This is a genomic window from Fulvivirga sp. M361, from assembly GCF_007097395.1.
Lineage (GTDB): Bacteria > Bacteroidota > Bacteroidia > Cytophagales > Cyclobacteriaceae > Fulvivirga.
Genome location: NZ_VKDC01000032.1, coordinates 1 through 57,671 on the forward strand (window position 1 = coordinate 1; position 57,671 = coordinate 57,671).

The following is a 57,671-nucleotide window of genomic DNA, read 5'->3' on the forward strand; positions in this document are numbered from 1 at the left end:
AAAATGCCGTATTTTTATCCCTCATATTTGGGTGTCGTATAAGGTGTGCTTTTTGTTTCTAACTATCTCAAAAATAACACCTTACACCCAAATTATTCACCTACTAATGAATTTTCCGGGTTAACCAAAACACCTTCACGACAGCCATATTCTTACTCCTCAAGACCCTTTCGGTAAATGCACTTTTGCTGTTTTGGTCATATCTAAGTTATTGCCTACCTCAGTTCAACAATGCTTGGTGTTTAAGTAGGTTGGGCCTGCGTAGAATCTTAATGCATAATCCTGGTTCAGGCTATTGAGGAGGGTATTCTCTTGTTTTGGGTTACTTATCCCAGGTTTGAATCGACATAAATATGAATATGAGCAGAGTATAATAGTGTTAAAAATACTTGGAGTGAAATTTATATGGACTTAAATCCATACATTTTGTATGTTGATCAGGTGAGGTGAAAAGATATTTTTTGATGAGAATTCAAATATAATGCAGTGAATAAACTTGTTTAGCGTAAATTCGCTATATTCTATGCGTTGACCCGGAACTAATCTGATAGTATGACGGATCATTATGCTCAAAAAAGACAATACATAAAGATGTGTTCTCGCTTAGGCGGGTATATCTGACACTTAATAAAGTTGCCGGAAAAAAAATACAATGATTTAAGTACTAAAAATATGAACGACTCTATCATTCCTTTTACTAAAGTACTTGTTGCTAACCGTGGAGAGATCGCCATTCGTGTACTCAGGGCCATCTCTGAATTACACATGACCTCTGTGGCTGTCTATACCTATGAAGACAGGTATTCATTGCATCGGTATAAATCGGATGAATCTTACCAGATCGGGCCGGATGATGAGCCGCTTAAACCCTACCTGGATATTGAGGAGATCCTGTCCGTGGCAAAGGCCCATGGCGTGGAGGCCATTCACCCTGGCTATGGGTTTCTTTCCGAGAATATTCACTTTGTAAGGAGATGCGAAGAAGAAGGCATTGTATTTATCGGTCCCAGACCCGATGTGATGGAAAGGCTGGGAGACAAGGTAATGGCCAAAGAGGTGGCTTTGGCAGCAAAAGTTCCCATTATTCAGGACAGCCAGAAACCATTAACAGATGAAAACATCGCATTGGAAGAAGCCAGCCGAATTGGTTATCCGGTAATGCTAAAAGCTGCTGCCGGTGGAGGCGGACGAGGAATGCGGGTGGTAAGAGAGGAAGAACAGCTCACCAAATCCTATCGGGAAGCTAAATCTGAAGCAGGAAAAGCTTTTGGTAATGACGCTATCTTTATTGAAAAGTATATCGATAATCCCAAACACCTTGAAGTACAGATTCTTGCTGATAATCATGGCAATATTATGCACCTTTTTGAAAGAGATTGCTCCGTTCAGCGACGATTCCAAAAGGTGGTAGAAGTAGCGCCAAGTATTGGTTTGAAGTCTGAAACGAGGGAGAAACTTTACGAATATGCTTTGAAGATTGCCCGGCAGGTAAAGTACAACAATGCAGGCACTGTAGAGTTTTTGATAGATGCGGAAGAGAATATTTACTTTATAGAAGTGAATCCTCGTGTACAGGTGGAGCATACTATTACGGAAGTGGTCACCGGTATTGACATTGTGCGAACGCAGATATTGGTTGCTTCTGGATGTCATCTTTCCGATGCGCGGATTGGTATTTCATCGCAAGACGAACTCTCTACAAGAGGTTACGCCATCCAGTGCAGAATTACTACAGAAGACCCTGAGAATAATTTTAAACCAGATCATGGCGTTATTATAGCCTATCGAAGTGCAGGTGGTTTTGGTATTCGGCTGGACGCTGGTAATGTCTATAATGGCGTCAAAATATCACCTTTTTTTGATTCCTTGTTAGTGAAGGTGACGGCATCCGGACGCACTATGCAGGAAGCTGCGGGACGATTACACCGCGCATTGAGAGAATTCCGTGTGCGTGGGGTCAAGACAAATGTCGGATTTTTGCAGAATGTTATTTTCCACCCTGAATTTTATGAAGGAAAAGCTACTGTCAATTTTATTCAGAACTACCCTGAGCTCTTTAGTATTAAAATACCTTTTGACCGAGGAACCAAAACGTTAAATTACCTCGGTGAAATAACCATTAACGGTAACCCGGATGTCAAAAAGTTCGATCCGGACCGAAAATTCAGACAGCCTCAGGTACCTGATTTTGAGAAGGATGCTAAACCACCTGCAGGGTCAAGGGATTTGCTTAAGAAACTGGGAAGAAGTCAGTTTTTAAAGACTCTGAAAGAAGACCCTGAAATACATTATACCGACACCACGATGAGAGATGCCCATCAATCGTTGTTGGCTACCCGGTTTCGTACCCAGGACCTGTTGAAAGCCGCCAGAAGTTATGCCATCCAAAACCCGGAGGTGTTTTCATTGGAAATGTGGGGAGGGGCTACTTTTGATGTGAGTATGCGGTTTCTCAAAGAGAGCCCATGGGTCAGGTTAGAATTGCTAAGAGAGGCTATCCCTAACATTTTGTTCCAGATGTTGCTCAGGGGTGCAAATGCAGTGGGGTATACTGCCTATCCTACTAACTTGATCTATAAGTTCATTGAGACGTCTGCCAGCAACGGAATGGATATTTTTCGGATCTTCGATTCCTTGAATAGCGTTGAAAATATGAAAGATGCCATTGACGCTGTAGTCAAAAATACGGAAGCGCTTGCAGAAGCCTGTATATGCTATACCGGTGATATAGAAGATCCGGGTAAACACAAATATACCCTCGATTATTACCTGAACCTGGCTAAGAGGCTGGAGGATACCGGGGCGCATATCCTCACCATTAAGGATATGGCAGGGTTGTTGAAACCGTATAGTGCACATCAGTTGATCACGGCATTAAAAGAAGAGGTAGACATTCCGATCCACCTGCATACACATGATACTTCTTCTGTGCAGTCCGCCACCTATTTAAAGGCTATAGAGGCGGGAGTGGATATTGTTGATGTAGCATTATCCTCCATGTCAGGGTTGACGTCACAACCCAACTTTAACTCATTGGTGGCTTCTTTGGAGCAGCATCCCAGGGCCAGAAAAATGAACCTGGAGTCGCTTAATGCCCATGCAAGTTATTACGAAGGCGTAAGGGATATGTATTATCCTTTTGAGTCAGGCCTAAAAGCGGGTACGGCGGAAGTATATGATCATGAGATACCAGGTGGACAGTATTCTAACTTAAGGCCCCAGGCCATAGCATTGGGACTGGAGGATCAGTTCGAGGAGATCAAAAAGAATTATAAGGCAGCTAACTTATTATTTGGTGATATTGTTAAGGTGACCCCTTCCTCAAAAGTGGTGGGTGATATGGCCATGTTTATGACCGTGAACAACCTGTCAGCCCGGGATATCATAGAAAAAGGACACGAGTTTGACTTTCCTGATTCGGTCATTGCCTTATTCAAGGGTGATTTGGGCGTACCCTTTGGAGGCTTTCCCCGGGAAGTGGCACAAAAAATTCTAAAAGGTGAAAAACCGAATACCCAAAGGCAGTCTGAAGCCCTTACCCCGGTAGATTTTGAAAAGGGGTTTGATGAATTTCAAAAAGAATTTCCGTCAAGTAGTTTTGAGGATTTTCTGTCTTTCCTTTTTTATCCTGCGGTGTTCAAAGAATACTATAACTATTTGAAGCGTTACGGTCAAATTACAGATCTGCCTACCAGTGCTTTCTTTTACGGGATGAAGCCGGGGGATGAGATATTGGTTGAGATTGCAAAGGGTAAGGTGATCACCATCGAAATGATGTATGTGACCCGGCCGGACGAGCAGGGTAAACGGTCCATTTCATTTAGTATGAATGGTCAGACCCGATTGATAAAAGTACGTGACCAAAGCTTTTCGGCTACAGCCAAATCAACACGGCTGGCGGAAGGGCCGAATGAAGTAGGAGCGCCACTACCCGGGAAAATAGCGGAAGTTATGGTGACGACAGGAGACAATGTGGAAAAAGGGGACGTGCTATTCATTATAGAAGCTATGAAAATGGAGTCTTCTATTACAGCCTCTGTTTCGGGGACGGTAGATAAGGTATACCTGGAAGCCGGTGAAATTGTGGAACAGGATGAATTGATCATGGCATTTGGGTAGGCATGAGAATTGAGCTCATGAATGATAATTCGGTTCCAAGAGATCGGTCTATAGGCTGTTTTATTGAGTGAAAGTTAAAAGGCAGAAAAACATCTGACCTGAATAAAACAAGGGCCAGGTAAAGATTGTGGATAGTGCGAATCTGAAAAGGAAGGCCGACTACAGTATTTTGAGGTCCTTATTTTGGTTTCTGTCTCTCTTTTATGTCAGATTCCAGCTCCTTACGTCATAAGAGTGCTGGATACTAAATGAAGTCGTAAGAATTTCGTATCAAACGTCCTTTTCCCTCATCAGATGTCATCTGCCTACCAGCGTTTTATTGACCTCCCCATTTCGCACCATGCTTTTCTTCAAAATGTGCCGGAAACCAGGAGGGCTCTTCTATTTCATGATCATAAATATAGGCAGCAATTTTTTTTAGTTGTTCAGCGTCTATCGGTATTTGCGGCATTACACCAAAGCGTTCGACCGGCCCGGGCATAATGGCCTTTTCCCTGCTCGGTTTTAGCATAAAGTCAGTCATGTTAGCTGTGAATGCCTCCTTATCAGGATACTTGAGCTTATAGCGATACTTCACCGCTACCAAAGGCGGGGCCATAATGTAGTCATGAGAGGTCACTTTTGGATTATGACATGCATAGCAGTTCATTCGTAAAGACACGAGAACCGCTTTTGTGTCAACGGTATCACCTGTCATTATCTGGCTGAAAGCACAATTAATACTAACTCCAAAAGTCAGCGAGAAGAAGATAATGCGATATAGTCTTTTCATAATCATTGCGGCTCAGTACGTTAACCGGGTATGTTTTTCTTGCCTTGTGAACATTTACCGGGCTGATGTTAATGTGAGTTTCTATGTTAACGTGGTTTGCCTTATAGAAAAATGATGAATAATAAGACCGCTTATGATTCCTGTCAATTTTTTCTCAGATAATTTGAGAGCTGTTTTAAAAAGTGTTGAGTAGATATGGCACTTGTTTCATTGTCAGTGACTTGGGTAAGTGTTGTCTCTGGATGAGTGATTTAACATTCCTACGAAGCCCCTTCGCATATGTGAGGGCTGCTCTAAGATTATTAGCACCTATTTTCTTACGTAAAAGTGGCTCAAAATTAGCATAAAGCCACTTTGTAACATGGCTACCCATCTTTTGAAACATGATTACCGACTCGCTCATGTACTTTTTATGAGCTTTGATGGCTGAAAAATAAAACTCTTATCGTAAGGTGAAGTTTAAACAATTTTCAAAATCAAGAAAGCTAAGATGGTATCAGATAAGGGAAGTCCTCATAGGACTTTTCCTTCTGGTCCTCTTCCTGTTATTGATTAAACTGGTATGAACCAAGAGAAAATGAAAGGTAATATAATATTTATTGTGCTTACCGCTTTGATAATCAGCAATCTTGACTTGCATGCGCAAAAATTGAGCACTATCAGAGGTCGCGTGCTGGATGGGGATTCCGGTGAAGGTTTGATGGGTGCTTCCGTGGTAATTGGAACAAGTACTGTAGGAACTGCCACGGATTACAATGGTGAATTCACATTGAAAAGTACGCTGGGCGGCACTATAACTATCCATGTAAGTTTTATTGGGTTTGCATCTAAGAGCTTAGAAGTTGAAGTTAACCAATCTGAAATAGTATTGCCCAATATCGAGCTTAATGCCGATATAGCCAGTTTAGAGGCAGTGGTGGTACTTGGTAGTCTTGAGGGGCAACAAAGAGCACTTAATCAGCAACGTACAGCGGATAACATAAAAAACATTGTTTCAGCGGATTTAATAGGCCGATTTCCAGATCTAAATGTAGCGGAAGCATTACAAAGAGTACCGGGAGTCAACATACAGCGTGATAAAGGGGAGGGATCAACAGTTAGTATCAGAGGAACGCCTCTCAATTTTACCACTGTTCAGATCAACGGTGAGCAAATACCTAGTGTCCAACAAAATGGCGCCAGAACCGAGTCTCTGGATCTTATACCGGCAGATCAACTTGGTTCCATCGAAATCACAAAAGCCCCTACACCAGATATGGATGGTGATGCTATTGGGGGTACCATAAATCTAAAAACACCCGTGGCTAAAAGCGCTGATCTGGGTGTAAGGGCTGAAGCCGGGCTTGGTTATAATGAAATTTCCGATGGTTACAATGGTATAGGAAAATTACGACTGGATAAGCGCTTTTTCCCTTCTGATAATACTTTTAGTGAAGGGAAATTAGGAATTATTGCTGGGGGCAGCTGGTATAATTCTGACAACTTTCAGCATTCAATCGATGCAGATTGGACGCCGAGGCCTGTTGAACTTGCTGTTTCAGAAGAAGAAGTTATTGTCATTGAAGAATACCAATACCGGTTAAGACAAAATGAACGTGAGAGGATCGGAGCTACGTTTACGATGGACTACGAATTCAATGATAAGAACAGTATTATTTTCAATTATATGTACAACCGGCGTCAGGATGTGGATATACGTAACCGACTGCGTTTTGATATGGACGGAGCCAGATATCAGACACTTGATTCGATTACCGGCTCAGGACCAAATTTAAAGGTGAGACGGGATATCAATATTTTTGATGAATTAAAGGAAAACCAGACGTTTAACCTTGGTGGTAGTCACAAGCTAAGCAATTGGGATATTGATTGGGGGGCTTTCTATACTGTTTCGAAGCGTACTTTGTCCTCCGATCGTGCGGATTTTTCAAGTGAAGAAACGGAAGTTACCGTAATCGTAGATAATCCCGAGGGCATATATGCTGAAGAGCCCAGTTTTCGCCTTTCTACGAACGATCCTGATGTTCATGACCCTTTTCTTTACAGTACGGTCAGAAGATATGAAGAGGATTTTGAATCAACAGATGCAACTAATCTTGTTGGTAGGGTGGATGTAGCCAGGAATTTCCAATTATACAATGGTAGTCCGGTTCTTCTGAAATTTGGAGGTAAGTTACGGACGCAAGAGAATGACAAATTTAGAAATAACCAGGTGCTGATATTTTCAGATCCCAATGATCTGATCAATGAAAATGAGATTTTCTTGCGTACGTTGTCAGGGGTTGAACCTCTTGATTTTTTATATAGTGACTATCGTTTCGGCCCCTTGATCAGCCAGGAGTCTCTTCAGCAATATGTCACCGATAACCGAAGATTACTAAACACTTCCGATCTTGCGTGGGATTCAAGGCGTCTGTCCCTAAATGATACTTATGAGGCACAGGAGAGTATTTATGCCGGTTATGCTATGACCCGGGTTCAGCTTAATAAACTAATGATACTTGCAGGGCTCCGCTACGAGTTCAATGAGGTGAGTTATGATGCGTTTGACGTTTTTAGATTCGGTACTTCTGTAGAATCTTCACCTATATCCGGTGGTAACGACTACCATTTCTGGTTGCCAAATGTCCATTTGAAATATAGCCTGACCACATATACTGCATTGCGTTTCTCAGCAGTATGGAATTATTCGAGGCCAAATTTTGTGGATGTTGTTCCATTTGTAAATCAGGATGCTGACGCACGTATATTGCGACTCGGGAATCCTGAATTAACACCGGCTAACGCGTTTAATTTGGATGTGATGTTTGAACATTATTTCAAAAATGTGGGTGTAATATCACTCGGGGCGTTTTACAAAGACATTGATAACTTTCAATTTGATAACATAGACCCTTCATTACTTCAGGATTTTCCAGGTTTTTCCAGTACACAAGGATTTCTATTTAGTCAGCAGCAAAATGGAGAGAATGCTAAGGTGGCCGGGTTTGAGTTCAATTTCTTTAATTCTCTTCGGTTTCTACCGGGAGTACTCAAAAACTTTAACATTGAAGGGAATTATACTTACGCGTATTCAGATGCTTTCACCAATGAAAGGGAAAATATATCACTTCCAGGCCAGGCGGAGCATACTTTCAATACGGCTCTTTCCTTCGATTACAAAACCTTCACTGCCCGCGTTTCGGCAAACTATAACGGAAGTTTCCTTACCTCTGTAGCGAGCGTTTCAGAAAATGACTTTATCCAGAAGGCCCGCCTTCAAATGGACGCCAATGCTTCATTAAAATTCAAAGATCATTGGAGGGTATTTGTTGAAGGCGTGAATATTACTAATGAACCTACAATACGATTTCAAGGCGACGAAAGTCGTATTTCACGCATTTCCTATTTTGGGTGGTCAGTTAGATCAGGAATCAGTTTTAGCTTATAAAAAAGACAGTCATGCGATATTTAATATACACGATTTCTTTTATGCTATTGACAGGTGTTCAGTTTTCCTGTAATGAAATTGAAAAAGAATTTGAACTTCCACCACCTTCAATTACAGTAAAAGATCCGCTACCTGATCCTGTCATTCAGGAAGCCGGAAATGACATCTTCCAGATATTCACACTTCAATCCGCCGTTGGGCTACTTAAATTTGATGTATTTCAGGATGATGTATTAGTCGAAACCATCAATTATACCGATGAAATAAGCGACGTATACTCGTTTAATTATACCATTCCGCAGGGCACGCCCAATAAGACAAGAACGGAATTCAAATTCATATTAACCGATGCAGATGGGGTACAGGTAGAAGATGAAATACAATTATTGGTGAATACCACCTTCCTTGAATCTATAGAAACCATTAATAACATGGAGGTTACCGTTCTCAAAGGACGACTGAACCGTGATTATACCATTGAAGCAGTACGGAATTACCTGATAGATAGTACGTTATCAGTGGAAAACAACGGAATATTTACCATAGAAGCAGGGGCTACGGTACATTTTAGAACGTACGATAATCAAATAGAAACATCAAGACTTGTCATTACGCAAGGGGCTAAAATCATTGCGGAGGGCACGCCAGATGCTCCCATAGTCTTTACAAGCGACAAACTTTTAACGAACGGTACTCCTATGCCTTTTGACTGGGGTGGATTAGTGATCCACGGCAACGCACCCTCTAACCGGGGTGGCGTACTACTCAATGATGGCTTCAGATATGGAGGCGATGTACCTAATGATAATTCAGGCATATTGCGTTACATACGGATAGAATATGCCGGCAATTTACAGGAAACTACTGTACATGCTTTGCGTCTTTTGGGGGTTGGTTCAGGTACCCGGATAGATCATGTACAGACGTACAGAAATTATAACATAGCCTTTCGTCTTATTGGTGGTCGGGTTAACCTTAAATATATCTCGGGCATGGGCCATGGTGGTTATGGGTTGTGGGCTAGTGAAGGATGGCAGGGATTAGGCCAGTTCTGGCTTTTTCAAACAGACGTTGCAGCTACTATTCTTCCTGTGAATTACTGGAATATTGCCAGGTCAATAGAAATGCGCAATGACGACGATAATTTTCTAAGAGAACCGCGGACCAGTTTTACGATCAGTAATGTCACCTGTATTGGGAATGGTTTCCAGGAAGGTGTCGATAATGGTACCCGCAGGGGGGTTCGGTTTAGAAGAGGCGCCATAGGAACCTTCCAGAATGCCATTATAACCGGGTTCCCCAATGATGCTGCACGGGTGGAAGACCTGGATATATCCGTGCTGGGAGTTGATATGATCTTTGATAACGTGCGATCTTTTGACAACAGTAAAAACTACGAACAAGAGGCGCGTACTGTATTCTTCGAAAGCGGCAACTTCAATGTTACCGAAGACCCGGTACCGGGCATTTCTTTGTCCTCGTTCGTAGGTTCTGAAACATCACCATTTGATCCGGCTACGTTGGGTAGTTTCTTTACGAGCGCACCTTATATAGGTGCCGTTCAGGGGATTTCAAATGATTGGACCACTGAAGGTGAATGGTTTAAAGATTTAGACGGATCAATAAGATAAAAATAATAGTTACTAAATAATCTCTCAAATGGAAAAATTCTTTTTACTTTTTAAAAACATGACTTTATTCTTAGGAATATTTAGTCTGGTGCTATTTTCATCGTGCGGCGATGACGATAAAGAATTACCTGTGGCCCCTACCATAAGTATTGATGGAGCCACCACAATCATTAGTAAATCTGGCGAAAACTTTAGTGTTGACCTCACACTCAACGCCCCTGGCGGTAATAAAGAATTAGTAGTTTCAACCAATGGTGGTTTGCTTGAAACGGTGACACTGGATGCTGATATTACGTCATTCACCTATAATACGCAACAAGTACCGAGTGATGCAGAGGAAGGGGAAGAGTTCGAATTCCAGTTTTCCCTCACTGATCTGGCAAACCAGGAGTCACCTGAGGTGGATTTTATTATTAATGCCGCCCTTTACGATCAGGTTGTGATAGGTGGTGAGTCATTGTATAATGTGACAATACCCGCAGATGGTATAGTGACTGGAGGTACATCTGTTAAATTCATAACGGGTCGTAATTATTATATCACTGAACCGCTATCTTTTGAAAGCGGCAGCTCCTTTACTATTGAAGAAGGTGTAGCTGTTTATATGGAAAAACCAACAGAAGAAAATGAATTAGATGTGGAAATAAATCTCAATTCGGGCACCGTTGTATCTATCACAGGTACGAATACAGCACCCGTTGTGATGACTCCTTCCACTGTTCTTACAGGGGATCCTCAGCCAGGAGATTGGAACCGTTTGGACCTGGATGGTACTACCAATGCCGTAGTTCGTTATCTGAGAACGGAATATGCCAGTGAAGGGATGAGAATGGATGATCTGAATAATACAAATACAATTGAATATGTTCAAACCTACCTTTCTAAAGATGAGGGAGTTTACATTACTGATGGTGATCTTAACGTGAAATACATCATAAATACCCGGTCAGGAGATACTGGATTTAGGTTGGGAGACAATTATCAGGGAACATTGCAATTCATTATCAATCATGGCTCAGAACATGGTGAAACAGACTTCCACGTAAGAGAAACTGCCGGAATAGTGGCAGCAAACATGACACTGATAGGAGCCGGGCAGGAAGCGGCCGAAGGCGATGATGTTTTGGAAATAGATGCAATTAATAATACGTTCAAGATCTATAACACCATAGTTACAGAAGCTTTAGATGAAGACCTTAAATTCGATGCTGGGGACATGGACATTACCGATCTGTCAGGGACAAATGTATTGGCTTATTCCTATTTCTTTAATAACAACGACCCTTTGAAGGATAACGCGGTAGATTTTTTCGGAACATTTGATGAAACAGGTGCACTTTTAACCAATCCCTTTTTTAATAATGCGCTATCCGGAGGCCCTGATCCTAAAAATATTGTTTTTGAAGTTATTGACGGAATAGGAGTAAATGATTTCATTCCTGATGCAGAACAGCCAGCGAAAGAGAACTTTGATCCGGCTACAGTGAATGACATTTTTGTGTCCGCTCCTTTTGTAGGTGCCGTGCGTGACGCCGCTAATGACTGGACAGTAGGATGGGTAAAAAATATTGATGGTACCATCCGATAGTATACTACATTTTTGAATGGATCCAGTTACGGTGCGTCACTGTGACTGGATTTTTTATGACTAATTACTTATTATGAAGAATACTTGCATTTGTCTGTTGGTTTTATTGAGTACAAATTTGCTGGCGCAGCTGCCTGAAAAAAACCTGCCTCCCAGGCATCCTCAATTTGATTTTCATCCATCACAACGTCCGGATAGACTTTTGCTAACATGGACTGACAATTCTTCTTCCACCCAAACAGTGACCTGGCGAACGGATACTACCATTACCAAGGGATATGCAGAAATCACTTTAGCCGATCCTTCTCCTGATTTTCATAAAGAAGCAACGCAATTTATTGCAGAAACACAGTTAATGATCACTGATTTTGGCAAAGCGGCTTATCACACTGTTAACTTTACAGAGTTAAAGCCCAATACCACCTATGCCTATAGGGTAGGAGCCGATAAGTATTGGAGTGAATGGGTACAGTTTGTAACTGCGGGAACGGATTTCGAGCCGTATTCATTTATATACCTGGGTGATGCGCAAAACAAGCTGTATTCACATTGGTCTCGTGCCATACAGGCAGCATACAGGGAAGCCCCCAAGTCTAAATTCATAGTCCATGCCGGTGATTTGATCAATCATAGCCAGAATGACTATGAATGGGGCGAGTGGTTTGAAGCAGCGGGCGCAGCAGTGAAAATGATTCCTACCATCACTATACCTGGTAACCATGAGTACATCAAAAATCCAGAGGGGAAGAAGGTTTCACTTACTCCATTTTGGGATCCACAGTTTAACTTTCCTCAAAACGGACCGAAAGGATTAGAAGACCAATGCTATTACATTGATGTCCAGAATGTACGTATCATTTCATTAAACTCTAACGACGATTTTAAAATACAAGCCAACTGGCTTTCAGAGACGCTTTCAAATAATCCTAATCAATGGACTTTTGTCACCTTCCATCACCCCGTGGTTTCCGCTGCAAAAGGCAGAGTGAATGAACAAGTGTTAAAGCTATGGAAACCTATTCTGGACAAGCACAAAGTGGATATGGTATTACAGGGCCATGATCATACCTACGCCCGGGCCCAAAACCTCACCACGGGTACGAATAGTTATGAAGGTAGTTCAGGTACCGTTTATGTAGTATCGGTAAGCGGCCCCAAAATGTATCCATTGACGGAACAACCCTGGATGGAACGTTCAGCAGAGAATACGCAGTTATATCAAATCATTGATGTGGCAAATGATCACCTGATCTATCGTTCTTTTACAACAGGAGGTATGCTATATGATGCCTTTAGAATTGAAAAAAGGGCCGAAGCCTCCAATGAACTTATCGAGCTACCGACCGATTACCAGGTTGAACGAAGATTTAGGAACACACTCACCGATCGTGATGATGAATAATGCCATTTAGCAGGCTCCCTCGGAACCACACCGACTTATACATAAGTTTAACTCCTTTCTTTTAAATTCAATCGTAGAAAATATAGACCATTTGATCAGGTTCACTGACTTTCAATCCCAGGTGCCAGGCCAACTGACCTCCAGCACCCAGCTCATGCCTGAAAAGACCAAAATGAATTTTAGTAACACCTTACAGCTGTCTGATTCTGATGGCACTTATGGTCGTTTCCCCCTTTAATGCTTCAAGTGATACTTTAATCCCCTTGCTATGATGCGCTTTGATTTTCACCCTTTTCATTAGTGGGTAGTTATAGCCGTAGGTTTTAAGCAAGTCAAGATTGCCATACAACACCTGATCATTAATGGAGACTTTCATCTGCCGGAGTCCGCCCGGGTGAGTAGGAGATTCTTTACCCTCCACAAATCTTCTGGAACGGGGGTAGTTTTCTACAAAAAATAGCTCTACTTCATACCATCCGTCAGCTACATCAAACTGATAAGCTTCACTGCCTATGCGTATGGACTGATAGAGTGGATCAAGGTCAGTAGTGGTTAAAATGTCTTCTTTCGTGCCAATTTTTTTACTCACATAAAGTGGCTCCCCACCAATGTATCCCCAACTACCTTTAGCATAGGCTTTATCTGGCAACCAGTTTACTTTACCCTTTTCATCGTAAAAGGAATAATTACAACCGGCATTTATGGCAATATCTATCCTGTTTTTCTGGAGGGAGAGCTCAGTGGGAATATATTGAAAATGGATTGTCAGCTGATCATTCAGGCCGGATGTATTGGAGGGCGTAGTTGCGCGGAATTCATGACTGCCGTGTGTAAAAGGAACAGACCATGTGGCAGATGAGTGATGGATCTGTTTAGTACCCAAAGACGTTCCATTCATCCATAGTTCTACATCGGGCAGGTTTGAATATACTTGTACAGGTTGTGTGACTGTGGTGTCTCCTGCATTTGGATAGCCACTTCTTTCCACCCAGTTGGTTTCTGCAATTTTTATGATCGGTTTCTGGCTCAATGCGGCCTGAAAGAGAAAATAGGGGTCTTTAGGTGTTCTGTCAGTGGTCGCCAGTCCTTTATTGTTCAGGTGCGGATTGGAATCTATTCTACGTTCTGAACTAAAGTCAATCAAATTCCACACTGATGCCCCTGCAATAAACGGGCGCTCTTGGATCTGTTCCAGAAAACTTTCCAGGAAACGTTTTTGTCCCTCTACTGTAAAGTCAAAACGTTCTGGCGCTGTACTGTGAAGCCTGGGGTCACTGCCGGCACCATATTCACTGATAATATGCACTCGTCCAGGATGCTTTTTATGCTGTTCATCCATGAACTTCCCAAAGTCCCCATAGGTATCGTAATACCACCCATGATAAAGGTTCCAGCCCACCACCATTGGTATTTCAGCGATACCGGAAGCTTCATAAAGTGGATAATTATGCAAAGCCATGGCTGTATAACGGGAAGGGTCTTCTGCTCGGGCTACTTTCTCAAGACGCCTGGCCAGAGTAACAGTGGCATCGGTGTGCTTTGTTACAACAGCTTCATCCAAAAAGCGATGTGCCCAGTAGATCTCATTCATATATCCCCAAAGAATGACCGAGGGGTGATTATAATGCTGACGTATCATTTCCTTCAGCATAACTTCAGCGTTTTGATCGTGTTCCTCACTTAGCGTGATTTCATTCACCAACGGAATTTCTTCCCAGACCAATAATCCTAATTCATCTGCAGCATCCAACACGGCAGGGTCCTGGGGATAGTGGGCCAGTCGGATGAAAATACCGCCCATAGCCTTTAGCAGCTCCAGATCACTTCTATGTTGATCATTGGATAATGCATTTCCCATGCCCCAATAGTCCTGATGACGATTGGCGCCCATGAGTTTTAAAGGTTGGCCATTAAGGAAAAAACCTTTGGAAGGATCAAAGCGGAACCACCGGAAACCTGTGCGGCTCATTACTTCGTCTTTTGTTACATCTCCTTCACGTAATTGTACTTCTATCGTGTAGAGGTAAGGCTGAGCGGGTGACCAGAGCATAATGTCTTTTAACTTCTTCTGCAAATCGAAACTACTGCTGGAATACGCTGTGAGTTTAATCTTTTCTTCTATTTCACTCACTGCTTTATAGGTTTCATCATAAACAATAGCTCGAACGGAAACCTTCCTGCTTTCATCAGTATCATTGTCCACGCTGCCTTTTATTTGTAGGACAGCTTCGTTTTCGTTGACTTCGGAAGAAGTGACGAATATGCCTTTGCTTCCATGATCAAGCATGTTGAAATGAACCTGATCTGTTTCTATCAGGAATACATCCCTGTATATACCGCCAAAAAAGGTGAAATCAGCAGAAAGCGGAGCAATGTTGGGATTAGGTGTGTTATCCACACGGGCGGCCAATACATTATCACCCTTTACAAGAAAATCGGTAACATCAAAAGTGAATGCAGAGTAACCACCTACGTGCGTGCCGACAGGGCTACCATTAATGTATAACATAACTTCTTGTCCGGCCCCTTCAAAATGAAGATAACGGCGCTTTTCGAGGTTCGTTTTAGATATGTTCAGATGTTTTCTATACCAGCCTACACCACGATAATATCCACGGTTTTCATCAGGTAATACATCTTTATCGTTCCAGGTATGGGGTAGACCGACTACCTTCCAATCACTATCGTCGAAATTTTGCTGAGCCGCTTGATTGATGTCTCCCTTGAAAAAAGACCAATGAGCATTAATACTTTGAGTAAGTCGCGGCTGGCTAAAGCACAAGTTACATACGACTACTCCTAAAAAAAGAAAGTTGATTTTTTTCATCTATATCATTTTTACTTGAGGTCTTCAAAAGACCTTCTGGTGTTATGATAAGATGAAGTTTAAACAAAACTATTATTAAGAAAGCGGGCCAAATATAAATGATTATCAGAGGTCGTAAAAGACTTTTGATGCGTTTTAGTCTTGCGGTATTTTTTGAGTAAATTAGATTGCCCTAAATAATTAGTAATCATGCGTTTCCTGGCTGTAGCATTTTTCTTTTTATTCTTCGGATTTCAAGCTTTGGCACAGATTTCCTTAGTAGAACGAAACCTCTACTTTGATCATTTATCTATAAAAGACGGGCTTTCTCAGGCCACCGTACTTTGCTCTTGGCAGGATCAACGAGGCTTTATGTGGTTTGGCACCCGTGACGGACTCAACCGTTATGATGGGTATTCTTTTGAGGTATTTAAAAATACTATAGATAATGATAATTCCATTGCAGGTAACATTATTTATGATATCAATGAAGATAAAGAAGGTAATCTTTGGATGGTCACAGACCATGGGCTAAGCAAATTTACCAATGCCACCTCGTCATTTGAAAACTACCATTTGTCCGGAGAAGATTATGTGAGCAATGACTTTCAAAAATTATTAATTGACAGTAATGGTGACCTTTGGATAGGGGGCAGGTCAGGACTGTTTTTGTTTGAAACGGATACAAAGCTTTTTAGTCCGTCATATGCCGGAAGTGGAGATGAAAATGTGTTACTGAAACGCCCGGTTTATGCATTATCAGAAGGTGTCAGGAAAAAGAGAAGGCTTATCTGGGTAGGTACGTCGCGTAACGGTATATACGCCATTGACCCCATCACCCGACAAATAAATGCGACCCAACCAACGGAAAGTCTGCCAAAAGCAAGGGTACAGGATATTGTAGTTCAGCAAGATTGTATTTGGATTGCTACTTATGGAGACGGATTATATATAGTTGATAATCAGTTAAATATGATAGATCACTTTCATTCAGAAAGTAGCTATATCGAAAAACAGATTTCACATAATAACATCAGGTCCATAGCAACAGATGATCATAACAATCTATGGGTAGGCACTTTTGATGGTCTCGATATATTCATTGACCAGCATAAACGACTTCGTCGGATAAAATACAAAGAAGGAGATGCTACCGGTCTTTCTCATGGATCCATCCGGTCGATTATCAAAGACGATAAAGGTACGATGTGGTTAGGTACCTATTTTGGTGGGGTCAATATCTTTGATTTTGACAATCAGCGATTCCATCATTTTTATCATAAACCGGGAGAAGACGGTTCACTAAGTTATAATGTTGTAGGGGCTTTTTCAGAAGATGCTCAAGGTAACCTGATGATAGGGACTGAGCGAGGGGGCTTAAATATTTATGACAAGCATAACAGGAACCATCAAGTGTTTGATACCGCTCCGGGTAGTCGAAACGCTCTAAGTGGCAATATTATTAAATCCCTCTATACTGACAGTTCGCAATCCGTATGGGTAGGTGTATTCAAAGGTGGCCTTAACAGGATAGGTTTGAAGAATGGAAAAGTGAAAAAGTATCCTCTTACAATGGATGGGGATTACGTCGACTTACAGAAGGCAATCGTGAATGTTATTGTACCTGGTGATCCAGGTTTACTATGGCTTGGAACCGATCGTTTTGGTGGATTACATTGTTTTGATACGAAAAGTGAAAAATACGTTGATTATGCAGGATCCGGGATAGTACGTGAGGTATTGAAATCCAATCCGGTAAAAGATATACACATAGATGGAAGTGGTCAATTATGGTTGGCCTCCAGAGGGGCAGGAGTGATCAGGCTTTCCCCGGAGACGGGTGAATTTATTCAATTTAAGGAGCAGGACCAGGAGCCTCTTACTGAAGCTAACCATGTTTATATAGACAAGGCCGGTATGGTTTGGGTATCTACCCAGGGCCAGGGGCTTGTCCGTCTGGACCCTGAGACTTTCGAGCTTGAGCATTTCTACTCAAAAAACGGATTGCCTAATGACATTATTTTGGGAGTGCTTGAAGATAGTAGTGGTCAGTTATGGGTATTTGCTTCCAATGGATTGGCATTATTGAATGCAGCTGATACCACCTTTAAAGGTTACACGTACAGCTCCGGATTTCCCTTGGAAGAAATGAATGAGGGAGCATTTTATAAAACGTCTTCCGGTGAATTTGTGGTAGGAGGAAGTAACGGGTATGTGCGTTTCGAGCCGTCTGAGTTAGTAAATAACACCTTTGTGCCTCCGGTGGTATTTACTCATTTTAAGATATCCAACAAAGAAGTATTGCCCGGGGACAAACACCGGATATTAGACAAAAACATTCAGCAAACCAGGCATATTACGTTAAACCACAGCCAGAATGTGGTTACTTTTGAGTTTGCCGCATTAAGCTTCTTACGCCCGGAAAACAACCACTACGCTTATTTTTTGGAAGGTTTTGACCAGGAATGGAGCTACGTGGGCAACAAAAGATCAATAACATTCACCAATCTTCCCGAAGGGGACTATGTGCTGAAGGTAAAAGGGTCAAACAATGATGGGATTTGGAACGAAACACCAAGTGCCATACGTATCTCCGTACTACCTCCGCCCTGGAAAACCTGGTGGGCTTTTGTTCTGTACGGTCTTCTTTTTGTTACGGGTATATTACTGATCCGATACAATGCACTCAAGGGTATTCGCCTTAAGCATGATCTGAGAGTAGAACAATTTGAAAAAGAAAAATGGAAGGAAGTCCATAAACTAAAGCTGCTATACTTTACGGATGTTTCACATGAATTTAGGACCCCTTTAACTTTGATTACCAGCCCTTTGGAGGAGATTATGGATAGTGGAAAGCCAGGTAAGTGGCTGAAGAAGCGCTTGAAAATAATGCATTTTAATGCGAAGCGCCTGCAACATTTGATTGATCAGATACTTGAGATCAGGGAATTAGAAACAGGCCATGCCAAGCTGAAACTTTCACCCGTCAGGTTGGATGCGGTGTTGGGAAAGGTAGTCGATTCATTCAAGGTAATGGCTGATAAAAAGAAGATCAAATTGAGTTATAACCATGACCGGGTACCCTATGCTTACCTATTGGATACAGATAAGCTGGAAAAAGTGTTTTTTAATTTATTGTCTAATAGTTTCAAATTTACTGAGGCAGGAGGCCACATCAGTTTGTCCTTTAAAGCCGAAAAAGGTACTACCCATGATAAGGTACGTTTGGAAGTTACCGATACGGGTTGCGGTATGTCTCAGGAACATTTGAATAGGATCTTTGAACGTTTTTATAAGCAAAGCAACGACGGTACGGGCGTAGGGATAGGATTATCACTTACCAAATCCATTGTGGAGCTGTTAGAAGGTACCATTGAAGCCAGAAGTGAAGTGGGAAAGGGAACTACTTTCTATCTTGCCATACCTTTTGAAAGGTCCGAAAAAGAACTTATATCAGAACACGCAGGGGATTTTGAAAAACCACTGCCACTGGAATACGAACTACTTACTCTCCCTAAATATGAAAACCCGGAAGAAGATGGAGTTAAGACGGATGAAACTTTGCTGGTAGTAGAAGACAACCGCGAGCTACGCACCTACCTTACCAACAATCTTAAGAAACGATATAGAATGATCAGCGCTGCTGATGGAGCGGAAGGGTTAAACAAGGCCCGAAAGCAGAACCCGTCATTGATCATAAGTGATATAATGATGCCTGAGATGGATGGGATAACATTATGTGAAACCATAAAAAAAGATGAGCATCTTTGCCACATTCCTGTCCTTCTCCTGACAGCAAAGTCCTCACATGTGGACCGCCTGGAAGGGCTTGATATCGGGGCCGATGATTACATTGCAAAACCCTTTATTATGAAAGAGGTCGAAGCCAGGGTTAAAAATATTATAAATAACAGGAATCTGCTTAGAAAAAAGTATCAATCTAATTCTTACCTGCCTGATATCGGAGAGATCACTTTTAATAGTTACGATGAAAAACTACTTAAACGTATTGTTGAAGTGGTGGAAAATAATCTTGGTGAGCCCAACCTTACGGTAGAGTACCTGGCCAGGGAGGTAGGTCTGAGCCGTGTCCAGCTTTTTCGAAAGCTAAAGAACTGGACGGGATTGTCACCTGCCGGTTTTATAAGAGATTTTCGTATGAAAAGAGCGGCACAATTGCTATCGTCCAAAGAGGTGAAAGTAGCAGAAGTTGCCTATGAAGTTGGATTCCAGGATGTACAATACTTTAGCAAATCCTTCAAAAAGATCTATGGCATAGGCCCTAAGGAATATACGGCCGTAAATATGGTCACGGAAAATTGATTCAGTATTATTGAATGAGTAAAGCTTCACCCGAGTCCGTTTGACGCACTTTTTAGATTATTGGTCTTTCACTGCTTTCCACTCAAGTTTTTTCAATAACCCTTCCAACTCTTTCTCCAGACGCTTGAGCGTAGCAGGCGCCCCATAATAATCCATTATCTTTTTGCTCTGCGAACCATTATTAAAATAGATATAGGTGGTGCTGAGATCAGAAACATCTTTATCGTACCGGTCCTTTAACTCGAAAAAACCTATTTTCTCAAACTCCTGTCTGAAATATGTCAACTCCAATTCATTTAACCTGGACGTATATAAGCCGATAAGGTCGACATTCGCCTCTCCGTGTAACTCCACCCGGCCATCTTTAAATACTTTTAACTCGTAGGTAGGGCAATAGCCATAGCAAGCTGTTTTTTGTTGCGAAAACAGAACGGTGCTGTCAGTCTTTTGTGCCATTATTATGCCTGCAAAACATAAAAAAAAGCCATGAAACAAAAACCAAAATTTTGAATTAAACATCTTCTGCCAAGGATACCCAATTTTTCCGGAAAGGCAATATCAGCCTTCTTTATTGTTTCCAACGAAATCACCACTTACATGTTTTAATACCATGACCGGAAATTTATCAAGCACGCTGATCATACGGGTTAAACCGTCAATCAGAAAAACCATTTTCTGGTCTGATTTTTTTTGTGTTAACGTCTTCTTTTGGTTAGATTCGGAGGTTTATTATTTTAACCTAAATCAAACTTATTGTGAAATTTTACAAATCGATTAACCATCGTTTTCGACGTGGTGTTCGTGGCAGATATTTGATGCTTTGGACAGCCGCTTTCGCACTAACGATGTTTACCTCATTGAGTACATTTGCTCAGAAATCTCCAAATGTTTTAGAACCTGTTTGGAAGCAATTACCCATGACGTATGATACTTGCTACGTTTCAGGGGTTAACGTGGGGTTGGTCATTCCACCCAAAGATGCTTTTTTCGCTGAAGTAGGCGCCAATGGCGGTGTTATGACGGCAGCACAACAGGCTTATTTCGAAACGTTACGTACGGCGCGGATTGAAATCAACTTCATTGAAGGTTTTGATGAATTTCCACAGGCAGCAGTAGCTATGCGGTTTGCTGCTGACATCTGGGAGACGGAACTGGTGTCGGATGTACCCATACGTATTGACGCAAGATTCGGTACACTTGAGCCAGGAGTATTGGCTTCAGCCGGATCAATCAATTTTACCAACATTCCGAATGGTGTGGCAGGTACTAACTATGTGAGTTCACTGGCTGATGCGGTGGCAGGTTTTGACCTGGCGCCGGGCCTTGCTGATATGAGCATCACCATTGGTAACTTACCGTTTAATTTTGCTACTGACGGTGTACCTGTAGATGGGCTTACGGATTTTGTGTCTGTAGCGCTTCATGAAATAGGTCACGGACTGGGTTTCTCAGGAACAGGAAGAGAAGCAGGTGTAGGCTTATCCGGCGGATCCGTAGTTAGACTTTATGATATTTTCGTGGAATTAGGCGATGGGACTCCAATTCTTGACCTGGGTTTCGGTACTCCTGCACAGCAGGCGGCTATCATCAGCGATGACCTGTTTATTAATTCACCAAGCGTTTTAGCCGCAAATGGCGGCGTGCGCGGTAAAATATTCGCACCTACGACATTTAATGGCGGATCAACGTATTCACACTGGGATGAAGCCACTTTCCCTGCTGGTGACCCTAATTCATTAATGAGTCCGCAAATAGGAACAGCGGAAGTTATCCAGGATGTGGGGGCGATCACAAGAGGTTTGTTCCAGGACATAGGATGGACCTTAGCAGGCAATAGAACTACTGTCCCGTTCGATCTGCGTGTAACTGAGGTCAATGTTATGAACAGCCCTACTCTGGGTGCTGCGGAAACCATCGGGGTAACGGTAGGGAATTTTGGTTCTGACGACCTGACCAGTTTTGATGTATCCTACCAAATTGATGGTGGTGCGGTAGTCACGGAAACTTTTACTATTGACCTTCCGGCAAATACAGAAACTAAAATTGAATTTGTGACTACGGCAGATCTTTCCATTGACGGCAATACCTATGAAATAAGTGCTTTTGCAGGAGCAATTCCTGTTGCTCCTGAAGCTGTAGTGACTATCTCTGTCACCAACTTGCTGATGGTAAACAGTTTCCCTTACCAGGAAAGCTTTGAGACTACTGCAGGTGGCTGGATTACTGATGGTACTTTCGGTTTTACGAGCTGGGAATTGGGAACCCCCGCCAACACTATTATTAATGGCGCCTCTGAAGGCAGTCAGGCATGGGCAACCAACTTGGATGGGAACTACTTTGACAACGAGAACTCGTTCGTACTGGCCCCTTGTTTTGATTTCAGTGCGTTTGACATAGACCCAATTTTTTCTTTTGATATATTTTACAATACAGAGGCAGTCTTTGATGGAGCTTCTTTGCAATATTCTGTAGATGGAGGAGATAGCTGGGTAAATGTAGGTGTACTGGGAGATCCGGATAACTGGTATAATGGAAATATCAATGTATCGTCCGGGGGTTCGACCGGTGCGTTGGACTTTACCGGTGCTAACGGTGATGCGTGGAACGGTAGTAGTGAAGGTTACGTACGTGCGGTGCACCAGCTCAACGGACTGGGAGGTAACCCTGATGTTATGCTGAGAGTGGCCTTTGGAGCTGACGGCGCATCGAATGATGAAGGGTTAGCCTTTGACAACGTTTCCATTGTTTTTCCTGATACTGATTTGCAGCTGGCTTCCATTGATTCACCGACCACCGGTGGCGGACTTGGCTCAGCGGAAATCGTAACAGTGACTATCCGCAATAATGGTTTGCTTGATGCTTCTGGATTTGACATCTCTTATCAGTTGGACGGTGGAACAGCGGTAACGGAATCATTTGGTGGTACCATCAGTAGTGGCACCACTACGGAGTTCACGTTCAGCACACCGGTCGATCTTTCCACTGTCGGTAGCACGTTTTCTTTGACGGCTACTGTTTCTGCTACCGGTGATGAAAACACCAGTAATAACGTGGCTACACGCTCTATCACCAACTTCCCCCTTGTAGCTACTTTTCCATATCAGGAAGGTTTTGAAGAAGGTGCCGGAGGCTGGTCCATTGGTGGGCTTAACTCCTCATGGCAGTTAGGTACACCGGCAGCAGCTGTTATTAACAGGGCATCTGAAGGTGAGCAGGCATTTGTAACAAATCTAACAGGGAGTCATAACCTTAGTGAGGGCTCTTTCGTCCTTAGCCCGGTGTTTGACCTGACAGACGTTCCCGACCCGGTAATACAATTAGACGTATGGTGGGAATTTGGTTTTCTCTCAGGGTTTCCGTTCAACGGCGCCATCGTACAGGCTTCCACTGACCTGGGTGAAACCTGGCAAACCATAGGTAGGAACGGTGATCCTGACAACTGGTATCAATCCAATGTAGATCGTACTAACTTTACCATCAACCCTACTAACCCGTTGGCCTTTTTTGGCAGTGACGGGGATGCCTGGTCCGGAAACAGCGGTACCGGCACAGCGCCCGGCGATTGGGTCACCGCTACACACCCATTGGAAGGTATAGGTGGTGAGTCATCTGTTATTATAAGGGTAGTTGTCGGTACACTTCAGTTTGGAGTACTACAAAATGAAGGAATAGGTTTTGATAACGTCAATATACTTGATGCATCAGGACTGCCCGCAATTGCTTGTGCGGAGGACATTACGGTAAACAATACTCCCGGTACCTGTGAAGCTAACGTGACCGTTACCCCGCCTTCCATATTGAATGCCACGGAAAATACCATTGTTTTAAACAGTGTGAATGGTGAAGGAAACCCCAGTGGCGTGTTTCCTGTAGGAACGACTTCCATTACCTGGACATTGCAAGAAGGTGGCCCCAATGGTTTTGTGAAGACTTGTATTCAAAAAGTTACCGTACTTGATAATGAAGCGCCAACATTGGCCAATTCCGGAGAGATCATCATTGCAGTAGATCAGGGAGTGACGGAAACTGTAGTGGATTATGAACTACCTGTTGGTATAGATAACTGTGGTTTCGGAAACCTGATTACACAATCTACCAACCAGGAATTAAGCGGTGGACCTGTAAGATGCCCATCAGGAGACAATAGTTATCTGCGTGTATTTGATCTGCAGAATGATTTTGAAGTAGTGGGTGACCTGCTTGTCAATAGCGTTGATATCGGAATTGCAGGAAGCGATGGTGTTTCGCCGGGGTTTGTTAATCTCTACACGTTAAACGGAGACCTATCCTTTGCCAATATGCAGTTGTTGTCCAGTACTGAATTGACTATACCATCTAACACCTCATTTGAGTTGGTGAATATACCGGTAGGTACGTATGTGCCTGCAGGTTCTGTCCTGGTATTGGAGTTGTTTACACCCGCCTTTAATGGCGCTGTAAGCGGTATTGCTCCCGCCTCTAATACAGGTCCTGCTACAGGTCCAAGCTTCCTGGCAGCTTCGGTTTGTGGAGCGCCTGATCCTGCCGATCTGACATCTTTTGGTTTTGCCAATCAGTGGGTAATGAACATCCATGGAACTGACAGGGGACTTACCGAGTTACCTGCCACACTTACAGCCGGATTGGGATCAGGTAGTTTGTTCCCGCTGGGTACTACTACGGAAACGTACGTATCTACCGATGGAGCCGGTAATAGTGCTACTACTTCCTTCAATGTGACGGTATCCGATGATCTTGGAGTAACAGGTTTTGATCTGATCGATGCAGTTACGGATGATTTCTTATCTGTTTTGACCGATGGCACAGTGATAGATCTGGCTACAGTATCACAGATCAGCGTAGTAGCGGATGTAAACAGAGATATGGTAGGTAGTGTGCTATTTGAAGTAAATGGAAAGAGCAGAACGGAAAACTTCTTCCCATATGCAGCGGCAGGAGAAAGCGGTGGCAACTTCAAACCGGTGGATATAGTAGAAGGTATAAATACGATCACCGCCACACCATTTACCAAGAAAAATGGTGGAGGGACACAAGGTATTTCCAGAACAGTCACATTTGAAGTCATCAATACTACTCAGGCTATTGCTTTCAATTTGATAGATGATAAGGAAGACGTTATTGTAAGGCAATTAAATGATACGGATTCCATTGATGTAGCTGTTCTTCCTACTTTTGACATTTCTGCTGATTTCAATAGCACCAACATTGGCAGTGTAATATTTGAGCTGGATGGAGAAAAAGTTCAAACGGAGAACAGGGCCCCTTATTCCGCAGGAGGTTCACCGGGAGGTAATTTCCGTAATTTCAGGGAAGTACAGCCAGGAGTGAATACACTGACAGCTACAGCCTATACGTCAAGAAACGGAAACGGCATAGCTGGTGTGCCTGTAAGTGTTACATTCAATCTTATGAACCTGGCCACCATCACAGAACTCAGGTTGATCAATGTCACTACCAATGAGATAGTAGGAGAGGTGGTTGATGGCACGGTGATAGACCGCTCTGTTCTACCCAAATTTACTATTGAAGCTATAGTAAGTACCGAGTATGTGGGAAGTGTCTATTTTGAACTAGACGGACGTCTTGTGCAAAGGGAAAATAGCGCGCCTTATGCAGCTGCCGGAGATGGTGGCAGAGGCTTCAAAAACTTTGGAGATGTGACCCCTGGTACCAATACACTTACAGTTACTCCATATCAGTTAGCTGGAGGCAGAGGTATACCGGGTATTGCTAAAACGGTCACTTTTGAAGTGCTGGACGGGGTATCTAATGCAAGAAAAGCTGATGCGAGTGCCGCGTCCGATACGAATGGACTATCAGAAGAAAAATTCGGAAAGCTAGTGGCCTATCCTAACCCAACCGATGGTTTGGTAACCATTACCGGTATCCGGTTCAAAGAGGATGCTACGTTGGTGCGCATAACGGATATGTTAGGAAACATCGTATTTGAGAATGAAATGCAGGCCGGTCCTTCAGGTATTCAGTTGGATGTTGCTAAAATGGGTCTGAATGCGGGAATGTACTTCGTATTGGTTGAAACAGTGGAAGATGGTATTGCCGTTGTCCGACTGATGAAAGAATAAGGATTCGATGATCTGATTAATCGGAAAGGGATCAGGTAAAACCTGACTTGTTCCTGTATTTCCGTTTAGAGTAGGATCAGAGATATGTTTAGAAAAGGGATTATTCCGATTTTCGGAATAATCCCTTTTTATTTTGCACATGAGTATAGAATAATTGAACTCAATCATTTCATTGCTGTTGAAAATCTTTTGTATTCATTGGGTAGGAAAGATGTGGTAATCCTACGGCCCTGAGACAAACTGATTACATTCTAATGGTGTTGCCAGCAGAAAAAACTGCTACAATCGTAATCTCCTTGCCAATAATAATTGTTCAATATTCTATTCTTTTATCAGGAAGTAAATAACAAAGTGTCATCTTATCTCCTTCTTATCAATTGACCCTTTTGGAATGCTTCTGCCATAGCCTTAGGTATTTCTGATTCGGCGATAATCACCTGTGCTTGGGCATTTTGAATTTTTGCCAGCATTTCTTGCTCCAGAGCTACTGCCATAGCCCGGCGCTCTTCAGCTTTTGCATTGGCTATTTTCAGGTCTGCCACTGCCTGGTCAATTTGAAGGATTGCACCTATGTTTTCTCCAATATTTATATCTGCTATATCAATAGATAATATTTCAAAAGCGGTGCTTGCATCCAGTCCTTTTTCTAATACATGCTTAGATATCTCTTCGGGCTTTTCCAACACACTCAGGTAGTTTGTGGCTGTGCCAATTCGCGAAATTATTCCCTGACCTACTCTGGCCTTTATCGTCTCTTCTCCGGCTCCACCTACAAGTTGTGCAATATTTGTTCTCACCGTAACCCGTGCTTCTGCAATGAGTTGTATTCCATCCAGCGAAACCCCGGTAATGGCCGGTACTACGATCATATAAGGTGTTACGGATATTTGAACGGCCTCTAATACATTTCTACCTGCCAGGTCAATCGCTGTTGCTTGCTTAAATGACATAGGCAGGTTGGCCTTAGCGGCTACGATCAGCGCTTTTATAACATTCTGAACATTGCCATGTGCCAGGTAATGTGTTTCAAGAAGTCCTGAGTTGACGTCTTCAATGCCTGCCTTTATTGCTAAGATCAGAGACCTTACAATGAGGCCGGGAGGCACTTTTCTGAATCGCATGAACACAAGATCTATCAAGTTTACCCGAACTCCGGAGAAAACGGCCATTATCCATAAATTGACTGGGAATATGAAGAGAATAAGCCATAGGCCGGCCAAAACCGATCCAATAGTGATCAATGTTGATATTTGCATAGTTAACGGATCGATTGGGTATGTAAAGTGGGAATGTACTGCTATTTATCGGGTTTTTGATGAATAGTCGTTCTTATATGTTAAGTTTTGATAGAGAATGAGCCGATGAAAGGTATCTCATGGAAGGGACTGATAGGGATGTCCTAAAAGAAGATAAGGGTACAAATTTTAAAGTAACAAAAATTAAGATCAACCCAGCGATCCCAGACCACATTTGCAAAAAAGGTAGTTTGAAGAGGTGAAAATGTATTCTTTAGAAGTCTATAACCAAGTCTTTCATTAGTCTACCGGCTTTTACCTCATTGACTGGCTTCCTGCATCTGTCACACTCTATGCTCCAGGCTCTTCCCGCGCTGCTCTTACTCGGGAGATCAAAATGAATTTTCAGAGAAGTCCTAATCAGGAAGAAATACCTTTTCGTATCATCAGGTCAATTTGAGCAAGCCTCAGGAGTGCTTGTGATCGTACAATCCTTGTTCGTTTCGATTACTTTATGCACCTGACGAAATTTGGACTGAAGTACATCCAGCCAGATAAATTCAGCGATTTCATCCCTGTGTTTTTTAAACGGCCTGCCTGCCCATCCATGGCCGTCATTACAACCGGTCATTAAATAATATCCCTTTTTTAATTTCTCCAATCGGTCAGCAATGCTGGCCGCTCCATGAAGCACAAGATAACCAGGAGCATCTTCGTTACAATAATGATGCGGTGCAGTGCCATACGGAACGAGGTTGTCGCATGTACCGTGAAAGAGTTGTGTGGGTATAGCCGATTCAGCAGAAATGAGATTGATATCATAAATAGCTCCCGCCATACTAATGACACCTCCATAGGTAAAGCTTTTGGGTAATGGAGTCTGTGTTTCTTTCCAATAGGCGGCATGCAGTACCGCTTCAGCACCGGCACTACTTCCGGCAAGTACAATGGCGCCAGGGTCAATGCTTAACCTCTTCTTACTTTCAATGATGTAGCGGGTGGCCTCAGCAATTTCAAGTGCCACATGCTTAAAAGTAGCCAGCTTATTGGCCGCAGCCTGACCACAGCCAAATGATTTTCCTTTCATTGTCAAAGTATACGACATACTTACGGTCACTATACCTCTTCTGGCCATATTTTCACAAAATTCGATAATGGCGGGCTCATCTCTGCTACCACCGGCAAAGCCCCCTCCATGGACGTATAAAATAACGGGCCTGCTTTCTTTTTTATCATTGGCAGGCTGATAAATATCTATTTGAAGATCCTTATCCGGAGCATTAAGATAACGAACAGTTTCCTTATTTACCTCTTCAAAGATCTGTTCAGAGTAACGTTGTCCATAGATGTTAAAACTTGCTAAACAGATAAGTAAACAAGTTATTAAAATACAGTAGGGTCTGGTCATGAAATTACTTTTTTGGATGGGATACGATAAATAGTCTACGTTAATCCTATTATTACATAGAAGATAACTTTTCATTGGCTTAAGAGTACGATACCGTCGATGATCTTATTTGTTGATTGTTAAAATCATGTCATTCTTAATGTCTTCCAGGTATCTAATCCCTTGACAACAATAAATATAACAACAAGTGGATTAAAGTTTATCCATTGGATTTAATCTTACGTCAGGCAAAAGCTATCGGGAAAATTGGGTACTAACTCTTACCTGCAATTAAGGAGTCATTTCTTTGTGTTACTAAAAAATAAATAAGTTACGAAAATCGTATATTAATGGAACTATCGTAACATATTTAGAGTTCAACAATATATACTTTACTATATATGAGTGAATTTGGTCATAGAAAAAGTTATCAAACCCTCATGGCAGCTTCCAAAACGCTGTTTTGGAAATATGGAATGCGTAAGGTCTCTGTAGAAGAAATATGCAAAGAGGCGGGGATCAGTAAAATGACCTTTTACCGCATGTTTAAGAATAAAAATGAACTGATATATGAACTGCTTAGTGCGATCTATACCAAGGGATTTGAAGATTATAAAAACCTCATGGCTGAGGAAATCTCTTTTCCTGAAAAAGTAAAGAAGATCTTATTACTCAAACATGAAGGTACCCAGGATGTAAGCCGGGAGTTTATTACAGAAGTTTACAAAAGTGATGATGCATCGTTACAAAAGTTGCTGGCCGATTATCAGGAGAAAACCACCAAAGAGCTACGCAAAGATTTTATAGAAGCGCAAAAACAAGGTTGGATACATAAAGACCTCAAAATGGATTCTATCTTTTATCTCCTCAACCTTATCCAGGAAAAGCTATTCGACCCCGTCTATATTGCGCTTCATTCGAATATTCAAGAGGCTATAATGGAAATGACCAATTTTTTCTTTTATGGCATAATGTCTCCGGAAAATCAAAAAAAGTGAAACACGTATTTCTTATGGTGATACTGTTTGGTTCCCTTTCGCTCGATGCACAGCGTACTTTTAACTTTGATGGACAATTGTCCGGTGTAGCCAACTACAGCCCGGACAACACCATACGTGGCTTGCTGAATGGCAGGTACCTGCCGGAATTAAATTATGATTGGAAACCGGATAGCGCGTATAGCTGGTATTTTGAAGCTTCAGCGAATATGTATGGCTCGGCTTATTTTTATACAAGTGATTCTGCTTCAATAGAAGGGGATGTCCGGGCCTATAGAATATGGACCCGTTTTTCCGGCAAACAATATGAAGTAAGGCTGGGCCTGCAAAAAATAGATTTTGGTTCTGCCATGGTATTGCGGCCACTTCAGTGGTTTAATGAAATTGATCCCCGTGACCCGTTGGCCATTACAGATGGGGTGAATGCTGTTTTAGTGAAATATTATTTTCTAAACAATGCAAATGTTTGGTTCTGGGCTTTGTACGGCAATCAAGATCCCCGAGGTTTTGACCTGGCCGGATCGCACAAAAATGCCCCGGAATTTGGAGGGAGGTTTCAATACCCCATCCCTAAAGGTGAGCTGGCTTTATCTTATCATCACCGTACCGCAGATGCCACTGAAATTACCGATAACCCCGGGTTTGAACAGGTTCCTGAAAATAGAATTGGTCTGGATGGAAAATGGGACCTAGGAGTTGGTCTTTGGTTTGAAGGGGCCTACATCAAAAAACAAAAGAACATCGGTTTATTTACGCATCAGGTATTGGCCACATTAGGCATGGACTACACCTTTGGTGTGGGAAGCGGGTTGAATGTAGTGGCAGAACATCTGATGATCGGCTATGATCAAACCGGGATTGGTTTTGCTGCAAACTACAATACCACTGCATTGAACATATCTTATCCTATCGGTTTTTTCGACAACCTAAACATGTTTACCACTTACAGTTGGGAGGCTGAAACGGCTTCCTTTTTCCTAAATTATCAGCATGATTTTAGAAGGGTCACGGGCTTTTTTATGGTGTACTACACACCAACGACCACTTTGGATTTAGGCAATGAGGGGAGCGATTTTGTAAACTCATTTACCGGTCCAGGACTACGGGTGATGCTGGTTTTTAATCATTAACCATAAATTATTATGACTACTGAAAGTATCATTTCCATCAAAGACGTTACCAAACGGTTTCCTGTTGGAGGTGGAGAATTTACAGCACTGCATAAAATCAACCTGGAATTTGAAACAGGTGAATTTTCGGGATTGATCGGGCCAAGCGGTTCCGGTAAGACTACTTTGCTGAATATTATGGGGTCCCTAGATACTCCTACGGAAGGTCAGGCCATCGTTATGGGGAAGGACATTTCTAAACTTACCCATAAACAATCCGCATTATTGAGAAATATGCATTTAGGCTTTGTGTTCCAGGTGTACAATCTACTGCCTGTTTACACTGTTTTTGAGAATGTTGAGTTTTCTCTCTTGTTACAAAATTGGAGTGCTGCCGAAAGAAAGAAAATGGTAATGGAATCGTTGGAATGGGTGGGACTGCAAGATATAGCTGACAAAAAACCTGCAAAATTATCAGGAGGAGAAGGTCAGCGGGTAGCTATTGCCAGGGCCATGGTGAAGCGCCCTGAGATTGTGTTGGCCGATGAGCCTACGGCAAACCTGGACGCTGCCAATGCACACACCATAATACAGACCATGAAAAGGTTAAGCCACGAGTTGAAAACCACTTTCATATTTTCCACGCACGATGAAAAAGTGATGGGTTACCTGGACCGTATCATTTCTTTGGAAGACGGTAAGGTTAAAAAAGAACAACAGGTAGAAGCTAAATTTTCTCTGTCATGAAGCTTGCATTCATTTTAGCCTATAAAAATTTGATAGGGGCGGGTTTGCGAACATGGCTGAACGTCGGCATATTGTCATTTGCCTTTGTGCTGATCATATTTTACAATGGCATACTGGACGGGTGGAATGACCAGGCGCGCAGAGATACCATAGACTGGGAAATAGGGCAGGGGCAAATCAGCTTTAACCAATACGACCCTTTTGACCCTTTTACGGTTATGGATGGGCACGGAGTACTTCCGGAGAAAGATCGTAAGGGGTTGGTGCCTGTTTTATTGAGGCAAGGCACTATATACCCGGAAGGGAGAATGTTGTCTGTGATGATAAAAGGAATTGATGCCGGTCAAACTGCCTTGAAGTTGCCCACTCATTTATTAACGGAAAGTGATGCTGACATTCCCGTGATCATAGGCAAGCGAATGGCTAAATCAGCCAGGTTAAAAAAAGGGGATGAGGTATTGATACGGTGGCGGGATGATAAGGGCACTTATGACGCATCGAGTGTTACTGTAGAAGGTGTTTTTGACTGCAATGTCTCTGCCGTGGACCAGGGACAGGTATGGATGAGCATAGACAAGCTTTGGGAAATGACAGGGTTAAAGGACCACACTACCTATTCTATCATAACCGACGGGAAAATAAACAAGGTAGCAGATGGATGGAATTATTCATCCCGGGAGGACCTGTTATCCGATCTCACCAGGATGATAGCCATGAAGCAAAAGAGCAGTTCTATTATGTACGGCCTGCTGTTGACTATTGCTTTATTGGCCATTTTTGATACGCAGGTGCTGTCTATTTTCAGAAGGCAAAAGGAAATAGGGACCTACATAGCGCTGGGGATGACCCGTATGCGTGTGGTGTGGCTTTTTACAGTAGAAGGGACCATGTACAGTTTTTTAGCCACTGTGGTAGGATGTGTCTACGGCATTCCATTTTTTATCTATATGTCTAAAGCAGGGATGGGTATGCCTGAAGCCAATCAGGAAATGGGGATTGTGGTGGCTGAGAGAATATTCCCGGTTTACAGTGCAGGGCTCATTTTAAGTACTGTTGCTCTGGTGATAATCTCGGCTACTGTGGTGAGTTTTTTGCCCTCTCGTAAGATAGCCAAAATGAATCCGGTAGACGCACTTAAAGGAAAAATGCAATGATCAGGTTTTTGATAAAAGGAATTCTCGGAGATAAGAACCGTAGTGTGCTCCCCATTATCATTATTACCATTGGCGTATCACTTACCATTTTATTGAGTGGATACCTGCGAGGGGTAATGGGAGATATGATAGACCAGTCCGCTCGCTTTGATACGGGGCACGTCAAAATTATGTCGCGCTCTTATGCTGAAGATCAGGTGCAGATGCCTAATGATCTGGCTTTATTGGGAGTGGAGGCCATAAAAGAGCAATTGGCCAGTGATTACCCGGATGTACAATGGGCAGATCGTATTAAATTTGGAGGATTGATCGATGTGCCTGACGGCAAGGAAGGTTCTAAGGGACAAGGTCCGGCTGCCGGATTAGCTTTTGACCTGTTTTCCGGTGTCAGCGGAGAAGATGAACGTTTGAATATCTCTCATTCCATTGTAAAAGGAAAATTACCTTCTCAGCCAAGGGAGGCTTTGATAGGAAACGATTTTGCTGATAAGCTGAACATTCAAATGGGGGATGAGATCACCTACATGGGTACCACCATGAACGGAAGTATGACCTTTGAGAACTTTGTAGTGAGTGGCACTATTAAATTTGGCATCGCTGCCATGGACAAAGGGGCCATTATTATAGATATCTCCGATGCCCGGGTACTTCTGGATATGCATGACGCTGTTGGTGAACTCTTAGGTTTTTTTGAAGGAGGTGTTTATGACGACGATAAAGCGCTGGCAATAGCGGCTGAATTTAATCAAAAGTATGCGCATGACAAGGATGAGTATGCTCCCCAAATGTTTGCCTTGAGAGAACAAAACAGCTTAGGAGGTTACCTGGATTATGTCGACTATTTTGCCGGTTTATTTGTCGGGATCTTTGTGTTTGCAATGTCTGTTGTTTTGTGGAATACAGGATTATTGGGTGGTTTGCGAAGATACCAGGAGTTTGGTATTCGCCTGGCCCTGGGAGAATCCAGGGGGCACATTTATCGCACTTTGATTTACGAGGCAATATTCATTGGTTTCACAGGTTCTGTAGCAGGCACGATAGTCGGGCTTTCCGGCACGTACTACTTACAGGTATATGGCATAGACGTGGGAGATATGATGCAGGAAAGCACCATGATGGTACCCTCTATCATGCGCGCTAAAATGACACCTGACCTGTTATACATTGGTTTTGTACCTGGCTTGTTTGCCATGGTATTCGGCAACATGTTATCCGGTATTGGAATTTACAAACGATCTACAGCTTCTTTGTTTAAAGAGCTTGAGGTATAAAATAAAAAAGGACTGAAAATGAGAATATTCATCTTACTGACATTAACAGGGTTTGGTTTCAGGGCAGACCCTCCGACGGCCAAAGAAATCATTGAAAAGGTAGAATTTAATATGACTTCGGATACCAGGATCGTGGAATCTGAGATGGTGATTTATGGCAAACGTAAAAGCCGTACGATTTCCTCTCGCGGGTATTCCCGTGGAAAGTATGATAATTTTACAGAATACCTGGCCCCTGAAAGAGAGAAAGGGACCAAGATGTTAAAATTGAAAAACTATCTATGGATCTATTCTCCTTCTTCAGATCGTACGATACAGCTGTCCGGGCATATGTTACGTCAATCACTGATGGGTTCTGACCTTTCCTATGAAGATATGATGGAAGACCGAAACCTTATCGACCTATATGATGCTGTGCTTTCAGGCGAAGAAGAGGTTGATGGTCGTAAGGTATGGGTGCTGACGCTTACCGCTAAAGTGGATGATGCCACCTACCAAAGCCGGAAAATGTGGATCGATCAGGAGCGTTATGTGCCGCTTAAAGAAGAGTTGTTTGCCAAAAGCGGGCAGCTACTCAAGAGGATGGTAATGAGTGATGTACAGCAAATAGACCGCCGCTGGTACCCTATGAAGGTGAACTATAAGGATATGCTAAAAGAGAGTAAAGGTACCGATTTTAGGGTGACAAAAATTGAGATCAACCCGGTGATCCCTGATCACATTTTTACAAAAAGCAGTTTGAAGAAATAATAGGATGTATTTCCTTGGCTCTGGTAGTAACAACAAAGAAGGTCACCGATCATTCTGGTCATACGCTTGATTTGAACAATATATAGTAATTTGCATTAGCTTTTACAGGTAACCTTATTCTCAAGGCGCTTTGTACTCAGCATCGAGGTTCATTCATTGGAGGACTCTTTGCCTGAGTCATCCCATAGCCATTCAATGGCACCTTTAAAATGTTCTCCCATAAACTGGCCATGAGTACCCTCCGTTCTTACAAACTTGTAGTCATAACCTTTAAACTTAAAAGCAGCGGCCATTTGCTGGTTGGCCAACCATACATTTCCGAAGATAATATCAATGTCATTTGATCCGGCCTGCAAGTATACTTTGAGGTCTTTTTTAGGAGACGAACGTACCAGGTAAGGATAAATGTGACCACCGCGAATGTTAATGTAAGCACCGGCAAAACTTAATACGCGGTGAAAATAATCCGGTCTTTGCCAGGCGGCTGTAAATGAACAATTGCCACCAGAAGAGAACCCGCCGATAGCCCGTTGCATGGGATCATCGGTTAACCGGTAATATTTGGCAACTTCCGGTATCAGTGTGTTGATCAAAAAACTGACATAACGATCGCTCAGTTCGTCATATTCTTCACTGCGTTTAGAGTTCTCCATACGGTTTTCAGGATAATCTTCATCAATATTGCCCGGCTCAGCAAAAATGGCGATCGTCACAGGCATTTTATTAGCATGGATCAGTTCATCAAATACATCGGGAGCATAATGCCTTTTATCTACATAAGGGTGGTCTTTATCGGCGAAAACCCAACCATCCTGAAATACCATGAGGGCTGCGTCAGATTTTCCGTCGTATTGAGCCGGTACATATAAATAGTATTCCGGTATAGTTTTGTTTGGTATATAAGTATGTTGGTAATGGAGTGTTTTGTTACCGTACCTTTGGGAATGACACTTTCTATCAGTGTCTTCGGGGCATTTGCAGGCTGTTTTTATCCCTTGTCTGGGCATGGGATAATGCATGGAGTAGCACAACGATAAACAATAGGAGGGGCTTTGGCATGGGCTTATTTTTCAGTAGATGTTACCACATCTGGTTAAAATCACTGTGTCAAAACACAGCGTCAAGTTAGCGGAATTTTGATTTTTAAGCCTTTAATGTGATTTTTCAATCTTAAATCACTTAGCGTCAGCCTTTTTTTTACCCAAAGAGATCTTATAATCTTCGGGGGTTCCTGAGACTTTAAGGTTAATGAACCGGGTACGTTTTGTCTCGTCCCGGTATTCGATCTCATCAATTTCGTCCGGGTTATTATTTTCCTTTTTGCCAAAAAGTTTTTGTGAAGCTGCTTTGGTGACCACTTTCCAGGGTATACGCAGGTAATATTCCATGCTCAGGTCAGTATTTTGCTTTCCTGATACTTCGAAAAAGCCCAGGCTGGTGTTAATATTCATTTTAGGAATGTAAAGTGTGCCCTGGTCCAGGTCCAGCTCATTGCGAAGTGTATCAAATACCACATGCTGTAGGTTTTTATCTTTGAAGTAGTCTGCCAGGGCGTTAAAGGCAGAATAGTCCATCAGGCTACCGTTGAGTACTTCTATTTCCATATGGAGTTCTGAGTCATCAATGCTGGGAACCAGATCGGCATGTACGTGTACCTTTCCTGTGAGGGTGGCGTTAAGATTACCCTTCAGGTTTTCAGAAACAAGATGGTCCTGACCGAAATTTTCGAATTTGAACAATAGCTTTTCCAGGTCTATGTTTTTCACATTCATTTCCGGGTTGAAATAGATATTATCCGGGTCTGATCCGTTGAAGTAGCCTTTTAGGTTCACTTCTCCGCCCGCCGTAGCCAATGAAAAGGTGTCTACATAGGCATAGTGGTCCTCTTGTATGCGGCCTCTCATGACAAAATTGTCCAGCAAGTAGCGGTGGTAATTGATATGGTCAATAGCGAAATCAAATCGCATATTTGTGAAAGGCAGGTCAAATACATTGAATCCTTTTTCATGATCTACCGGAGTAGTAATTAAAGTATCATTAGCAGCAGGCGGGTTATAACTGAAAAGCTGGTCAAAGTCCAGGTGTGGGGCTTTAAAGGTAAAGGCATTTTCTTTTTTGGGGATGCTGTCGCTGCCCAGATAGTAAGTAAGATTAGTTTTAAACTCACTTCGCCCCAGTTTGCCACCAAAGTTTTCTACCGTTAAGTAGTCATCTTCCAAATGTATACGACCGTTGAATTTTTCGAAAGGCATATCGTGTACTTTCATTTTGGCCTGTAGCAGATCAATGTAAAGATCTGATGACTTCAAGGTTTTGCTGAAATGCAAGTCAGCAAAACCGTGTGTTTTGAGCTGTTGAAACTCCTCATGCCTGTAATCTTCAGGTACATAGTTTTCTCCGCCATAGGAAAAGAGGTCTTCCAGTTGTAGCAATTCTGACGTCAGGTCAAATTCAATCCTCGTATCTCCCTTAGGTTGTTCTGCAAACCAGAGGTCGTATTGCTTGAGCTTTCCGGTAAAATGAAAATCACTTTGATCGATCATGCCCGTGAAATCGATGATACGAAAATCCTGATCGTCAATAAGTACGTCAGCATGGAAGTCATGAAGCGTATGAGGATAGTTGGACAGCTTTGCATAGAGGTCTTCAATAAAAAATTCTCCCACCGGCAGTGTAGGAGACTCGGTAAAGTCTTTTGCCGAGCTATTGAATTTAAGCTTCATGCTGAGGTCCCTGATCTGTTCATTCATCCCGCTATCGACACTATCGTTCTTATACGTTAACTGATCCAGGTCGATCAGATCGGACGTGATAGACATGTTAGCGGTAACAGGGATCGACGTATGGTGAAGGATGGCCGGCAGGTCACTCACTGTTGCCTGGATGGTGACGTCAGAATCCCCCACTTTAACATATAGCTCATCAATAGAAGCCTCATGTCCGTCCATGGTGGCTTTAATATCTATTTGATGTACAGGCAGGTGGTATGCAGGTGTTGTGAAGCTGAGGTTTTTTACTTCTAATTCAGTGAAGTAGGACTCATTGAGTTTTTCGATGCTTTTTTCCGGGTTGCTCAAATCTACGATGTCATGAAAATTCATGGTCAACGCTACATCACCCTTTAACTCCTCCAGCCCCTCAATGTTGAAAAATTTGCTGAGAAAGTCCAGGTCAAAGGCCGAAACGACTTCCATATTAATTTCCGGAGCGTCAAAATTTTTGACACTAAGGTTTCCTTTGAATATACCTGCGTCCGGTTTGGCCGAAAAGTCCATGAGCGAAAACTCCATAGTGGTGGGGTTACGCAATGCTCCATTGGTGAAGTGTCCTTTAAAATAGAGTTCGTCCAGTTTTCGATCTGAAAGGGTATTATTGAAAAAAGCCTCATCACAACCAAAATCCGCGACGATCAACGGGTTATTGCCGTTCAGCGATCTGCCTTTAACAGATGCTTTAAAATAGATCTTGCCGCCGTTATCATACCGGGCCATAACAGGGGCCAATTCTTCCGGGGCCAGGGCCATGAAAAGGTCAAAATTAGGTTTGTTACCCGTAAAATTCAGGTCCAGGTTCATTTCATCGTCGACATCTATGGTGCCGTCCATTAAAAAAAGAGCGTTTTCCAGGACCACTTCCGATGGTTCAATGGCTAATATACCTGTGCTATTCGTATAGTCGAGCCGGGTATGTAGTTTGACGTTCTTGTGATGTACAAAGGACGTATCGCCCTGAATGATCACATTCAGTAAAAAACGACTGTCCAGGGTTATATTGAAATGATCGGGACTGGTCTCAAAATCAGACTGGGCATCGTCAATAAACGCATCGATCAAAACATCGTTTGCTTCATTCAGCTTCATTATGTCGATATGCGTGAGGTGGATACCATTCAGGTCCAGGTGAAATTCATCTTTTACCTCCTCTGCATTCATTTCCTTTTCACTGGACAATGCATTGCTGATGTTAAAAGACCCGTCCGCATGCTGGATGAGTTTGACGTAACCTTCCGTAAGTTTCAGTGCTTTGATCTCTATTTCACCACTTACCAACGTCCAGAAGTCAAAGCCCAGGTATACGTTCTCTATGTCCAGAAGGGGTTCATCCGAGTCCTTTTTAGTGGCGTAGACCCGTACATTTTCCAGGTCGATAGAGATATAAGGAAAATTGGCAAACGGAGAGATATGACTTCCTAAAATGGTAAGGCGTCCTTTGAAGTCTTTATTGACCGTAGAAATGAACTCCTGTACTATGGCGTCCTGCTTGTATTTCAATAATACAACGAATACCCCAAAAGAGAGAATGGGTACAAGGACAATGCTGATAACGAGCAGTTTCCAAACCCTTCGAGTTCCGGACATGAATGGCGTTTAGTTTTAATTTATCCCTTTTAAAAACATATCTAAAAGTCACTTAGTTTGCAAGATATAACTAAAATAGATACGCTTCTAAATCCTTATATACATAAGTTGGGAAGAGAATATAAATTAGTTGATTGTGTCGTGTCATTTTTAAAGGAGTTATCAGGTTAAACGAAAACATAAAGTGTGCCAATTGTCATCGTGCTGTCAGAAAAAAAGAGGGATTTTAAAACCCATTAGGTACTAATGTACGTTAGTAAACCGACAGTTGATCCTGTACTGTTTTTGTACAACATAATACCACGCTATGCTATTGGATTTCTTTCTTGTCGGCCTTGCATTTTATCTTTCTATTCCGGCCGTGGTGGGTTATTTTGCTTATAGCTATGGACGTTCCTTTTGGTTATGGTTTACATTAGGCACGTTCCTACCCATCGTGAGCCACATCATTTTGGTGGTACTGGTCACCTTGGATGAGCGAAAAACCGCCCATAATGAACTGAACAGGAGGGAAGAAGCCGAAGCAGGGCGTATGGTAAAGTCGCTGCTTAAAACATTAGAAGAGGAACGGAAGCTTACCGAATTGCGGTGAGTTGGTCAGTCCTTTTAATGGATCTGCTGCCTTTGATCGTACAGTAAGTTAAGCTCGTTTGGGCTGGATGACAGAACATCACAGGCGGTAATTGCGAACCCTGAGCGTAGGCTTGCGGGTAGTGTGAAGCAATCTCCTTATCGTACGTCGGTGGTTTCTAGGCATACCAATGAGAGGTGTCACAGAACCTTGAACCAAAATTACAAGACCGTAATGAGCTTGACATAAGTGGTATTGAACCTGACGAACTGATTTTGAACAGTTCTTATGGTAAAATGTTGAGGTATCATATCCCAAAAGTTACAAACTACCTCTGAACCTAACTTATTCGAAAAAGTACCTGGACTGCAATAGACTTCAGCACCCAGGAAGATCAAGGAGGTGAAGGTGATACCAGGCGAGCAGCAGATATTCTTGATGGAGATAAGAGCGTCTATTATCATTCCTGCAGGAGTGGTTGCACGGCTACATCCTCATATCATATATCAATAGATATGGGCCAATCCTTTAAAATGTATGGATTCCGATTTACACAGAGACAAACGATTTCCAGAGCCGTGAAAGACATAAAATTGCAAATAAGTTCAGATATTAGCCATTGGGAAAGCGTAGGTAATTTTGTGCTGCAAAGAGCGTCGGACGATCAGGATATAAATCTCTCTGAGCCAAAGGCATTCAGGTATTTTAAATTCATAGCTAAATCTGCGCACGACGTTGAAAGCAGATCACTAAAACTATTGGTACATAATTCTATCCTGGTAAAGAGCTTTAAATAACTACGTGAAGATGTTTTAGCCGGGACAAACCGACTTTCTGACCATCGAAACCTTGGTTGATGGAGATGCAGCCGTAAGTGGTGAACTGGCTGTAATTAACCGGTTTATATCATTTTCCATATTTTTTTTAATAACCATCATTCTGCGGATACCCGGCCCCGAAGAGTTCGAGCTCTGATCCCGGAATGGGTAGATTTTCATAAAGTCTTGGATACTTCCTCTTGCCTGTTTGTGCCCATTGTCATTGCCGCCATATTGTGAGATCTGCGATACCAATTTATTAGTTCTCTTAAGCGTAAAAAACCGTTGTCCTTCAAAGAACAATTCACGCGGTCGTTCATCGAGAATGGTTTGCAGGTCGATGCTGCCCTTTGGCAAGGCATTCGCACGCGTTCTTATGGCATAAGCTGGTCCAGTGCCAGACCTGTATTATTCAGATACATGTTAGCCTCTGCCGCTATGAGGTAGATTTCTGCCAGGCGGTAGACCACAATATTGGAAGTAGTCGATACTTCGGTAGGTATGCCGTCTTCCTCGAAATACTTAAGTACAGGTAATAGCTAGATCATATAGGTGTCATCGTCCCTGTCATCGTCAAGGTCTTCTCTCAATAGATCGATCAAACAGACATTAGGAAGTAATAAGGCCCCACCACGCCCTCCGTTTTCGTTGGAATAATCTGCTCCATCAATCAATTTGTGATTTGCCATGCCTTTGTCCTGGGTACAGTTTACTGCATTTACGCCCATTATGCGGGATCACCTCTGGCAAAACCGACCCACGAATGTCAATATATGGTTCAATGAAGAACTCCCGGGTATTTTAAGAGTATGCCGATATTCATATGAGTCTGGTTCCATACATCCGGCAATACCTTGCCGAATATCATAAAAATGGAGTTACGATGGTATGACACCTGATGTTGGAATTTCGGCAGGAACCGGACACTCATAATTGCTAATACCAGTATATGCTCAGCCCCAAATACCTGGTTGCTCTTGTGGTTGATAAAGTTGCAACAGAAAAGGCTATCTATTTCTTACCTGGAAAATGGAAAAACTTCTGGAGTACAGATATAATCGATTCCAAAGGGAATGGATAACCGTTAAGGCCCCGATAGATACGATCCCTGTTTTGAACGATTACTATTTGATGAATAGTTGTGCCAATGAATTTCGAATTTTGCTTCTTTCTTGTTCGAAAGTCATTAAGACATTTCGTAAATCCTATTTTGATTAGTTCTTATGGTGAAATGTTGAGATATCATATCCTAAAAGTTACCTCTGAAGTACACCCGGATCACAAATTTATTTCTAAATCAGCTCGCATATTGGCGATAGCGTCATATGCGACAGGTAGTTGGCAAACACCAGTTGCCACGAGGAAATATGTGCATTTATTTTATTGTTTGTTATGATCTTTTATTCGTTTTCAAGGCTCTGAACCTTTCTTTTTAATTCCTTAATCTCTTTGTTTTGTTTGATCAGATAAAGTGTTAATTCCTCAATCTTCTGCAGAAGTTTAATGTTCATTTCTCCAACTAACAACCCATTTTTTTTCATTTCTTTTTCAGAGGCAATTTCAGGAAGATGCTTATTCTGACCTATAAATTTTTCCGTTTCTTCAAGTGACCTTAAGTTATATGAACTGTCAAAAACAAAATCAGCTCCCGCATCTATGGTAACTTTTACTTCTCTAGAATGTACGTTACCTGCGACTGTTAATTTAGAATCTGGAGTCATAGTTCCAATTCCAACGTTGCCATCATATCTTATTCTCATTTTTTCTGTAAGCTGACCGCTGTTAGAAGTGCTAAAACTTATGCTTCCAGCTTCTTCGTTGGCCAATCCATAATCCAATATACCTTTAATAGAAGAAGCAGGGTTAGGTAGATAATTTTTCCTTGGATGGAACACCATCGAAATAGTGTTTGTTTGAGAGTCAAAACTTGATAATTTCAGAACATTGGGATCAACCCCAAAACCAGTTACTTCTAGTTTTGTCTCAGGTTGGTTTGTTCCGATTCCTATGTTCCCGTCATACCTTATTCTCATTTTTTCTGTGAGTTGACCACTGTTAGAAGTGTTAAAACTTATGCTTCCAGCTTCTTCGTTGGCTAATCCATAATCCAATATACCTTTAATAGAAGAAGCAGGATTGGGTAGATAGTTTTTCCTTGGATGGAACACCATCGAAATAGTGTTTGTTTGAGAATCAAAGCTTGATAATTTCAGAGCATTGGGGTCAACCCCAAAACCAGTTACTTCTAGTTTTGTCTCAGGCTGGTTTGTTCCGATTCCAACGTTACCACTAATTTTATAGTCTCCGTTAATATCGTACTGAGCCCAAAGAAGTGTTGGGAAGAGAATAGCAGTACTCAAGATTATTTTTTTCATGTTTTACGATTTAAGTTTTCAAGGTGCAGAATTAATCATAACAATTTGATAAGTCTACAAATTTATATATTATCCACGTATCCAAACTTCTACGAAGTGCACTCCATATGGAGCGCATTTAAGCAAAGCGTAATGCGTTTCATTTTCTTCTAACATACGCGCCGGGAGGCATAGAACGAATCAGGATAAAAGCCGCTTCAATGCATCTTTCATTGTTCGAGGGCAGTATTAAAGGGCTGTAAACGAGGAGAGTACTCCATCTCAAACCATTCCACATAAATCTGTATTTTCACGTTTTTAAATACCACCTATTGACTCGATTAAGCACAACTATGAGCCGATTTATTGTCTTACTGTTTCTAATAACCTGCCGGGTGTCGGTCACATTCGGGCAATCCCAGGTAATGGACAGCCTGTTTCAGGTTTTGGTGCAAAGTAAAGATGCAGAAAAGGGAAAAATCTACGCAAAACTGGCGTGGGAATACCGCTTTACCAACCCCGATTCGGCTATAGTTTTAGCTGAAAAAGGACTAGAACTTCAAAATAATTTAAGTGATAAAGCGGCACTATACAAAGCCCTGGGCATTGCCTACACCATAAAAACCGAGTATCCCAAAGCCATTGAACTATTTAAGCAAAACTTAAAAATAAGCAAAGAAACAAACGATTTAAAAGGACAAGCCCATTCCGAAACCAACATTGGTGTGGTGTACTACTATCAGGGCGATTATGCTACCACGCAAACGTATTATTTTAAAGCATTAGCTACGTTAGAAAAATTAGGTGATGCCCGTGGTATTGCTACCTGTCTCCAAAATATCGGCAGTGTGTATGCCAAAATTTCAAAATTTAATAAGGCGTTAGAGTACTACAAAAGGGCCTTGCAGAAACACGATGAATACCAAGGTACACCAGATGACCGCGCGTCTATCATTCAAAATATGGCAATGATCTATGGCACAAAAAACAAGTTGGATAGCGCTTTGATGTATTACAAACAAGCTGAAAACATATTCATTTCAACCAAAAATTACAGAAATCTGGGCGGCACAAATACCAATCAAGGCACGTTGTATGTGCAAATGAAAAAGTACGATGAAGCCATGACCTGTTTTCGTTCAGCCCTAAAGTATCAAGAAAAAATCGGCAATGAAAAAGGGAAACTCAATACGCTTTCAGCAATTTCCAAACGCTATTTAGAGACCAAAAACTTAGATAGTGCGCTGTATTATTCAAAAAAAGCATACACCAAAGCCAAAGCACTCAACACCCAACGTAAACGTTTTGAGATTAACAAACGGTTAGTTAAAATCCACGAACAGTCAGGTAATTATCAACAGGCGTTACGCTGTCAAAAAGAAAATGAAGTACTGCGGGATTCCTTATATGGATTGGATATGGAAAAGCACCTTTCGGAACTCGAAACAAAGTACGACACCCAAAAGAAGGAACAAGAAATTGAGTTGCTGAATAAAGATGTACAGATTAAAAAACAAGAAAACCGGGCGCAAACACTTTACATCACCTTGTTAATCATTACGTTATTGGCGCTCAGCGTGTTTGTGTTTTTTTTACTAAACCGAATAAGTTACCGAAGAAAATTACTGTCGCAACGCCAGCAGCTTTACAAAAAAGAAAAAAATGAACAAGCCCTTTTAGTAAAACAATCGCAATTAGAACAAGAAAAAGAAATTGCAGAACGAAAAATAAAAGAAGCCGAGAATTTAAAATTGAAACAGGAAATTGAACACAAAAATCGTGAATTGCTATCTATGACCATGAATATGAGCGATAAAAACAAGGTCCTGAATGAAGTGTTGAGGCACTTAAAGGAAAACCCTGAAATTTCTATTAAAAAAATTCAATCTGTCATTAAGAACACGCTCAATTTAGATGCCGATTGGCAAAAATTGCAGCTTCATTTTAACCAGGTACATCCACATTTTTTTGATACGTTGCGTGAGTTGTACCCAACCATTACATCTTTGGAACTGAAGCATTGCGCTTACCTGAAAATTGATTTATCCATCAAAGACATTGCCCGCCTTCTAAACATTTCGCACAAAAGTGTACAAATGGCACATTACCGTCTAAAGAAAAAGATGCAATTGCCTGAGGATGTTACGCTTTCCAGCTACTTGCATGGGCTTAAAGAGTAAGGCAGTTTGGTCATTGCTTACGGCGGACCTTTGCTAAAACTTCATACCTCAACATCTTTCAACTTTTAATTTATTAAAGACAACAAGCTTAATATCAGAAAATTAAAATCCATGTAGAGCATTTGTAGAGCGCTTAGTAGAGGGTTTGTAGTTTCAATTAGCTGCTCAAAGCTTTCTGTTCTTTCAACTTTGTTTCAAATTAATTTTAAAAATTATGATGATAAAAAATTGGAAGAATTACTTACTTGGGCTTTGTGCAATGCTATCGGTTTATACCCTTAGTGCGCAAAGTTTATTTCTGGCGGTAACCAAAAATGGCAACACAGGTTATGTAGTAAAAAGTGCGGATGGCGGAAAAACAGTTGCTACCATTTGGGACGGCGAAATGGATGCCCAAACCCCTCAAAATAGATTATATGACATTGCCTCTGGCGATGGCAAAATTGTAGCCGTTGGTAATATGGTATTAACCTCGTTAGACAATGGTAAATCCTGGCAAGAAAGCAATGTATATTATGGAACAGGTGCTACAGTTTTTCCTAATAGAAAAGCCATGCGAGCCGTTGCTTATGGCGACGGATTTTTTGTGGCTGCCGGCGAATATCACATTATCTACTCTAAAGATGGTGTAGATTGGAAGTTTGTACGAACAGGCGAAATGAGCATTGCCGAAAAGCGAAATGCAGGCATCAGCACGGAAAATGTCAAGTCTACAAAACGTCCGAAATTAAGTGTAGAAAGCCTTAAAAAGAAAGTAGAAAACCCTGGCCAACTTAAAGCACCTGGCAGAAAAGGCGAGATTGCACCAGATATTGCGCCCGGCTTAAAAACCCCGCTAAATATGCTGTTTGCCAACGGTAAGTTTTATCTCGTGGGCGGCAATATGGAAATGACAGGCAAAATATTAGCCATTAAAGGCGATAAAGTTGTGGTAGAGCAAGACATGGACCTTACAGGAAACGCTTCAAAAATAAGCACAGGCGGATTGAAAGCCATAGCATGGGATGGTAAGAACACGCTGCTTGCCTGTATAAACAGTACCAAAAGTGCCTATTCTAACGATATGGGAAAAACGTGGAAATACCTTTTTAACCCTGATAAAAACCAAATTTGGGGCGCTGCTTACGGTGGTGGAAAATGGGTGGCTGCAAGTCCGTTCAGTGATATTTTTATTTCAACAGATATTACCCAAAAATGGACGGAAAGTCTAACCAGAGGTGGTGGCAGAGGTGCTGTAAATGCTATGATTCATGATGGAAAGCAGTTTATTTTAGTCGGTAATGATATGGGCATTTTTGTATCTGAAGATGGCGCTAATTGGGAGCGTACTGCAACTGCTCAAAACGGCTATCATATTGGTGGCATTACGGTGGTTAATTAAAAAATAGCACCTTAAAGATTCCCTCCCTCTGGAGCGCATTTAGCGATAGCATAATGCGTTCCCGTTTTCTTCCAAAATCGAACATTTAGCATTTACAATGCGCATATTCTTGATGAACCCATTTTAAATAGTTCTTATAGTAAAATGTGCAAGTATCATACCCCAAAAGCTACCTCTAAAGTACACCCGGATTAAAAATTCTATTCCTAAATCAGCACGCATGATGTTAGCACCGTAGGCGTGCAAGGTAATGGACTTTTCTGATCGTTTACATTTTTCATTAAGGACCGGTTTAGGAAACTTTCAGGTGCACTTGACCGGCGAACAGTTCTTAACAGTTCGGCAAAGCAGATCCATCCTTTTAATAAGGAGATTGCTTCTTCCATAACACACTCGCTTAGCATTGACGGTAAAATTGAGGTTTTGGAATAAGACGGGTGACAAGTCAAATGCTTGAACAGCAAATCATAAGCACTGAGAATTGTATATTTAAGAGCAAACCGTATCATTGTTTGGATGATTTTAACATTTTTGGATGTATTGGTATTACTCGGTGTAATACTGGGCCTTTTCCTGTCCGTATTACTATTCAGCTCCAGGTCTTTCAGGAGTGATGTGCACCGGTACTTTGTCCTGGTTGTTGCCTCATTGAGCTCAATACTTACTTATGTTTACTTTGAACAGCACTTTCCGGCCGTAGCGCTGCTGGAACTCATTAGTTGGGAGTTCTTGTTTCCTTTCGCTTTTATGATGTATGTTTTAAAAGCTATTAAGTATCCGCTCGGCAGTAGTGGAAAAGTCTGGTGGTGGGCAGCTCCTTTTTTAATATTGACCCTTGCCTATTTTGTTGACTTCTTTTTGGGGTTTGATCTATTCTATTGGCTGGCAGGCAATAACTTGGAAAAACTGGAAATAATGATTGAAGTAAAGGCGTTTACTTTTTTACTGTTCTCAATCTTGCTGGTGGGCTTTTCTTATATCAGGATCAGGCGGGCGAAAGGGCTTTACAAAACTGAAAGACGGTGGCTTGAGCTAAACAGCTTATTCTTATTGGTCTATTTGTGGGTATGGATGTTAGGTGACCCGATAACACTGCTTTTCGATGTGACCATTTGGAATTACCTGTTGGCCATACTGGCTATTTTCCTGGTATGGGTCACTTATCGGGGTATTCATCATCTCAATATTTCTGAACAAAGAAGACAAATTCAGCGAATAGAAGTTAAAGCTGTGGCTATAACAGCTAAGAAAGAGCCCCTTGAAGGAGACCACTTCATGGCCACTCAGGATATACGTTCGCCGATCTACCAAAAAACGGCAGATAAACTCCAAAAACTCAATACGTTGATGGTAGATGAACAGATGTACTGTGACCCCAACCTGACCCGTACTATGGTGGCGGAAAAACTGAACATCAGCGAAGGTTATTTAAGTGAACTGCTCGGGACCAACCTGAAGATCGGTTTTAATGATTTTATCAATAAATTTCGGGTGGATCGCGCCATTAACATGTTCCATGATCGTCAATTTCATTTGTTTTCAATCGAAGCCATTGGTTTTGAAGCAGGCTTTAAGTCCAAAAGCGTTTTTTACACAGCATTCAAAAAGGGTTACTCAAAAAACTCCTGGTGAGTATCGTAAAGTTTTGAATTTGTCCTGATATCTCAGAATGTTGACAAATCCGTACCTGTAGGTGCCTGGAAAATGTAACATTCAAACGGTAAAGAGGTTTCTTTAGACATAACAAAAATTTTAAGCATGATACACTTATTTGTAAGGAACAAATCCGTTTCAACCTTCACCAGAGTTCTGGCACTCCTAATGTTCACAGGACTGGTTTTCTTTAGCTGTGGAGATGACGATACGGTCACAAAAAAGCCACTTAGCAACGCTCTCAACAAGATCATGCCACTGGGAGCATCTCGTGTCGAAGGGGCCAGGCCGGAATTTGAAAGCTTTCGATATGAGTTATGGAAACAACTGGTGGATGGTGATTGGGATTTTGACTATATCGGGACCATGACCGATGATGCTTCTTACCCGGGACTTTCGGATATAGCTTTCGATCCGGACCATGAAGGTAGGGGAGGTTTTACTGCGGGCGAGATATTAAGTGGCATTAATGGGTGGTTGGAAAATGCCGGAACGCCTGACATTGTATTGTTCAGTTCGCCCGGAGGAATGATGCATTAACTGATTTGCCTTATGATCAGACAGTGGCTAACATTAATGAAGTAATTGACGCACTGCAAAGTGCAAACCCTGATGTGACCATGATTATTGAGCAACTTGCACCAGGCAGGTCTGATCTAATGACGCCTGAGTTGACTACTTATTTCTCGCGACTCCAACAGGAAGCACTTGTCATTGCCTCAGAAAAAACCACCCAAACTTCGAGGGTAATGGCAGTCGATATGTTTACCGGCTTTAAAGACTCTTTTTTGGCCGATGAAGTGCATTACAATGAACAAGGTGCCAGCTTTATCGCACAACGCTATTATAATGTTCTTGAGGGAGTTTTAAAGAGGTGATACGCTACTTTATATTCTGCTCGGCCGGATTCTTCTAAAATAAGAACGGAGTCTTCCCGGGCTATATAGTAAGATCATTAATAATGAGACCTTCCGTATTCGGTTCTGATGCCTGAAGCAGGCTATTTGGATGAAAATCTTTTGATGATGTGTTTGAGAGGTATGATCCCCGACTAAAACATACTGTTCCCACCTAGCCTGGGTCTGCGGCGAAGACGCGGACTAAGGAGTATTCAATAACGAAAGAGATAGCATTTTTAATGCGGCTCATCAACAACATGGACCAATTCAACACTCATAAACTATCAAAACCCAGTTTACAGGCTAAGGTGATCCTTTCTGAATTAGTATTTGACTTCTAAAATCCGTATTAAAAATGCTGGCTTTTTCGACGTGGAATCGTCGCTTGGTTCTCTTTGCAAAAGAGACTCAGTTAGGGTAAAGGATTGCTTTTAGTCTAAATAAATTGAACAGTATTACAAATGATCTACAGGGTTTGGACCTGCTACCTGAAAAGTGCACCCGGATTATAAACTCTTTTCCTGAATCAGCACTCATGGTGCCATCGCTATATGCGCACTAGGATGTGCCCGTTTCGAGCTCATACTTTTTTAGGTAAAAATTCACATCACCCATTTGCGCCTCTTTCTTAAAAGACGCGGGAGTCTTCTTGAACTCCTTTTTAAAGCATTTTGAAAAATATTTAGGATCGTTAAATCCTGACATAAAAGCAGCTTCTGAAATGTTATACCCATATTTAGTAATCAATATGGCCGCCTTTTTCAGACGAAGCAAACGCACAAAATCGACTAAGCTATGCCCGGTAAGCGATTGGCATTTTCTGTATAAACTTGAATATCCCATATTTAACGAATCAGCCAATTCTTCCATCTTAAAACCAGCGTCATCTAACCTTGAGTTTATGCTTGATACCAGATTTTCAAGAAAAACCTCATCCTGAGACTTATCAAGGTTTACTTCAGGGTTACTGATTACTTCTTTTCGATATTTTGATATGATATGTTCATGAGACGAAATGATGTTTTTTACTTTCAACAATAACTCGTTCGTATTGAAAGGCTTTCTGATGTATTCGATAGCTCCGGACTGAAGACCCGAAATTTTGGAGTTTGTAGAATTCTTGGCGGTAAGAAATATTATAGGGACATGCATAGTTCGCTGATTTTTCTGCAACTTCTCGGACATTTGAATTCCATTCAGTTTAGGCATCATTACATCACTCAATATCAGGTCAGGCAAATTGTTTTTAGCATAATAATACCCCTCTTCACCATTTTCAGCCAGAATAATGTTATACTCACCGGCTAGAAGTTCTTTTAAAAATTCCTGTAGATAGTAATTATCTTCAACGATCAAAATAGTCTTTTTGGCACGGTTCGATTCTTTCGTATTGGGAGGTACTATGGATGGAGCTAACGGCTTTGTATCAACCTCTTCAATACTCTCTGAATGTAATATTTCAGACTTACGGTATGAGCTTTTTGTTATGGGAACGGTAATCGTAAAAATAGTACCTTCCAACGATGAAGAATCAACCTCAATTGCACCTTTGTGTAAATCAATCAGATCCTTTGTTAGCGCTAATCCAATACCTGTGCCCTTATTTTTTTTCCCTACTTTGGATTGGTAAAACAATTCAAAAATATTGGTCAACTCTTTTTTAGGAATTCCGGGACCGGAATCTATGACGGATAGCTTAATACTTTTTTTTGAATTGATAGGTACAACGTTTACTTGAATATTACCTTCTTTAGGGGTGAATTTAAATGCATTTGAGAGTAGGTTATATATCACATGTTCGATCTTTTCACTGTCATACCAGGCTTCGGGTAGATTTTTAGGACAATGTATGTTAAAATCTATATGCCTTTTTCTGGCCAATTCTTTAAACGCAATGCATATTTTGTCTATATCATTGAATAAATCATTTTTCGTTACGTTGAGACGCAATTTGTCTAATTCTTTGTTTCTAATTAAAGTTAATTCGCGTCCTATTTTAGAAAGGCGGTTGGCATTGTAAGAAATAATATCCAGCCGTTGCTTCAGAAGTAAATTTCCATTTTGCCCTGCTCGTTTTAGCATATCTTCAATGGGACCAAGGATCAAAGTAATGGGCGTTTGGATCTCATGTGACATCTTGGCAAAGAAGTTCATCTTAAGCGTATGTAACTCACTTTCTTTCTTATAATTGATTTTCTCCAGAAATAGTCTTTTTCTTAATCTGTACCAACGCCAAACAGCATATAATAGCCCTCCGAAGATCAAAAGATAGGTAACATAGGCTACAGCGCTATTCCATATAGGCTGGTCAATTTGAATGTATATGGGCTTGGTGGAAATGTCCCAGACGCCTTTTCGGGTGCCTGCCTTAACTTCAAAGGTGTAGGTGCCGGGAGGAATATTCGTATAAGTGGCCAGCCTTTCTGATTGGGTTGTAATCCAGTCTTCATCAAATCCTTTTAATCGATAAGCATAGTAAAAGTTCGGATTTAGAATATTATCTATAGCATAAAATCTAAACGAAAAAGAGGATTGATCATGCTCTAATCTAAGCGAATGAACATTGAAAATTCCAGAGGTAATTTGTGAAGAAATTAACGAGCTTGCCGGCTGATTGAGAATTTCTATACTAGTTATATACAATGAGGCCTCAGATACTCTTTTTTTCAAATGCCTTGTATCAAAACTATTGAACCCCTTAATCCCTCCGAAGTACAAGGTGCCCTGTTTGTCTTTAAAAGCACTTCGAGGCAGAAAATGGTTGTCTTGCAACCCATCAGTACTGTAGTAAGTGCTTAAAACAGAGTTTTTAACATCAATATGTTTGATGCCATTAGTTGAGCTAATCCATAAATTATCATAATCATCTTTAAGAACAGCTGAGAAGTTTTGTTCATCCATAGATTCTATATGACTTAAAGACATATAGCTTTTACTTCTTGTGTTATATCGGAGCAATTTGCCATGATCGTTAATCAGCCATAATTCATTCCTATCGCCCACGACCATCGATCTCACGGATTTGATTTCGTCATGAGGGTTGGACGAACGGTCAATAAAAGTTGAATTTTCCAGGGAGCTCTCGTTTTCGACAAATTCAAAAAAACCACGATTATATAAACCTATGTAAATGGTGCCATCCCGATCTTCTAAAATACTTTCCACTATGGAATGGCCTACGGTTCCATTAGAGTCATTTTCAAAACTGGCTAATAGAACCATATCTTGAGAATATATATTTGTTGAGATATTAGAACCAACCCAAATACGTCCTTTGGAGTCTTTAAAAACAGTTCTTATATCAGTAGCTTCCTGTTTGCTGGAGTTGTAGATATTATGCTTTTTGAAAGTATTCTTTTTAGTATTATGTACCCATAATCCATTTTTGTAGGTGCCAAACCAGATGTTGGATTGATTATCTTCACTGATAGATTGAACATAGAAACCTCTGTTTAAGGCTAAGTCATTAAAGTACTGTGCTTCATTGGTGGAGCCATCTGCATTATAAGTAATACGGGTTAACCCGGCCCCATCTGTTCCTATCCATAAAACACCTGATGTACTTTTATAAATACTTAATATTCTTAAGGGAGTATTGTTTTCGGATCCACCGTGATAATAAATACTATTATTCGAATAAGGCAAAATGTTAAGCTTTCCATAATTAGTGGTGATCCAGATATTCTCACGGTTATCCTTGCTAACGTTTAATATGCTATTGCTACTGAGAGAGAATTCGTTGGCAGATTGTTTAGTGAATAGGTCTATTTCGCCGGTGGCAGTATTTATTTTATATAAACCACCACCATCCGTTCCGCCCCACATGTATCCGCTATTATCATAGAAAAGGTTTAAAAACATCTCCTTGTGAATATTGAAAACGGGACTTTTAAAAAGAGAGCTTTCTACGAACGCCTTTTTTTCTTCGTCATAAACAAAAAGGCCGTAAGTTTCTGTACCGACCCAAAGCCGATGACTATCATCTACAGCTAAAGTCAGATTTCCCGGAAAGCCTGTAAACACACCTAGCACCTCGCTTAAGTCTTTTGATTTCAGAGAATAACTGTAAATATTTCCCTGTTCTGTGCTTAAATAGATTTTATCAGTCGCCCCGATCTCCATATCATATATTTTCTCATGAGAAACGAGCTCACCAAGTGTGGTGATGCTATCCATTGATGCATTTTGAAATTGATATAAGCTTCCGTTGTCCGTAGCTAACCATACACTCTTGTCTTTGGCCATCATTTTGTTGACCTTATTGTAATTTACCAGGGGGTTGATTGCCTTAAATTTCCCGGTGGAAATGTCATACATAGATAGTAACCCATCTTTAGAGGTCATCCAGATATTTTGTTTGTGGTCAGCTATAATATCCTCTATTACATCGTTTTGCTTTTGGTTTGGAAAGATTGTACGATTGGGTATCAGCACATAATTATATCCGTCATATACTAGTATGCCAGGTCTGCATACCATCCAAATGCTACCTAGAGAGTCTTGTAAGGTTTTAGAAACATTGATAGCTCTATTGTCCAGTGAGGGGGAGAGATGACTAAAATTTGAAGGATTCTGACAACATAACAAAATAGGGCAGTATGTGAGCAAAACCGTTATGACATGGGACTTGTAAGGCATAAGATAGGTTGCTATACTGAATTTGCTCATATCCTAAATATATCAATAAACTTCATGACGAAGCAATGCTGAAAGTGTCCTAACGGGTGAATCACCTGTCATGAATTCGTCAAAAAGGTGGACAAATTATACTTGACTGCCTCGGCAGCTTAAAAAACACACCTAAATGTCAGAAAACTAGCCGCTAAATTATTAGCGCACCTGTCATATTTGAGTTTACAATATATCACTCGGGATTTTTTATTAAGGTATTATATGAGCTCAAGAAGAAAATTTGTCAAAAATGTGACACTCAGCGGTGCAGGGATATCGCTGGCCTCAAATCTCTCTTTAGGATCATCATTGGGTTTGGAAAAAGACAAACTCAAGCTCGCATTTATTGGTGTGGGCCTTAGAGGAACAAATCATTTAAATAACGCCCTGCAACGAAAAGATATAGAAATAACAGCGATCTGTGACGTTGACCCCGCGCGCAATGAAATTGCACTAAAGATGATAGGTGAGGCGGGGTTCAAAAAGCCCAAGGTATTTGGCAGCACTGATTATGACTACCGTAACCTCTTAAATATCAGCGAAATTGATGCTGTTATTATCTCTACACCTTGGCTGTGGCATACCAAAATGGCAGTAGACTCAATGAAGGCTGGCAAATATACAGGGTTAGAAGTATCAGCCGCCAACACACTTGAAGAATGCTGGGATCTGGTGAATACTCATGAAGCGACAGGATCTCATTTAATGATCCTTGAAAACGTCAACTATCGAAGGGACATTTTGGCTGTGCTCAATATGGTCAGGCAAAACGTGTTTGGTGAATTGCTTCATTTCACATGTGGTTACCAGCATGATTTAAGGCATGTAAAATTCAATGATGGCAAAACAGCATACGGCAAAGGTGCAGAATTCGGAGAAAAAGGGATTTCAGAATCGGTCTGGAGAACGCAACATTCGTTACTAAGAAATGCAGATGTATACCCTACACATGGTTTAGGTCCTGTCGCTACCATGGCGGACATTAACCGGGGAAATCGCTTTGTGTCCATGACCTCGCACTCAACAAAAGCGTTAGGGCTACACAAATACATTGTAGAAACCGGAGGAGCAGATCACCCTAATGCCAAGTTGAAATTTAAGCAAGGTGATGTGATAACATCCACAATAGAAACTTCCAATGGCGAAACAATAATAATCACCCATAATGTAAATACTCCTCATCCTTACTCATTAGGTTTCAAAGTGCAGGGCGTGCAGGGACTTACAGATTTCGACTACCACACCCAAAGAATCCATATTGAAGGAACTACCAAAGGGCATGGTTGGGAAAATATGGATTCCTGGTTCAAAAAATATGATCATCCTCTATGGAAAAAATATGGTGAGCATGCCACTGAATCAGGGCATGGAGGAATGGACTTTTTTGTACTCAATGCTTTTGTATCATCAGCTAAAGAGAATACAGCACCACCTATGGATGTGTATGACGCGGCCGCCTGGAGTGCTGTGACACCATTATCGGAGGCCTCAATTGAAAATAACGGAGAACCTCAGGATTTTCCTGACTTCACCAGGGGTAGGTGGATAAAGCGCAAACCTTACAATTGGATGAAAGAATCCTACTAAAAATCAAATAACTCTAAATCCTATAATATGAAAAAAAGTATACCTATTCTATTATTCTTTGCGCTCGGTATTGTATTCAATATACGAGCACAGACTAAAACCGTTCAAGGGACTGTTTTGGATGAAATGGGTGACCCTTTGCCGGGTGCGTCTGTGATTATCAAGGGAACATCCAAGGGAACATCGACTGACCTGAATGGAACATTTTCGTTAGAAGTCGATGAAAATGATGTTCTTATTATATCATTTATTGGGTATAGTAAGAAAGAGGTGGCTGTTTCCGGTCAAACCTCTTTAAGCATAACGTTCGATTTAGACGTTAGTACACTACAAGAAGTAGTAGTCGTTGCTTATGGCAAGCAAACCAAAGAAACGATAACTTCATCTATAGTAAGCGTAGAATCTGAAGAGCTAAAGGATATCACCACTCCTGATGTAACTTCCATGTTACAAGGTAAAGTAGCCGGTGTGCAGATTGCCGCTTCCAGTGGTTCTCCCGGAGCTACGCCTAATATTTTAATTCGTGGTTTCGCATCCCTAAATGGCAATGTTACACCGCTGTGGGTTGTTGATGGGGTCATTCAGCATAGTGTGCCTATAGTCAACCCGAGTGATGTGGCATCCATTTCGGTTTTAAAAGATGCTTCGGCTACAGCTCTTTATGGATCCAGAGGTGCTAACGGAGTTGTTATTGTCACAACCAAGCGCGGAACACTGGGCGAACCTGCCAGAGTAACTGTCAGTTCTAAACTGGCAATGAATACTTTTAATACAGGTGGTTTTGAAGTTATGGACTCACGGCAATTGTATGATTATCACACAGAGTTTGGGAATACGCAGCCATGGTTTACACAAGACTTATTGACACGTGATAATGACTGGATAGATGGTGGCACGCAGACAGGTGTAGTACAAGAGAGTAATGTGTCTTTCACTACCGCCACGGAAGATCTTAATTTATACCTTAATGTAGGATATTACAATGAAGATGGAACAGTAAAAGGCAATGAACTAGACAGGTATACTTTTCGGACAAACCTTGACTACCAAATGAACGAACGTCTGAAAATCATGCCAAAATTGGCCTTCAGTTTTGATGACAGGGACAGGGTTGCGCAGGCACCTTTGTATGAATTGTACCTGAACCTGCCATGGGATCTGCCATTTTCAGCTGATGGCACACCTGTTAATGCCAATGAGTCACAAGATTGGCTAGGTAGGGATCAACGCAATTATTTCTTTGATCAGCAATGGAATTACTCATCCAGTAGCGCCTTTAACATGAGCGCCAATTTTGATTTTGAGTTTGAGATCTTGCCAAATTTATTGTTTAGATCAATAAACAATTTCACGCTGCTGGAAGGAAAGTCTACAACATATACGGACCCTAGATCAAATGCCGGATTAGCTGATGGAGGCAACTTAAGTGAATTCGCTCAAAGCAGGTTCACAAGGCTAACCACACAGATGCTAAGCTATACTCATGATTTCGGTGTTCATTCTATTTCCGTTCTAGGTGGGTATGAGTTTAATGATTACAGATATGAAGATTTTGGAGCCACAGGAAACGGGATTATTGCCGGTGGTGAAATTTTAAATATAGCCAGTGAAACGGGAGCAATTAGCGGTTTTAAAAATGATTATGCTTTACAATCTTTTTTCCTATCTGCCGACTATTCTTTGAGCAATCGATATTTTGCTAAGGCCTCTATCCGTAGAGATGGCGCATCCAACTTTGGGCTTGATAATCAATATGGAACCTTCTTCTCGATAGGCGCTGGGTGGAACATTCACAATGAGGATTTTTTCAATGTAGAACCGGTTGATCAATTGAAGCTTAGGGTGAGCTACGGTTCAGTAGGTAACAGGCCTTCGTCTCTTTATCCATATCAGGGTACTTATAGAGTTAATACCCAGTACATTGGGACCCCTGGAGCTATCTTAGATCAATTTGGCAATCCGGATCTGGGGTGGGAAAAATCTTATGAAACTAACATTGCTTTGGACACCAGGTTCATTGATAGAGTAAATCTCACTTTGGAGTATTATAATAAGAATACCTCTGATTTGCTATACTTCGTTAGCCTACCTGATGTAACGGGATTCAGAGGCTTTTGGGAAAATGTAGGTGGTTTAAAGAATACCGGATTTGAAGCTGCAGTTTCAGGAGAGGTTGTTAAGAGTGAAAATTTCAACTGGACGCTTGGTTTCAACATCGGTGTAAATAGAAATGAAATAACAGAGCTATTTGATGATCAGACTGAAATACCTCAGGGCACTAAAATTTTTAAGGTGGGAGAAGATGCAAATGCCTGGTACATTAGAAAATGGTTAGGTGTTGATCCTGATAATGGTAATCCACTTTGGGAAGTGGTAGACCCTGTAAGTGGTGAG

At 41.6% G+C, this 57,671-nt stretch carries 33 protein-coding genes and 1 pseudogene (1 of these 34 running past the window's edge); 22 read left to right on the forward strand and 12 right to left on the reverse strand.

Translation table 11 applies throughout. The features are described from left to right. Positions 1-672 precede the first annotated feature (672 nt). Positions 673-4,119: a pyruvate carboxylase gene (locus FNH22_RS24620; RefSeq protein ID WP_143401167.1), complete on the forward strand. Its 3,447-nt coding sequence runs from the start codon at positions 673-675 to the stop codon at positions 4,117-4,119. A gap of 316 nt (positions 4,120-4,435) precedes the next feature. On the opposite strand, the gene FNH22_RS24625 is transcribed toward FNH22_RS24620, so the two are convergent. Beyond that, positions 4,436-4,891: a c-type cytochrome gene (locus FNH22_RS24625; RefSeq protein ID WP_143401168.1), complete on the reverse strand. Its 456-nt coding sequence runs from the start codon at positions 4,889-4,891 to the stop codon at positions 4,436-4,438. 577 nt (positions 4,892-5,468) lie between these two features. Between FNH22_RS24625 and FNH22_RS24630 the strand changes: the two genes are divergently transcribed. From FNH22_RS24630 to FNH22_RS24645, 4 genes are all read left to right on the forward strand, one after another. After that, entirely contained in the window at positions 5,469-8,321 is a 2,853-nt protein-coding gene (locus FNH22_RS24630; protein ID WP_143401169.1) for a TonB-dependent receptor, read from the forward strand. Positions 8,322-8,332: 11 nt separating this feature from the next. Further along, complete coding sequence (locus FNH22_RS24635; RefSeq protein WP_143401170.1) at positions 8,333-9,952, forward strand: hypothetical protein; 1,620 nt, start codon at positions 8,333-8,335, stop codon at positions 9,950-9,952. A 28-nt stretch (positions 9,953-9,980) separates the two neighbouring features. Then, complete coding sequence (locus tag FNH22_RS24640; RefSeq protein WP_143401171.1) at positions 9,981-11,540, forward strand: hypothetical protein; 1,560 nt, start codon at positions 9,981-9,983, stop codon at positions 11,538-11,540. 73 nt (positions 11,541-11,613) lie between these two features. Continuing rightward, positions 11,614-12,942: a metallophosphoesterase family protein gene (locus FNH22_RS24645; RefSeq protein ID WP_143401172.1), complete on the forward strand. Its 1,329-nt coding sequence runs from the start codon at positions 11,614-11,616 to the stop codon at positions 12,940-12,942. A gap of 190 nt (positions 12,943-13,132) precedes the next feature. Here FNH22_RS24645 and FNH22_RS24650 read toward each other — a convergent pair whose 3' ends face one another. Beyond that, positions 13,133-15,769 (reverse strand): glycoside hydrolase family 2 TIM barrel-domain containing protein, encoded by a 2,637-nt coding sequence (locus FNH22_RS24650; protein ID WP_143401173.1) that lies wholly within the window; start codon positions 15,767-15,769, stop codon positions 13,133-13,135. 189 nt (positions 15,770-15,958) lie between these two features. Between FNH22_RS24650 and FNH22_RS24655 the strand changes: the two genes are divergently transcribed. Further along, positions 15,959-20,071: a hybrid sensor histidine kinase/response regulator transcription factor gene (locus tag FNH22_RS24655; RefSeq protein WP_143401174.1), complete on the forward strand. Its 4,113-nt coding sequence runs from the start codon at positions 15,959-15,961 to the stop codon at positions 20,069-20,071. Between the two features lie 57 nt (positions 20,072-20,128). On the opposite strand, the gene FNH22_RS24660 is transcribed toward FNH22_RS24655, so the two are convergent. Continuing rightward, the gene (locus tag FNH22_RS24660; RefSeq protein WP_143401175.1) at positions 20,129-20,527 is read right to left on the reverse strand and encodes a DUF6438 domain-containing protein; all 399 of its coding nucleotides are present in this window, start codon (positions 20,525-20,527) and stop codon (positions 20,129-20,131) included. A 299-nt stretch (positions 20,528-20,826) separates the two neighbouring features. Here FNH22_RS24660 and FNH22_RS24665 point away from each other — a divergent pair, with 299 nt between their 5' ends. Next, positions 20,827-26,154 carry an HYR domain-containing protein gene (locus FNH22_RS24665; protein WP_143401176.1) on the forward strand — a complete coding sequence of 1,776 codons (5,328 nt, stop codon included), beginning with the start codon at positions 20,827-20,829 and terminating at the stop codon, positions 26,152-26,154. Between the two features lie 359 nt (positions 26,155-26,513). Here the strand turns inward: FNH22_RS24665 and floA are convergent, their stop codons facing one another. Then, on the reverse strand, positions 26,514-27,410 hold the full coding sequence (gene floA, locus FNH22_RS24670; protein ID WP_143401177.1) for a flotillin-like protein FloA: 897 nt from the start codon (positions 27,408-27,410) through the stop codon (positions 26,514-26,516). Positions 27,411-27,840: 430 nt separating this feature from the next. Continuing rightward, positions 27,841-28,797, reverse strand: a complete 957-nt coding sequence (locus FNH22_RS24675) for an alpha/beta hydrolase (protein WP_185154389.1) — start codon at positions 28,795-28,797, stop codon at positions 27,841-27,843. Positions 28,798-29,177: 380 nt separating this feature from the next. Between FNH22_RS24675 and FNH22_RS24680 the strand changes: the two genes are divergently transcribed. From FNH22_RS24680 to FNH22_RS24705, 6 genes are read left to right on the forward strand one after another with little or no spacing between them, the layout of a single operon-like run. Continuing rightward, a complete protein-coding gene (locus FNH22_RS24680; RefSeq protein ID WP_143401179.1) occupies positions 29,178-29,774 on the forward strand; it encodes a TetR/AcrR family transcriptional regulator in 597 nt (198 codons plus the stop codon). Next, the gene (locus FNH22_RS24685; RefSeq protein ID WP_255518152.1) at positions 29,771-30,904 is read left to right on the forward strand and encodes a hypothetical protein; all 1,134 of its coding nucleotides are present in this window, start codon (positions 29,771-29,773) and stop codon (positions 30,902-30,904) included. Before FNH22_RS24680 ends, FNH22_RS24685 begins: the two co-directional genes overlap by 4 nt. 12 nt (positions 30,905-30,916) lie before the next feature. Continuing rightward, a complete protein-coding gene (locus FNH22_RS24690) occupies positions 30,917-31,630 on the forward strand; it encodes an ABC transporter ATP-binding protein (protein ID WP_143401180.1) in 714 nt (237 codons plus the stop codon). Beyond that, entirely contained in the window at positions 31,627-32,784 is a 1,158-nt protein-coding gene (locus FNH22_RS24695; RefSeq protein ID WP_143401181.1) for an ABC transporter permease, read from the forward strand. Before FNH22_RS24690 ends, FNH22_RS24695 begins: the two co-directional genes overlap by 4 nt. Continuing rightward, positions 32,781-34,055, forward strand: a complete 1,275-nt coding sequence (locus FNH22_RS24700; RefSeq protein WP_143401182.1) for an ABC transporter permease — start codon at positions 32,781-32,783, stop codon at positions 34,053-34,055. The genes FNH22_RS24695 and FNH22_RS24700 overlap by 4 nt, the downstream gene beginning before the upstream one ends. An 18-nt stretch (positions 34,056-34,073) precedes the next feature. Next, positions 34,074-34,805 (forward strand): outer membrane lipoprotein-sorting protein, encoded by a 732-nt coding sequence (locus tag FNH22_RS24705; RefSeq protein WP_143401183.1) that lies wholly within the window; start codon positions 34,074-34,076, stop codon positions 34,803-34,805. A gap of 149 nt (positions 34,806-34,954) precedes the next feature. Here FNH22_RS24705 and FNH22_RS24710 read toward each other — a convergent pair whose 3' ends face one another. Then, entirely contained in the window at positions 34,955-35,812 is an 858-nt protein-coding gene (locus FNH22_RS24710; protein WP_185154390.1) for an esterase family protein, read from the reverse strand. 168 nt (positions 35,813-35,980) lie between these two features. Next, a complete protein-coding gene (locus tag FNH22_RS24715) occupies positions 35,981-39,163 on the reverse strand; it encodes an AsmA-like C-terminal region-containing protein (protein WP_143401185.1) in 3,183 nt (1,060 codons plus the stop codon). Between the two features lie 307 nt (positions 39,164-39,470). Between FNH22_RS24715 and FNH22_RS24720 the strand changes: the two genes are divergently transcribed. Together FNH22_RS24720 and FNH22_RS24725 are read left to right on the forward strand one after the other, a co-directional pair. Further along, a complete protein-coding gene (locus tag FNH22_RS24720) occupies positions 39,471-39,755 on the forward strand; it encodes a hypothetical protein (RefSeq protein WP_143401186.1) in 285 nt (94 codons plus the stop codon). Between the two features lie 350 nt (positions 39,756-40,105). Beyond that, positions 40,106-40,531, forward strand: a complete 426-nt coding sequence (locus tag FNH22_RS24725; protein WP_255518153.1) for a discoidin domain-containing protein — start codon at positions 40,106-40,108, stop codon at positions 40,529-40,531. Positions 40,532-40,546: 15 nt separating this feature from the next. Here the strand turns inward: FNH22_RS24725 and FNH22_RS24730 are convergent, their stop codons facing one another. The 4 genes and pseudogenes from FNH22_RS24730 to FNH22_RS24740 all read right to left on the reverse strand — a co-directional run bounded on the left by FNH22_RS24730 (position 40,547) and on the right by FNH22_RS24740 (position 42,927). Continuing rightward, on the reverse strand, positions 40,547-40,930 hold the full coding sequence (locus FNH22_RS24730) for a RagB/SusD family nutrient uptake outer membrane protein (protein ID WP_143401188.1): 384 nt from the start codon (positions 40,928-40,930) through the stop codon (positions 40,547-40,549). Next, positions 40,927-41,067: pseudogene (locus FNH22_RS32990) on the reverse strand (RagB/SusD family nutrient uptake outer membrane protein); the annotation flags it as partial. The gene FNH22_RS24730 and the pseudogene FNH22_RS32990, both read right to left, overlap by 4 nt. Positions 41,068-41,091: 24 nt before the next feature. Further along, positions 41,092-41,241 carry a hypothetical protein gene (locus FNH22_RS32130; RefSeq protein WP_185154393.1) on the reverse strand — a complete coding sequence of 50 codons (150 nt, stop codon included), beginning with the start codon at positions 41,239-41,241 and terminating at the stop codon, positions 41,092-41,094. 711 nt (positions 41,242-41,952) lie between these two features. Further along, on the reverse strand, positions 41,953-42,927 hold the full coding sequence (locus FNH22_RS24740; protein WP_143401189.1) for a tail fiber protein: 975 nt from the start codon (positions 42,925-42,927) through the stop codon (positions 41,953-41,955). A gap of 404 nt (positions 42,928-43,331) precedes the next feature. Between FNH22_RS24740 and FNH22_RS24745 the strand changes: the two genes are divergently transcribed. From FNH22_RS24745 to FNH22_RS24765, 5 genes are all read left to right on the forward strand, one after another. Beyond that, positions 43,332-45,086, forward strand: a complete 1,755-nt coding sequence (locus FNH22_RS24745) for a tetratricopeptide repeat protein (RefSeq protein ID WP_185154394.1) — start codon at positions 43,332-43,334, stop codon at positions 45,084-45,086. Positions 45,087-45,300: 214 nt separating this feature from the next. Further along, entirely contained in the window at positions 45,301-46,467 is a 1,167-nt protein-coding gene (locus tag FNH22_RS24750) for a hypothetical protein (protein ID WP_143401191.1), read from the forward strand. 516 nt (positions 46,468-46,983) lie between these two features. After that, on the forward strand, positions 46,984-48,099 hold the full coding sequence (locus FNH22_RS24755) for an AraC family transcriptional regulator (protein ID WP_143401192.1): 1,116 nt from the start codon (positions 46,984-46,986) through the stop codon (positions 48,097-48,099). A 126-nt stretch (positions 48,100-48,225) separates the two neighbouring features. After that, positions 48,226-48,660, forward strand: coding sequence for a hypothetical protein (locus tag FNH22_RS24760; RefSeq protein ID WP_143401193.1), 435 nt, complete (start codon positions 48,226-48,228; stop codon positions 48,658-48,660). Between the two features lie 23 nt (positions 48,661-48,683). Next, positions 48,684-48,998, forward strand: a complete 315-nt coding sequence (locus tag FNH22_RS24765; protein WP_143401194.1) for a hypothetical protein — start codon at positions 48,684-48,686, stop codon at positions 48,996-48,998. Positions 48,999-49,577: 579 nt separating this feature from the next. On the opposite strand, the gene FNH22_RS24770 is transcribed toward FNH22_RS24765, so the two are convergent. Continuing rightward, on the reverse strand, positions 49,578-53,687 hold the full coding sequence (locus FNH22_RS24770) for an ATP-binding protein (RefSeq protein ID WP_143401195.1): 4,110 nt from the start codon (positions 53,685-53,687) through the stop codon (positions 49,578-49,580). A 225-nt stretch (positions 53,688-53,912) separates the two neighbouring features. Between FNH22_RS24770 and FNH22_RS24775 the strand changes: the two genes are divergently transcribed. Both FNH22_RS24775 and FNH22_RS24780 read left to right on the forward strand, forming a co-directional pair. After that, positions 53,913-55,277: a Gfo/Idh/MocA family protein gene (locus FNH22_RS24775; RefSeq protein WP_143401196.1), complete on the forward strand. Its 1,365-nt coding sequence runs from the start codon at positions 53,913-53,915 to the stop codon at positions 55,275-55,277. 27 nt (positions 55,278-55,304) lie between these two features. Next, positions 55,305-57,671: the 5' portion of a TonB-dependent receptor gene (locus FNH22_RS24780; RefSeq protein WP_143401197.1), read on the forward strand. The gene runs 576 nt beyond the window's last position; only the first 2,367 of its 2,943 coding nucleotides appear in the window; it begins with the start codon at positions 55,305-55,307; the stop codon falls past the right edge of the window.

Excerpts from the sequence above, each read along its gene's own strand:
- FNH22_RS24620 (WP_143401167.1), top strand. The coding sequence starts at position 673 with ATGAACGACTCTATCATTCCTTTTACTAAAGTACTTGTTGCTAACCGT.
- FNH22_RS24625 (WP_143401168.1), bottom strand. The coding sequence starts at position 4,891 with ATGAAAAGACTATATCGCATTATCTTCTTCTCGCTGACTTTTGGAGTT.
- FNH22_RS24630 (WP_143401169.1), top strand. The coding sequence starts at position 5,469 with ATGAAAGGTAATATAATATTTATTGTGCTTACCGCTTTGATAATCAGC.
- FNH22_RS24635 (WP_143401170.1), top strand. The coding sequence starts at position 8,333 with ATGCGATATTTAATATACACGATTTCTTTTATGCTATTGACAGGTGTT.
- FNH22_RS24640 (WP_143401171.1), top strand. The coding sequence starts at position 9,981 with ATGGAAAAATTCTTTTTACTTTTTAAAAACATGACTTTATTCTTAGGA.
- FNH22_RS24645 (WP_143401172.1), top strand. The coding sequence starts at position 11,614 with ATGAAGAATACTTGCATTTGTCTGTTGGTTTTATTGAGTACAAATTTG.
- FNH22_RS24650 (WP_143401173.1), bottom strand. The coding sequence starts at position 15,769 with ATGAAAAAAATCAACTTTCTTTTTTTAGGAGTAGTCGTATGTAACTTG.
- FNH22_RS24655 (WP_143401174.1), top strand. The coding sequence starts at position 15,959 with ATGCGTTTCCTGGCTGTAGCATTTTTCTTTTTATTCTTCGGATTTCAA.
- FNH22_RS24660 (WP_143401175.1), bottom strand. The coding sequence starts at position 20,527 with ATGGCACAAAAGACTGACAGCACCGTTCTGTTTTCGCAACAAAAAACA.
- floA (WP_143401177.1), bottom strand. The coding sequence starts at position 27,410 with ATGCAAATATCAACATTGATCACTATTGGATCGGTTTTGGCCGGCCTA.
- FNH22_RS24675 (WP_185154389.1), bottom strand. The coding sequence starts at position 28,797 with ATGACCAGACCCTACTGTATTTTAATAACTTGTTTACTTATCTGTTTA.
- FNH22_RS24680 (WP_143401179.1), top strand. The coding sequence starts at position 29,178 with ATGAGTGAATTTGGTCATAGAAAAAGTTATCAAACCCTCATGGCAGCT.
- FNH22_RS24690 (WP_143401180.1), top strand. The coding sequence starts at position 30,917 with ATGACTACTGAAAGTATCATTTCCATCAAAGACGTTACCAAACGGTTT.
- FNH22_RS24695 (WP_143401181.1), top strand. The coding sequence starts at position 31,627 with ATGAAGCTTGCATTCATTTTAGCCTATAAAAATTTGATAGGGGCGGGT.
- FNH22_RS24700 (WP_143401182.1), top strand. The coding sequence starts at position 32,781 with ATGATCAGGTTTTTGATAAAAGGAATTCTCGGAGATAAGAACCGTAGT.
- FNH22_RS24705 (WP_143401183.1), top strand. The coding sequence starts at position 34,074 with ATGAGAATATTCATCTTACTGACATTAACAGGGTTTGGTTTCAGGGCA.
- FNH22_RS24710 (WP_185154390.1), bottom strand. The coding sequence starts at position 35,812 with ATGCCCAGACAAGGGATAAAAACAGCCTGCAAATGCCCCGAAGACACT.
- FNH22_RS24715 (WP_143401185.1), bottom strand. The coding sequence starts at position 39,163 with ATGTCCGGAACTCGAAGGGTTTGGAAACTGCTCGTTATCAGCATTGTC.
- FNH22_RS24720 (WP_143401186.1), top strand. The coding sequence starts at position 39,471 with ATGCTATTGGATTTCTTTCTTGTCGGCCTTGCATTTTATCTTTCTATT.
- FNH22_RS32130 (WP_185154393.1), bottom strand. The coding sequence starts at position 41,241 with ATGGCAAATCACAAATTGATTGATGGAGCAGATTATTCCAACGAAAAC.
- FNH22_RS24740 (WP_143401189.1), bottom strand. The coding sequence starts at position 42,927 with ATGAAAAAAATAATCTTGAGTACTGCTATTCTCTTCCCAACACTTCTT.
- FNH22_RS24745 (WP_185154394.1), top strand. The coding sequence starts at position 43,332 with ATGGACAGCCTGTTTCAGGTTTTGGTGCAAAGTAAAGATGCAGAAAAG.
- FNH22_RS24750 (WP_143401191.1), top strand. The coding sequence starts at position 45,301 with ATGATGATAAAAAATTGGAAGAATTACTTACTTGGGCTTTGTGCAATG.
- FNH22_RS24755 (WP_143401192.1), top strand. The coding sequence starts at position 46,984 with ATGATTTTAACATTTTTGGATGTATTGGTATTACTCGGTGTAATACTG.
- FNH22_RS24760 (WP_143401193.1), top strand. The coding sequence starts at position 48,226 with ATGATACACTTATTTGTAAGGAACAAATCCGTTTCAACCTTCACCAGA.
- FNH22_RS24770 (WP_143401195.1), bottom strand. The coding sequence starts at position 53,687 with ATGAGCAAATTCAGTATAGCAACCTATCTTATGCCTTACAAGTCCCAT.
- FNH22_RS24775 (WP_143401196.1), top strand. The coding sequence starts at position 53,913 with ATGAGCTCAAGAAGAAAATTTGTCAAAAATGTGACACTCAGCGGTGCA.